The following is a 57671-nucleotide window of genomic DNA, read 5'->3' on the forward strand; positions in this document are numbered from 1 at the left end:
TTTAGCTTTGCCCTAAAGGGTAATCGAGCAGGAAGCCCCCACTTCAAAATCGTAAGATTTAAGTGGTGGGAGCATGTCACGACTTAAACATATCTATAATTACTTTTATCAGGAGAATCTCATGAGTGAAAAAGGATTAACCACCATCAATTTAAAGAAAATAAACCGCTCCAAGGTTTACCAATATATATACCAAACACACCAGACTTCCAAAATGCAGATCGTCCAGGATCTTCAGATGGGACTTTCCACCGTAAGCCAGAACCTGAACCTGCTGGAAAAAGAAGGGCTTATTGACAGAAACGGATATTTTGATTCCACAGGTGGTCGAAAGGCCCAGGCCATCCAGATCGTCTCGGATTTCCGGATTTCCATTGGAATCGGGATCCTGAAAAACATGTTCCATATCACAGCAATCGACTTATATGGAAATGCCTTTTATACAGAAACCATTGCTCTTCCCTATTCCAACACAGAAGAATATTACAGACAGCTGACCGATAAAGTACGAAAATTCATCGCAGAAAATCACTATCCGAATGAAAAGATCCTGGGTATTTCCATTGCCACACAGGGGATCACTTCTCCGGATAATTCCACTGTGATCTACGGAAACATCATGAACAATACCGGAATGAAACTGGAGGATTTTTCCCGGCATCTTCCTTACCCCTGCCATCTGGAACATGATTCCAAATCCGCTGCTTTTCTGGAGCTGTGGAATCACCCGGAGCTTGACAGTGCTGTCGTGTTCCTTCTGAACCGAAACCTGGGCGGCGCCATTATCACCAATCATCAAATTCATCAGGGAAGTTCCATGCACAGCGGAACCCTTGAGCATATGTGCGTCAATCCTGACGGCCCTTTATGTTACTGCGGAAACCATGGCTGTCTGGAAACCTACTGCTCTGCCAACGCTCTGGAACAGTCTGCCGGGATGCCTGTGAAGGAATTTTTCCCTCTGCTCCGCGAAAAAAAATCCCCCCGGCTTGCTGAGCACTGGGAAGATTATCTGAACCATCTGGCCTTTGCCATGAAAAATCTGAACCTGATCATCGATGCACCGATCATCATCAGCGGATATCTGGCACCTTATTTTACAGAAGAAGATATTAATTATCTGTTAGAACACATCAACACAGACGCACCATTCACCCTGGACAGAAGCCAGATTCTGGTCGGCACCCACGGGCAGTATACACCTGCCATTGGTGCAGCTTTATATTATGTAGAGAAATTTACACAGAGCGTGTGAATACAGACATATTCACCTGAACCGGTCAAAAAAGCATGTCATACACAGCCAGACGGATACAATCTGATCCGCTCTGTCCTAGAGTATGACATGCTTTTTATTTTACTTATTATTTTTTCAGTTCTTTCAGCAGCTGCCCGATTTTTGACACAAACAGATCAAAGGCCACATTATTCTTACCGCTGTTGATCACAATATCTGCTTTCGCCCGTGTGGGCTCCACGTACAGATAATGCATCGGTTTTACTGTGGTAAGATACTGATCGATGATTCCGTTTAAATCCCGTCCACGTTCCTCCACATCTCTGGAGATACGTCTTAAGATCCTCTCATCTGCATCTGCTTCCACATAAACCTTGATATCCAGAAGATCTCGGATACGGGGATCTGCAAGAAGCAGGATTCCCTCTACCAGAATGACCGGTCTTGGTTCGATCTTCAGCACTTTGTCGGAGCGGTTGTGCTGACTGTAATCGTATACCGGACATTGGATGGTTTTGCCCTCCCTGAGTTCTTTGAGATGCTCGACCAGAAGATCGGTTTCCAGTGAATCCGGGTGATCGTAATTCACCTTCACACGTTCTTCAAAAGGAATTCCGTCCTGTCTGCGGTAGTAATTGTCATGATAGATCACCACCACATCGTCTCCGAAATGCTTCTTCAGTCTGTTTGTAAATGTAGATTTGCCGGAGCCTGACCCTCCGGCGATCCCGATAATAATACTTTCCATCGTCTCTTTACCTCTTAAGCTAGAATTCTTCCGCTGTGGATCCCGCAGGCTTCCCGAAGAGTTTTTCCGTATAGAGAAGCTTTTTCTTACACAAAAGCTGCCCGGTCGGTGTGCATCTCCTGCATCCGGTTCCGGACAGCTTTTCTGGTTATTTTTTATAAAGCAATCGTTCTGATCAGATCTCAGCCTGCTCCAGAAGTGCCGGGATCTTGGATTCCCATCCAAGTGCCATGATATGTACACCCTGGCAGTATGGCTTACACTCTTTGATGATACGTGCAGCGATCTCAACACCTGTGATACCAGCTTTTGTCTTCTCTTTGTCAGCTTTCAGCTCCTCGATCATCTCATCCGGAACATGAATGCCGGCAACGTTGTTGTTCATGAACTTAGCCATTCCAGCAGACTTCGGAATGATGATACCAACCTGTACCGGTTTTCCGAACTGTTTTGCTTTTTCCATAAATTTGATGAATTTCTCCGGCTCAAATACAGCCTGTGTCTGGAAGTAGTCTGCACCTGCGGCAACTTTTCTTTCCATCTTTGCAAGCTGAGCGTCAACGGAATCGCTGCATGGAGATACAACGGCACCTTTGGAGAATTTCGGAGGCTCGCCAACGAGCTGGTTTCCACCAAGGTCTACACCGGACTCAAGAAGCTGTACTGTATGAAGAAGAGATACAGAATCAAGGTCAAATACCGGTTTTGCCTGCGGATGGTCGCCCATCTTTGTGTGGTCACCTGTGAGGCAGAGGATGTTCTCGATACCAAGCATAGCTGCACTTAAAAGATCAGACTCCAGTGCGATACGGTTTCTGTCACGGCATGCAAGCTGGAAGATCGGATCCATTCCGGCGTCTTTGAGAACTTTACACATTGCAAGAGATCCAAGACGCATAACCGAAGACTGGTTATCTGTTACATTGACTGCATGAACGCCTTTGAGATAAGTTTTGGCTTCTTCTACCAGTTCATCTACATGGATCCCTTTTGGCGGTCCTACTTCTGCAGAAACTACAAATTCACCACGGTCGAATAATTCTTTCATTTTCATATTATATTTGCTCCAATCATTTAAAATTTGGGGTACGGTCCACCTGCTCTGCTGCATACATTGCGGAATATTTCCGGTGAACCGTATCATAATTTAATTTGGCTTCTTAATAAATCTTTGCTTATTATTTCACTTCATCATCTGTAGCGAAATTATGGATCTGTGTCGGGCATTTCAGTGCGTCAAGGCGTCCGATTTCTTTCAGACGTCTGTAGATGCGCTCCCATCCACACTCCATATCACTGTCCACTTCGCATTTACCATTCTTGGAACCGCCGCACTGGCCGTTGACAAGACTCTTGGAGCATGCTGTGATCGGGCAGATCCCGCCAGTAAGGTTCAGATAACACTCACCACACTGGTCACATTTATATTCTAACGGTGTTACACCCTGGAAACCAGGTACTGGGTATGTATCGCAGGCTGCGCATACCATCTTGTCTTCCAGATATTCTGCGATGGTCTGTACACCAACACCACAGGAGAATACCAGGACCAGATCCGCTTCCCTGATCTTATCCATGTGTTTCTGAAGACGTAACTGCATATTTTCCGGATTACAGATATAATCCGTTGTCATGATCCCTGTCACATTTCCTTCAGCGGAAAGCTCCTTCTGAAGTTCAACAGCTTCTTTTTCCGGAAAACGAACTTCCTTGCATCCATGGCAGTTGATGATAAAAACTTTCTTTCCGGCTGCCAGTGATACGATAGTTTCTTTTGCTTTTAACTGGGTAATCAACATATCACTTCATCCCCCTTACTGCATTTTTTCCGGCTTTGATACTGTTAATGATCGGAATCTTGGAAGAACAGATATACTGACAGCATCTGCACTCAACACAGTCCATGACATTCATGTCCTTCATGCCCTGCCAGTTCTCTTCTTTCGCATATTTTACGAAATACAGAGGAGAAAGTTCCATCGGACATACGTCCACACAGCGTCCGCACTTGATACATGGCTGCTCTTTGGTCTCATCTGTATCAATGGCGATGATACCGTTGGAGCCCTTCATCATAGGTACCTCCAGAGTGTTCAGAGGGAATCCCATCATAGGTCCGCCCATCTTGACCAGAACATCGTCATCTGTAAATCCACCGCAGTAATCGATCAGCTCTTTTACGCTGGTACCGATCTTGATGATAAAGTTGCCAGGATTCTTGATCTTCTCGCCTGTTACGGTTGCAACACGCTCGATCAGCGGCATACCCTGCTGGATCGCATCGGAGATCGCTTTTACAGTACTGATATTATCTACGATAACGCCAACATCTGCCGGAAGGCCGCCGCTTGGAACCTTTCTGCCCATGACGCGCTTGATGAGAGTTTTCTCAGCACCCTGCGGGTATTTGGTTCTTGCAACAAAAACTTCCATATTTCCGATATCGGCAACTTTTTCCTGCATTAATTCGATCGCATCCTGCTTGTTATCCTCGATGACAATGATGCCCTTCTCAGCACCTGTTGTCTTGAGGATCGCTTTCAGACCGAAAATAATATCATCAGCAAACTCAAGGAGAACCTTATGGTCTGCTGTTAAATATGGCTCACACTCACATCCGTTGAGAAGGATGGTATCAACCGGTTTTGCAGGTTTCAGCTTGACACAGGTCGGGAAACCTGCACCACCCATACCAACGATTCCGGCTTCTTTTACAATCTCAATGATCTCATCCGGTGTAAGTTCATCTAGGGCTTTATGTGGCTGTACGGATTCGTGCAGAGTATTTTTTCCGTCGGATTCGATGACAACTGCCATCACCTCACTGCCTCTTGTACCATGCATACGTGGCTCAACAGCAACTACGGTTCCGCTTACACTGGAATGTACTGGTGCGCTGATAAATCCGGCAGCTTCTCCGATCTTCTGTCCAACCTTTACTGTGTCTCCTACTTCCACGATCGGATTGGCAGGTGCACCAAGATGCTGGGACATGGAGATCACAACCGTCTTCGGATCCGGGAATTTCTTCAGATCGATATGCTCGCTGAATTCCTTGTGCTCTGACGGATGAACGCCACCATAGTATCCGTTCAGTCTGTCCTCTCTGATAGACTTCACGTAATCATTGATCACCTTAAAGTTAACCTTGGAGTAATCACGTACCTGTACCGGCTGGTTCAGGAACTCTTCCAGACGACCCTGTTTTGCCAGTCTCTGGTAAATCTTCTCCCATGCGCAGTCCTTGTTAGGATCCACTTCACATTTCCCGTTCTTTGCTCCGCCGCACTGTCCGTTCACAAGACTCTTGGAACAGTCGACGATAGGACAGACGCCTCCGGTAATGTTCAGATAGCACTGTGCACATGCATCACAGCTCTTTTTGGTAAGTGCCATGCCGTGATGGCCTCTGTAGTTAAGGGTATTACTTGCTGCGATCACCGGCTTACCGGTCAGATCTGCAACAGTCTGGATACCAAGACCACAGGAGATCACAACTACATTCTCTGTACCTTCCGGCAGCAGATCCTGTAATTTTCTTTCTGTGTGCATCTTGTTGCACAGAAAATCGAATTTCGCACTGCCTGTGACGGTTTTTCCCTGCTCCGCAGCAAATTTCAGGAATTCCTCGCAATCCGGTTCGTCAACGGTCTCAAATTCCTTGAAACACTTGTTACAGGCGATTACAAACAGATTGTCCCTGCCGTTCAGCACTGATGCAAGCTCATCACTGCTTTTCAGCTTGTACTTAGTATAGTTTTCCAATTGCTCACCTTCCTTATAAAGATTATATCCTTATGATTATCTGCTCTTATCCGTTCCCTCCTTCTCTGCACTCCCAGGAAAGAAACAATAAAACCAAATAAATAAGTTCTTTGTTATTTGTTCAGCCCTTCGAAAATCCTGGTCCAAAAAAAGGCCGCAATATTTCCTCTGACTGCTACAATAAATGTACCATAATTTGAACATATTATCCAGTTTTATTAGCTATTTTTATAAATTTATTCTATGATTTCATTCCAATCGTCTATGGATGTACGGATATTTGTACAACTTCTGTTATGCTGCATGCGTTAGTTATATGCAACTTATATAATTTTGTTTATAAAATATCCTTTTTATGCATTGAGCATATTGCACAAGGATTTTATCTTTAACAGGGCAGATCCGAAAGGTGTCTTTTGTCATGGGGTAAGACGCTGTCCGCAATATTCACAGGTGCTCAGACGACCTTTTATTACCTGATTCTTTGCACCGCAGCTGGGGCAGGTAACTGTAATATAGATCTTCTCATTTACGCGTCTGTTCGGTGCAGTGATCATAATATAATTTCCTTCTCTGTCTATCTGGATATTCCGGATATATCCCCCCGCAATAAATTTTTCCAGCTTTTTCACTGCACCTTTTCCCAGTTCCTGCTCAAGCTTTTCAAATGAGACGGTATTCTGGGCATAGGATTCAAACCAGCAGGCAATTTCTCCAGCTTTTTTCTTCTTTAATGCTTTTTGAATTTCCCGGAAGGTTGGATACAGAAACAGCAATCCAAGTATGATCTCTGTTGCTGCCATTCCCCAGCGCCCTTCACCGATATACTTCTCCGATGCGCCAATAGCTCCCAGGGAAAAAAGTATAAAAAAGCCACAAAGAACCCATTTCAGTTTCCCCAATATTCCTGTTTTTTTATTTTTTTCTGTCAAAAAATCGCTCATGTCTATTTCCTCTTTCCTATTATTCAAAATCTTATGCTATATTTGTGAATGCTCCGTCAGCTCACGCCAAACTCCCTCTGTCCGAATATGTTTCTGCATTCTGTGGATCTTCTATTTCAGTGTGGTTACGATCAGTTTACTTTCCAGTGCAGCTGCTATCAGATCCTCTTTGCAGCTGTATCCCGCCTTGGCGATCATTTCCTGAAAATTCCATCTCACCCCAGAAGCAGAACAGTCCATTTTCCTTGCGATCTCGGAATATGACATCCCGTGAATATACAGGCGCAGCATCTCCAGCTGTCTGGGACTGATATCACCGCTTGTGATCCAGTTAAGTTCCACCTCCGGTGCCACATCCGGAAATACATGCTCCCCATTTAACGTTCTGTAGATCACACTCCGTATTTCCTCTTCACCGTGATCCTTATACCATAGACTGTCTGCACATCCGCTCTTTGCTCTTTCCAGCACCTTGGGATCGATCAGCGAAGTAACAACCAATACCTTTGTATATGGATATTTTTCCCTGATGATCTTTCCGGCACTCAGCCCATCATGATTATGAAATGTCTGCACATCCATAAGCACAAGATCAATTGCCGAGTAAGAGCAGATCTTTACAGCTTCACAGGCATCCGAAACTGTCTGGACATGTCGGAATTCCGGTTCCCGCATAATAATACTTTCAAAATACTTCTGCATGATCCTCTGATCTTCTACTATCAGTATCCGTACCATAGACTCCCATCCTTTCTGTCAGTGGCATTTTCAACACCAGACAAAACTCCGGCGAAAAAGAAACCTGCATAATACATTTCTCTGACTCCGCAGCTTTTCTCAGTGCAGACAGACCACCACCTTCTTCTGCATTTTTTTCAGGTGCATCTCCATCATTCGTTATCCGGATGCTGTATTCATTTGCACCTTTTTCTATCTTCACCAGAACTGTACTTCCATGGGCATGTCTGGCACAATTTGTCACACATTCACGGATCGCTCTGTCTGTCAGCAGCCTGTAGGAGGGATGCTGAGGGAAATCCCCGCTGATCTGAACATAAATTCCAAGTTCTTCTGCATGCCTGATCGTATCCGCGCATAATTCTTCCATATTCTCAACAGAAGAATCTGTAAGAATATAGACCAGATGCTTTAGTGCAGATAGCTGTTCATCCATTTTATCCTGATTTTCTTTTCTTTCCAATATCCTACGTATTGACAGAAGGCTTCGGCCAAAATTGTCATGAACCTGCATTTTCATGGCAAGTGTCTCCTGCTCTCTTATTTTATCTCCGATTTTTTCATACATTTCCTCCAGCTTATGATTCAGGATTTCCAGCTTTTCATTATTTGCTCTGATCTTTTCACCATTGTAATAAATTTCTGATACATTAACTGCCACTGTCTGCAGATATCCTGCACAATCCGGCTCCTGCAGACGATATTCCTGAAACATCCAGACGGAATCATCCGGAAAATAAAATACATTACTGTCACTGTTTAATCTGCGAAGTCCCTCTGCTTCGGATCCTCCATTTATTACTTTCCGCAATGCCTCATAATCCTGCAGATAGGAGCCTGTCATTATCCTGCTCAGTTCATGCATCTTGGTGTTGCATAAAACGATCCTTCCAAGAGGATCCGAAAAACACACCCCACAGGGAACATCATCAACAGCTTCATTCACAGACCAGTAAGACAGAGAATGATGATATCTGCGTCTCTCTCTCCAGATTGCCCAGCAAAGATAAAGCAACAATACCACCATCGCTGCCATCAAAACACTGACCGGACACATCCGGAGCATTGGCTGATATGCGCTTTCCCCCTGGCAATATCTGTGATCATTCATCAGGAACCCCATAAGCATAAAAGAAACTGCAAAAACAGTCACTGCTGTTATAATTTTCTTTTTCCCGTAAAAACAGGTTATCCTGATCAACAGAAGGATCAATTCCAGAATCAGGCAGATTTCAAGAAGGATCATCAAAAAATCCTGCATTGCCATACTGCATTCCGCAAAATCAGTCATCTTCCGCCTCTCTTTCTGAATACGATACATCCGATAAACCATTCGTTTTCATCTTCCTGCTGCACATTTAATTCCGGTCTTTCTGACATTAATCCCCGAAGATCTGCTTCTGCTACAATATGAACCGAGATCCGCAAAGCATCATCGATCTGCGACACACGGTAAAAAACAGACTGCATTGTATCAAACAATCGTTCCACAAGCCATTCAAAGGTATCATAGCATTTTAGTATATCATCTGCATTCAGCTGCACTTCACCATTTTCGACATAATAAGCCGCCCGGATCTTACATAATTTTAAGCTGTCACAGGATTCCGCAAGACTCTGTCTGAGATCCTCCATTGTAAGCAGATTTCCGTCTGATGCATATTGTGTCAATACCAGATTTTTTCTTCTTTTTAAATATGTACCAACAACCACGATCTTTCCCAGGATCCGGTCATAGTGTTCCCTTGACTCCGTTCTTTCCAGCTCATCCATCAGCTGCGACAGCAATTCCAGCTGCCCGGCTGTCTGATTCTGTATCATATTCAGCAATCGGTTCTGTTCTTCTGTTTTTCTCCGCTCAGCTTCTTTCTGATAGGTTTTCTGCAGCAGACGATTTCTGGCAGTCAGCTCCTCCTGCTGTTCCCGGATATCCTGATACTGATCCAGAAGCACCGAAATATCTTCTGACCAGAACAAATGTCCTCCTCTTATAGGAATATGGTTGATCCGGATTCCCTGTTCCTGTACAGCTGATCTGTTTATTACAATTTTACGCAGTTCCGGTGACAGCTCAGGAAAATCACCGGAATGATAATAACGCTGAAAGGAATCATCCGTAATCTCTGCATCCAGTCCTCCGGAGGTCTGGAATAATTCAAAATATCGATTGTTCGTCTGTATCAGGCCGCATAATATACATCCCTGGTAAATTGCCGCCATCAAAAGGCAGCATACCGCTGTCATATCTCCGGCAATTGTTTTGATCAAAGGCAGACGGAGTAAATTCCCGATATTCCATCCCAGAAGCAATATTCCCGGAATAACCGGCAGCCAAAATTGCTTTCTTCCCGGAATCCTGCTTTTTCTGATCAGTATAATTTCCATCCATATCAGGCAAAATATGATCCATCCCTGGATCACTATAAAAAGAATACCATAGCTATAATCTCTATCTGAAAGAGGCGGCCGCCCGGAAAACCGAAACACCAGCTGATGCAGATCATTTGTAAAAACACTGATGATCAAAACCACCGCAAAAGCAAGCAAGACAATAATTTTTCTGACTGTTTTCTCTCCATCCTTTTCCCCTAGAAACATCGCTGCTGCCAGTCCAAGGACCGGGATCAGGATCATCGGGATATAATACAGATACCAACAGATATGTTCTCCAAGCGGATCATGAAAAATATGAAATTTTACTGTCCGTACAAAAAACCAGAAGACCATCAGACAGCCAATTGCAGTCAGACATCTGCGCGTTTTTCTATGCACTACATGCTTTTCCAGATAAATCACCCAGGCACAATACATTCCCAGATAAATACAGTTACGACACTGATCTGCGAGATTTCTCATAAAAACATTTTCCGGTCTTACCAGCCTGCAGAAATACGCCAGAAATACACTTATCAGGATTCCTCCATACGACAGTGCCCTTTTTTTATTGTATGTCATGAAAATTCCTCTCTCATTAATACACCTCTGTGATAAGTATACTATAAAGCTATATTTTATTATATAGTTTTCAGAGAAACCATCCATTCTCAACCCCTGTTATCACAAACAGAGTGAACAATTCTGTCCACTCTGTCTATCATCACTCAAAATGGTCTTGGCTGACCACAGTATTCGCAGAACCTTCCGGTATTCTCTGCACCGCACTGACATTTCCATAAACTGCCGGGCTGCTGCATTCCGTTGTTCATCTGCATTCCAGATTGCTGCATTCCGTTGTTCATCTGCATCCCAGGCTGCTGCATTCCACTGTTCATGTTCATTCCGGACTGCTGCATTCCATTGTTCATGTACATCCCGGACTGCTGCATTCCGCTGTTCATGTTCATCCCGGGCTGCTGCATTCCATTGTTCATGTTCATTCCGGACTGCTGCATTCCATTGTTCATGTACATCCCGGACTGCTGCATTCCGTTGTTCATGTTCATCCCGGGCTGCTGCATTCCATTGTTCATGTTCATTCCGGACTGCTGCATTCCGCTGTTCATGTTCATCCCAGGCTGCTGCATTCCAGCCGCATTTGGTGTCAGGGCGGCTATGATCTGATGACCTGTCTGCTCCACTTCCATCAATTCACCTCTGTTATCGCTGCTTATGGAAAAAGTATTCAAACGAAAATCCATATCATCAAACCATGGATTTTTTACCTTAATACGCATAGTATAATCAAATTCATACTTATATACCGGTGGCTGATAGCTTACGGTTTCTCCATCCTTTGTTGTATATGTTTCCTCGTTCTGCTGTCGCTCTACATCAACTCTGCACTGCACAACAGCGGATAAAGGAACTATATCCGGATTTTCATTGACATCCAGCTTCCGTGCAACAGTAAAATTCCCCTTATTGTCATCAATAAAAACATTGTAATTTCTGGTATTGATCTGACGTGTTATACAAAAATCCATTACGGCTTTTTTGTTTTTTTCACGATATTCCAGTTGACGTTTTATATCCTCTACCGTACTGTGCCGCCGGTCTTCAAACCATGGTGACAATTTTTTTGCACAATCCTTACACAGATTTCCGTCATCCAGTTTTCTGTTGCCTAATAAACCTATTTTCTCTCCGCAGATATCACAGATCTTCTTATCAAATAATCCCATACCCAATCCTCCTTCTTTTTATATTTGTGTTTTTGTTTATCTACATTATGCGTGAATGCTTCGCCATTTGCACTAGCATCTCTGACAGTAACTGAATTCATCTTCATATCAATGTCAGGATCATAAGGCTCGTATCTGAAGATCCTGTCCGTTTCTATATGTTCAGGATATGCCGTATGGGATACTCTCTGCCAGACACAACCGTCCCCATCCCACCTCCACATTCGGATATTCCTCATATCCGCCCACACTCTGTGCGCCTTTCCTCAGATACGCCTTCACCTTTTCCCCATAAAGAAACGGATCATTTCCTTTCACGATCCCCCATTCCATAAGCAGAGCTGCGCTTCCGCTGACAAAGGGTGCCGCAAAGGAGGTTCCGGTGACAGTGGCGTAGCCTCCGCCGGGAACCGGGGCGGAGATGGATACACCGGGAGCTGCGAGGTCAGGCTTCCGGATCGGCAGGAACTGACTTCCCCTTCCGGAAAAATCTGCGTAGGCATTCTGTCTGGAATCATAAGCTCCAACAGAAATAACTTTTCCGGCAGTGGAAGGAATCGTCAAAGTTCCCACAGCCCGCGGAGAATAAAACCCGGTTCCGCGATTCAGTACATTTCCACCCGGCAGCCAGAGGAAATACTGCCCGGAGCGCACACGTTTTCCACTTAAAAGAACTTTCCAGACACCGCTGTCCACATAATTACCCTCAGGAATGAAATCTATGTAGATTTCCTGGGACAGCTGATAGGGACCAGGTTTTCCATAATAGATCAGAAGCTCTGTATTTTCCAGCAGATGCCGCTGTGGCCCCAGCCTTTCATATAATGGACCGATCCGTTCTCCGGACGGACTTTCCAGATAAATTTCCATCTCATCTTCATAATCCTTCCATAACTGTACATTTAATGTGGGCTCAAAAGCTCCCACCGCCAACTGGATTTCTTCTGTTTTCCCCTGCTGCAAGATTCCTCCTGCATGCCAGGGCTGGCTACCGTTATTTCCGGTTCCTGTAACGATCACAGTCCGCCCCATGGCCGCAACTGTATCAATATAGTTTTCCAGAAGAGAATCCCCTCTGTGAGAACCATAATTATTCCCAAAGCTGACGTTTATAACGATCGGTTTTCTCATCTTCACTGCCTGCCGTATCAGGTAATCAATACCCTCCATCAGCTCCGTTGTCCGCGGAAATGAATTTTCCCGTGGATTTCCCATCTTTACCACCAGAAGATCACTTCTATACGCAACGCCTCGATTCACTCCCTCCGATGCTCTCCCATTTCCTGCTGCTATTCCAAGAACTGCTGTTCCATGTCCGCTGAAATCCCCAGACGGAACAAGGCGCCTGCCTTCGGTTTCCCCGAGTGCAAGCGCCTCATCAATTTCTTCTTTCGTATATTCAGTTCCTGATACATAGTTTTCCGGTGGATTTCCATCTACACTCTGATCCCACAGTCGCAGGATCCGGGTACTGCCATCCTCGTTTCTGAAATCCGGATGGAAATAGTCCACTCCGGAATCCACAATGCCCACCAAAATACCTTCGCCGGTTAAGCCATCGGCTCCATTCTGCACTGGTAAAATGCAGCTTGCCTCCCGCTCTTCAAAGGTCTCAAAGTAGAGTCTCTTGGGCTTTTCTATAAACTCGATCTGCTCTCTGACTGAGTATGCAGAAATTTCCGATTCCGGCAGTGTCACTACTGCATAACCACCAAGCAGCGGGACCACCTGGATCCGCTCACCACCAAGTCCGCTTTCCGGGCCACTGTATTTCACGATCACATCCCACAACCTGGTGGTGGGATCATATCCCACATTCAGATTTTCCGATTTTGCCCGTTCCTGCGGCAGGGCATTCATGGCAAGATTAAGAAGATTCTCTATTTTCTGATCTGGCATAAGGCTTTCATTTCCATTGATATATTTTTTTTATTATATGCAACGCCTTCGTTTAAAGCACCAACCATCTGTTCCAGCATTTTTCTTTTAATTCCGGGAACGAAGCTTAACAACTGACGAAGCGGCATTCCTTCCATCATCGCAGCCATCATTTCCTGATTATTTAAAAAGACCCTTGTTTTTTCTGTCAGCGCATTTATTTTGCGCTGCAAGCTGGAGGAAGGTAAAGAATTGCTGCAATACACTAAAAAATCCATCAGTACCTTTTTATGCTTCTCCAGCCAAACAAAAATACGTAATCTTATCCGATAATATTATGCTGTTGCTTTTTTATCATCTGTCTTCTCAAGCAGTTTCTTCACGCCCTGGATTGCTACCAGTACACCAAGGATCAGCAGTAATACTGCAAATACAAGCTGTAAGGTGTTTCCAAGATCCAGCCCTGTTGTTACCAGTGCCTTTGAAAGCTTTGTGATGGTCATGCCAAGTGCTGTGAAGGTAACTGCCATCATGAATACCATCGGGATCCAGAGCATGCAACCCTGACGTTTTGTTTTCTTTAAGAATACTGCACAGGCTACAAGAGCGAGTACAGATAACAGCTGGTTTGCGGAGCCGAACAGCGGCCAGATTTCTGCATAGCCGACCTTTGTAAGCATGTAGGCAAGTACCAGTGTAATGACTGTTGCGAAATATTTATTTGTTACTACCTTCAGGAACGGGCTCATGTTTTCCTCATCTGTATCAGAATCAAGGAAAAATTCCTGGAATGACAGACGTCCGACTCTGGCTACAGAATCAAGAGAGGTCAGTGCAAATGCGGATACAGCAAGGTTGATCAGAGTAAATACCAGTGAATGCGGAAGGCCAACTACAGAAAGGAAGTTTGCGATAGCACCTGCAAAAATCTGCGGCTGTGTTGTAAGTCCCTGTGCTGCTGCTTCACCATCTGCAAAGGATGCAACTGCGATTAGTGCGATGATGGCAAGCATACTTTCCATCAGCATTGCTCCAAAGGAAACAGGAAGCATGTTTTTCTCATTTTTGATCTGCTTGGATGCAGTACCGGAAGATACCAGTGAATGGAAGCCGGAAACAGCACCGCAGGCGATGGTTACAAACAGGATCGGGAACATATACTGTCCGTCTACGTTAAAGCTTGTAAATGCCTTCAGGTTACAGGAAGGATTGGCAACAAATACACCGATAACCGCACCGACGATCATAAAAATGAGCAGATAGCTGTTCAGATAATCACGTGGCTGAAGCAGTGCCCATACAGGAGCGACACTGGCGATCAGGATGTATACAAAAATGATGATATGCCAGGTTCCAAGACTTACATACATGGGGAAATTAAGTCCCAGCACAATTGCTGCTACCAGCAGTAAAATTGCGACTGCAGTGTTGACCCATTTGTTGAATTTTGTATATTTAAGGAAAAATCCAAGTGCAACAGCCTCAAATATAAATAACATGGAAGTGGTTGCAACAGCTCCGTTTGCCGCTACCTTTGTAACTGTTCCTGCATCATTTACGGCAAATCCGTTAAAGGTTCCTGCTACAACATCTGCAAATGCGGCAACGACCAGAATACAGAACAGCCAGCAGAATAAAAGAAATAATTTTTTTCCAAGCTTTCCGATATACGCTTCGATGATATATCCGATCGTACGTCCTTTATTCTTTACGGATGCATACATGGATGCAAAATCCTGCACAGCTCCGAAAAATACACCACCGATGAGGATCCATAACAGAACCGGCAGCCAACCGAAAATTGCGGCCTGGATCGGTCCGTTGATGGGACCTGCACCTGCTATGGATGCAAACTGATGTCCAAATACTACATTTGTATCAGCCGGTACATAATCAACTCCGTCCTCCATTTCGTATGCCGGAGTTTTTGCTTTCGGATCAATGCCCCATTTGTTCTGGAGATAACGGCCATACAGAAGATATGCGCCTCCGAGAACTACAATGGCTATGATCATCATTGTTATTCCGTTCATAATATCAACTCTCTTTCCTTTGTATTTTTATATATTAAAAAAGCCCCTGCTATCCTTTCGGATAACAAAGGCGGAATGTTCCGTGGTACCACTCTGTATTCTCATATTTATCACTAAATATAACCACTTAATACTGTCTCTTCAAACAGCCTCTTCTGTAACGTGAAGACTACGTCCCGGCTTACTTAACCTTTCTATTCAGCGGGATGCTCCCAGGTGATATCACAAAATACCTTCTGCCGCTTCTCACCAGCTGCGACTCTCTGTGATCCGGCCTGCTTTTTGTGGTCTGTCCTGTTCCATGCATTTCTCTTTTTTATTTATCTAATGTTTTACTCCTTTTTTTATAAAACTTCAACAAATAATTTATACATATTTTACAAATTCGTATATGTTTTTTTATGCATTTTTTAGGTAAAAGCCAAAACACGGCGTATGTAACGAAGCCAGATCTGATCCCAGCTCTGCTTTACGATCCGTTTTCCGTCACATACGCCGCATTATCCATTATTCAGAAAATGTATATCTTACCATGTATCCTTTTCCGTCACCGGTTACGATCACGACTCCGCCATCGGGATTCTCGATCTTATCAATGATCGGAAATCTTCCTTTTTCTTTTACGAAAGCTTCCGGGCTCTCGATATTTGCTTCAATGATCTCCTGCTGAGAATGATGATCGCCGCCGCAGGGATTAATGGTTTCAATAATGATCTCATATTCCTTCATACCCTTCACCTCTTTCATTTAATGCAGTTTTTCAGTTCTTATACTTACATTTTATCGTAAAAATCCCAATCATGCAAAATGCGTTCTGCACAAATTTTCAGAGGATTTATTGGTATTTTTCACTATATTCAGACTTCTTCTGTTTCCGGATGTTATCTTCCTCAAAGAAGGCTTTTTTTATTCTACAAAGTGGATCCTGCTCTTATCAAAACGATCCTGCTGCTTTCTGCTCTCTGCCGGGTACCCCAGGGCAAAAAGAGAAAATACCTCCACATTCTCCGGAAGCTTCAGAATATCATGGACCAGCGCCATACGATCCTTAAGCGGTGCAATTCCGATCCACACGCCGCCAAGTCCCAGTGCATCCGTTTCCAGCCAGATATTCTCCTGTGCGATAGACATATCGATCTGTGCCATATCCTGAACAGGCAATCCCTCTTTCCGATATACCGGAACGATCACAACCGGTGCACCTGCTGCACATCCGGAATAGGGAGTGGCTTTGGAAAGCTCCAGGATCTTCTCCTTATCTGTCACAACATAAAATTCCCACGGCTGCTGATTACATGCGCTGGGCGCCTGCATACCCGCTTTCAGGATCTGAAAGATCTTTTCCTTCTCTACGGGTTTATCTTCATATTTACGGATACTTACTCTGTGAAAAATATTCTCCATGCTATTTTCTCCTCGTCATACTCATATCACTTGTTACAGTTCATACTCATCATACAGCTTCTGACGCCATTTTACATCCGTCATCACACGCTGCACTTCATCCGACCGTCCATCCAAAAACAAACGATTGATCACTCCCACCGGTATATACAAATTATACCACATCATCCAAACATAAAAACCCCATAAAACGTATTTTTACAAACTCTACAGGAACTTAAAATGGAAAACGCTCCAGAATACGAAGCTTTCAGAATGTCCATACAGACAAGAATCCTATAAGATATAATAACCATACCACACATCAATAAACAAATCACTCAAAACTGTTCCAAAAATTCTCCCATAATCTGACACCGCCACCATCTGAAAACTCCCGGACAGCCAAACATCCGGGAGTTTTTCTTATATCACTTATAAACTTCAGAAATTATTTCTCCTGCACATTGATGATAACCTTCATGGTTGTCTCACGGTTCTCATCAATGTACTGATAAGCCTTCAGATAATCTGCGAACTTAAATGTCTTTGAGATCAGCGGCTTTAAATGAACCTTTCCCGCATTTACAAGATCAATGGCATCTACATAATCATCATGACGGTACATCATAGTACTCTTGATATCCAGCTCGTGGTCATTGGCAACAGCAAGGTCAACGGTTGCCATATCCGCAAATACCGCTACCAGTACGATCACGCTGCCTTTTCTCGCATACTGGATGGCCTGTCCCATGGTGATGTTATTTCCGGCACAGTCATAGATCACATCTGCCTTATCCGGACCAAACGCCTCTACCAGTGCCTCTCCGAAATTTTTCTCCTTCGTGTTTACACAGATATCAATGCCGCACTCTTTTGCTTTTGCAAGACGAAGGTCACTGACATCCGTGATCATAACCCTGGCTGCCCCCATTCCTTTGGCTGTCTGCGCAACAAGGTTTCCGATGGGACCTGCACCGATCACTGTGATGTTCATCCCTTTTACATCGCCCATCTGCTTCACGGCATGGACTGCAACTGCCAGCGGCTCGATCATTGCACCTTCCTCGTAAGACATCTCCTCCGGGATCGATGTTACCTTAGATGCATCTACTGCAAAGAATTCAGAAGCTGTTCCTGTTGTCTGGAAGCCCATAACCTTCAGTTCCTCGCAGAGATTATATTTTCCATGGCGGCATGGATAGCAATGTCCGCAGTATACCTGAGGCTCGATGGTTACTTTCTGGCCAACCTTAAAACCTGTCACATTCTTTCCAAGCCCCGTGATCTCACCGGATACTTCATGTCCCTGTGTTACCGGATATTTTGTAAAAGGATGCTTACCGTGATATACGTGGATATCTGATCCGCAGATACCAATGTTCATGATCTTAACCAGAACCTGGTCATCTCCCACTTCCGGAACCGGAACCTCTCTGAAAATAATCTCTCCGGGATTTGTCATTACCTGTTGAAGCATCTTATTCTCCTCCTCTAATTTCTTTCTATTGCATATCATCTTTTATTAATTATTTTATTAAAGTAATTACATTATTATTCTTTTCTTCTGATCTGTCAAGATAGTTTTCTATGATTCTGCTTATTGAACAAGTTTGCAGCTTTGTTTTTATGCACATTCCATAATTATCGGTAAACGGAATAGTCAAGCGAATATTCGCAATACGCTTCGCTACTTGCTCATGACCGAATAACTCCTTCGCGGTTTATCGGTTAAAAAACAAAGCCTGCGGATTCAGCATTTCTGTAATCATATGCTGAATCCACAGGCTCCTTATACGCTTTAATAAATAATTTTATAGAAGTATGATATTCCTTTCCGGCAGGTTTGTAAAGGCTTTTATCAATACCAGCGTGTCATCGGCAGATCATTATTCACACCCTTGGTCATAAGAATCTGGTGAAGATCGATAATTCCGTTGTGGAAGGTTGCCGCACATGCTGACAGGTACAGATCCCACATACGCAGGAACTCTTCGTCAAACATAGTCTTTTCTTTTTCAATATTGTCCCGGAAATTCTTTTCCCAGTGAAGCAATGTCTTATTGTAATGCAGACGGAGATTTTCGATATCCAGGGTATGGAAATTGTCCTCTGCCATATGGTTCAGGATCTCACGTAAGCTCGGAACAGTTCCGCCCGGGAAAATATATTTCTTGACCCACGGGTCACCCGGATGCTCCTTCAGAGCACTGATAAAGTGAAGCAGGAACAGTCCGCCCGGCTTCAGAACCTTTTCCACACAATCAAGAAACAGCTGATAATTATCACGTCCAACATGCTCCAGCATACCGACACTGACAACACGGTCAAACTGATACTCCTTCTTCGGCAGATCACGGTAATCCATCAGCTCTACCGTAAGATAATCTTCCAGACCCTGATCCTTGATCCGTCTCTGAAATTCTGCATACTGTTCATGACTTAAGGTGATACCGGTACCATGAACCTTATATTTCTTAGCTGCCTCGATCAGCAGAAAGCCCCAACCGCAGCCGATATCCAAAAGACTCATACCCTCTTCCAGATGTAATTTTTTAAGGATATAATCAACTTTATTTACCTGTGCCTGATACAACGTATCATCCTCATGGATAAAATACCCACAGGAATAACTCATAGTCTCATCCAGCCAAAGTTTATAAAAGTCATTTCCAATATCATAATGGCTGGTTACTTCCTTTTCCTGATTCTTCTTTGATGTTGAACTGAACATGATCTTTTTCAGAGCAGATTCATTGGTAGAAAATTTTCCCATCTGACCCAGAAAATGATCCAGCGCTTCATAAAGATTTCCCTCGATATCCAGATCCCCACGCATATACGCCTCACCCAGTGCAAGGGATGTGCTCTTTATCAGATCCGCCAGAGGAATCGCTTTCTTAAAATTCACCGTAAATGTAGGTTCACCCTCTCCGATGTGATACTCGGAATTCTTGAACTTTACCAGAAATGGATAATCTGTAAAGCGTTCAAGGAACTGCACCATTGCTTTCTCTTCCGTCTTCTCCTGTAATGTCTCAAACATAATAGTCTACCTCCTTTAGCACAGCACTATGATACACCCGGAGGAAGGCTTTATGTCAAGGGAGATATACAACAAAATTTTATCAATAAAATGGCGATATTTGGTAAAACTCTTACTTATACTTATTCAAATTAACTAGATGTTTACAATCCATTTTTAAACAAGCTGCCGAAAACACTGATATTATCAAAACGCACTCGTTAATTATATATTATTTTTCAATAATTATCTTTGTATTTTACGCATTTTTTATTGCTTTATATACAATTCAGACTTATAATAAAAGATACAAAAAAAGAGCGAAAACCATATAAAAATCCAACACTGGAGGGAACCTTATGAACGAAGAACTTTTTAATGAAGCATCAAAATCCAACATCCTGTCAAAACAGCTGGTCGATCAACTTCAGGAAAGCATGACCTACAGCAGCATCTCCTTCATCAATTGGACCATCGAAGTCCTCAAGCTCCTGAAAGCCCGCATCGAACGCGGCGACAAGATCAAAGATGAGACCACCGGCGTGATCTACGATTTCTACACCTTCCGCCAATTTGTAGAAACCAACTTCTCCACCTACATCACCGGCCAGGTCTTCAACACCTCCATCCGGTCCCAGAAAATCTACTTCACCCTGGAAGCCTGCCCAGGCGGCTACAACCTCCTCATGGCAGACTCCGGCAACGAAAAAACCTACCGCTGGATCTCCAGCTTAAGCAAACGCTTCTCCCTGGTAGAAATGATCGCCACCGGAATCGTCTACGTCAAAGACAACCGTACCGACACCTACCAGCCATTTATCTCCGAAAACGGCAAATACTGCAAATACAACAAAGACCTGGGAAAACTCATAGAACTCTGATCAAAACGGGGAATCCGCCAACGGCAGATTCCCCTTGATTTTTTCTCAGATTTCTTTCAAAAAATCAAATGGTTCTTCATCTTTCAAAAAATGCATCAGCATATAAGCACACATGATCGCAACCCTCTCCTCCTTCAGTATCCTCCTGACCTCATCCCGGTCCGCGATCACAACCTCGATCTCCTCACTATCCTCCTGAGCAGCCTTACTAACCTCACCACTGGCATACCCATAAACCGTAGCACAGGATTCATCCGTCATCCCGATTGTCGTAAAATAAGGCTTCTCAAAAGCCTCCGCAACCTTGATCGGCTCCAGCTTCAACCCGGTCTCCTCAAACATCTCCCGCACAGCACCCTCATGGAAATCCTCCCCAGGCTCCACAAGCCCCGCCGGAAACTCATAAATATACCCGCCGATCGTATACCGATACTGACGGATCAGCACAACCTTATCCCGCTTCTCTCCATAAACACTGTAAATGATCACCCCATCCGGATGATTCTCCCCTGTAGAAAGCTTCATATCCTCCACACTCTTCGCCCTGGAGGCCACAAAATAAGAAACCGGCGTATCATGTACACTGGTCGCATCCACTCCATAAAGATTCACAAACTTATTATCTGTAAGTTTTTTCACACTGTTGATCTTACCCATCTGAAAAACTCCTTCCCGAAAATTTTTTCTAAAAACATTTTATCCCATCCAAAACCAAAGGTCAATTTTTTATACTTACACTCCCTTCACAATAGTGCTATAATAAATACCCTGCTATAAAATTAAAAATCCACTTATCACATTACCAAACAGCTACTGTAGACAAGAAAGAAGGAAAAAACATTGAAAAACCAGACCAATGCTGCCCAGGCCGAAAACCCTCTGGGAACCGCCCCTGTAGGCAGCCTGATCACCAAATTCGCCATTCCCGCCATCATCAGCATGCTAGTCAGCGCTCTGTACAATATCGTTGACCAGATCTTTATCGGACAGGGCGTAGGAATGCTTGGAAATGCCGCCACAAATATCGCATTTCCCGTAACCATTATCTCTACTGCTGCTGCATTGCTCCTGGGAATCGGCAGCGCCTCCAATTACAACCTGGAAATGGGCGCAGGAAACGAAAAAAAAGCCAGCTCCATTGCAGGAACCGGACTCTCCGCGCTGATAATCTCCGGTACAATACTCTCTGTCATTGTCCTTCTGTTCCTGAAGCCACTTCTTCATTTTTTCGGCGGAACACCGGACGTCATGCCCTATGCCATTGATTACATAGGGATCACCGCCATTGGGCTTCCCTTTTATGTTTTAAGCACAGGCGGCAACCACCTGATCCGAGCAGACAGGAGTCCTACCTATTCCATGGCCTGCATCCTGGCCGGTGCCGCCATCAACACCATCCTGGACCCGCTTTTCATCTTTGGATTCGGCTGGGGCATCAAAGGTGCAGCCTGGGCAACCGTGATCGGCCAGATCGTATCCGGACTTCTGATCATCTTTTATTTTTCCAGACTCCGGAAAATGTACCTGGACCACTCCATGCTGATTCCTAAGGCACGCAATCTGTCTGCCATTTTTTCTCTGGGAATGGCATCCTGTATCAATCAGGTTGCCATTGCTGCAGTGCAGATCGTCATGAACAATACACTTCGCCATTACGGAGCACTCTCCGCCTACGGGAGTGATATTCCAATCGCCTGTGCAGGGATCATTTCCAAAGTCAATCAGGTATTTATGGCCATCTGCATCGGAATCTCCCAGGGCTCCCAGCCCATCTTGGGATTTAACTACGGTGCCGAAAAATACAGCCGTGTACGCCAGACATACCGCTATTCCGTAACCTTATGTACTGTGATTGCAACCATATTTTTTATCTGCTTCCAGTTCTTCCCGCATCAGATTGTAGGCATCTTCGGAAACGGCAGCGACCTGTACTTTCATTTTGCAGAAAAATATCTCCGCATCTTCATGCTGATGACCTTTGCCAACGGGATCCAGCCTATGTCCGCCTGCTTTTTTACCTCCATTGGAAAAGCCAGGCTTGGTGTGATCATGTCCCTCACAAGGCAGGTGCTCTTCCTGCTGCCTCTGATCGTCATCTTCCCGGTCTTCTTCGGAATCGATGGCGTCATGTACGCAGGACCAATTGCAGATACCTCTGCATTTGTGCTGGCCGTTGTTTTTGCCAGACGTGAGCTTGGAGTCATGAAAGCTGCAGAACAAAACGCCTGACATAAAAAATGCCATGTAATTTACTGCCCATCGGCAATATATTACATGGCATTTCTCACATTCTCAGATATTTATCTGAAACCACCAATTTCTGATCTTTTCTTCATCCTCCGGCAGCTGCTTATGATCAGTCACCCTTCAGTACAACACGGATCTTCTTATAAATTACAAATACGATCAGAGATGTCAGTGCATATTTAAAGATATTAAACGGAGCAATGATCAGCAGTGCAAAGGTAAGCAGTCCGTTTACAGAGCTGTGTACTGCGCTTCCCATCTGGATAAAGGTCTCGATTGGCATTCCAAACGCCTTACCGTAAGCCGGAAGCAGTACAAAAGCATTGACAAAGCATGCAAGGATCGCTGTCAGGACTGTTCCTGCTGCCATACCTGCAACTGCATGTACTCTGCTCTTTTTATGGCGGAAACGATAGATCAGACCGGCCGGTACCACATAGGCACATCCAAACAGGAAATTGGCAACATCACCAACACCGGCAGTCATGGTTCCCTTAGTCACAAGATGTACGAGAATCTTCACAAGCTCGATCAGGATACCTGCCACAGGTCCCATAGCGAAGGTTCCTACCATAACCGGTACCTCGGAAAAATCAAGCTGATAAAAGGACGGTGCAAGAAACGGGATCGGAAACTCAAGATTCATTAATACTCCTGCCACAGCACCAAGCATGGCTACCTGCGCGATGGTCCTTGTTCTGCTTCTTTCCACGGCATTTCCTCTCTGTAATATCTGTTCACTCATAACTCTCTCTCCTTCTTCAGAAATATTCAAAGAAAATTTCCACAAGAAATCTTTATGCGAAAAAAATTTCTATTTCTTCACATAAAAAGCCCCGGGAGCTTCTTCCCGGGGCACTGAGCACGTTCTTTAAATACTGCGCGTTCTTCTCTCATCCAGACTTTACTGTCGGTTCCGGAATTTCACCAGATCAGCCGCCAAAGCGGGTCGCGGACTATACCGCCGGTAGGGAATCACACCCTGCCCCGAAGAAATTTTCTTTTTTATGAGTTCATTATAACGCGCTCTTTTTATAATTACAAGGCTTAATTCTGTCACAGAAGCATTCTGCTCCATTTATATAAATCTAAGATCCACTCCTTTATGATCAAACCCAGATTTTCTTTACCGTACTCCAGCTACTGTAAAGAACCTTTTTTCCGACTCTTTTATATGACCGGATGCGGACATAATAGGTCTTTTTGTTTTTCAGTCCTGATATCTTATATCTGGTCGCAGACTGTTTTCCAACTATGACCGTTTTTCTTTCTTTTGTAAATCTGCTGTCTGCTGCATACTGGATCTGATAGCCGGTTGCCTGTATATTTTTTTTCCAGCTTGCGGTAAAGGATCTGTTTGCTTTTTTCAGTCCTGTCAGCAGAGTTTTTGGAGGCAGGATCTTAAAGGTAAGCGTTTTGTTGATACGACTGTATTTTCCGGTCCCTCTGACCTGCACAGTTCCAATTCCGGAATTTTTATTATTTTTGTAATACAGCTTATAAGCACTCGCACCGATCTTCTTTCCATTTACAGTTACGGTTACTGATGGCCGGATGGTTTTTCCCGTACAAGTGTAAGAGGTTCTGTTTAGCTTAACATTGCTGACAAACCTTTCTGTCTTTTTTATGATCTTGAAATGAATGGTTGCGGTACCTTTATAATAACCGGTACCATAAATGGTTACCGTTGCCACACCCGGATACTGATTATCCTCGTAGTACATATAATAATCTTCGCCGGCTTTCAATCCGGGAATTACGATGGCAGGTGTGAGTTCTTTTCCTGTATATATCTGATCAGCTATTGGATCCGCAGCCGGTAGTTTTCCGTAAATAGTAAAATATAATGTTTCCGATCCTTTATAATTGCCGATTCCCGTGAGCTCTGCACGAGCTTCACCAGGCTTTTCATTATTAACATAGGTTACCGTATAATCTTTTCCCTGTACCAGTCCGTCAATTACCACTTCCGGTTCCACTTTTTTTCCTTTAAAGGTGGTTTCCAGGTATGTTTCATTATTTTCCGCAAAATAGCACACATACATTCCATTTTCATCTGGCGTAATCTTGAAACTCCGCTCTACTGTACCGCAGAAAATATCTTTTCCCGTGATCTTTACAGTCGCAGTTCCTGCATTGATGTTATTTTCATAAGTTACTTCATAATCGGAGCCCTGCTCAAGTTCCGGTGCGGATTCACTGGATTCTATTTCAGGTTCATGGCTTTTTCCATTATATTCATATTCTGGAGTGATCTGTTCAAACCATTCATTCTGAAGCGGTATCCGGTTGTCTGCTGACAGCTCCACAAACATGTAGCCACGGTCCTCTGCGTATTTCTGAAGTGTAGAATCCTTTTTTCCCGCGATCAGTGCTGAATCCCTGAACGCATCATCCGCCCAGATAGTATCTGTGCTCAGTACTCTTATCCTGCACTCGGAAGACAGACGAAGTCCATTTTTCCCAACTGATTTTACAGATGCGGGAATTATAATATCACGGATCCCTGAACTGCTCTGGAATGCATATTCACCGATTTCTTCCAAGCCTTCGTTTAGGACAGCTTTCGTAAGCGACGAACAGTTTCCGAATGCACCTTCTCCAAGGCTTCTGACACTTCCCGGGACTGTTATGGAAGAAACATTTACACAGTAATAAAAAGCATAGTCTCCCACGCTTACAGTTCCATCCGGAATCTGGTAATCTCCGGAACGTCCGGACGGAAACACGATCAGTTTTGTGCCATCCTTGCTGAATACCACTCCGTCTTTTTCAGAAAAATACGGATTTTCCGGATCTACTTTAATTTCTGTCAGACTAGACTCGGACAAGCCCTCCACAAAAGCAGCCAGCCCTATAAATGACACATTTGGGGGAATCGTAACAGATTTCAATTTCTCACAGTTGTAAAAAGCATTCTTTTCGATGGTTGTAAGCGAATCCGGCAAAGTAACAGACTCTATATCAGAAGCCTGGGTGCAATACTGGAAGGTACTGTTTCCAAGAACCGTTACTTTTCTTCCGTCAATAGTATCCGGAACTACGATATTTGTATCTGTCCCTTCATACTGATACAGCCTGAGTGTTCCATCATTCAGGATCTCATAAGAATAGTCATAGTCCATTTTGGACAATTCATAATGTCTGGGGGCATTTCCCGTATATCCGCAGTCAACCAGATATCTTTCGCCGTCAATGATGACTACGGAGTTCCTGTGACCGCTTCCCGCCCCCGGATCATTTGCCGCATACCTTGCATACACGGTCAGTCCCAGTTTTTCGCACATATAGTTCACTGCGCTGGTATTGGCCCAGCAGTCTCCGCCGCCATCCAGCATCAGGCCTGTATAGCCGGAATGATACTGACTGTAATTAAAGTTGTTGGCAAGCCATCTGGCGATCGTCTCAACCTTTTTATAATCAGACATTTCCGCAGTAATATTTTCTTTGAGGAATGTATCCATTTTTTGTTCTGCGTAATACTCCGCATAATCTTTGAGTATGAATTTATAATAAACGGTACTGTTTCCATCCTGTACAGAGATCAGGGTCTCTCCAAACATGTATTCCCACTGGCTCTTTACGTCATTTCCGTTTTTGTCTACATAGGTTACATACTGCATTTTAGGAGTAACAAGACCGGTTTCGCTGACTTTCGCAGTATAACCGGAAACAACCGTATATACCGGATTTTTGCCGGATGTCTGGATCTGATAAGATGTCTGCATGGTATCCGGCATGGAGATCACACTGCTATAGGTATCATTCATCGCATACAGATATATTTCTGTGCTCTCTACATCTGTTTCTTTTTCGGAAGTGCCTGCTGCCGGAATATCATCTGTGAATATATCTTCCTGCTGCTCCTGGTTTTCTCCGTCACCAAAAATTTCTTCCGGTGCCGCAGCCTCCTCTGTTCCTTCTGCTTTTCTGATGAACGCCGAAGGTTCTTCCAGAGTTGATTCTCCTTCAGAATCCTGTTGTATTTCCTCACTCTCTGAGCTTTCAGCTTCATCCGTTTCCGTTCCGATATCTGATCCCGGAAACTCTTCTTCTGTAATCTGATCTGTGCTCACGGTAGTATCTTCTTCCGTGATCTGATCTGTGTTTACGGTATTTTCTGATTCCTCAGAATTCCCATCATCTGTAAAAGTATCAATGGCGTCTGTCATATCCGTCTGTGCGTCTGTAAAATCTTCGGCCGCCACCGGTCCGCATGGAACAACAGACATACATAATGACAGACCAAATGCTATCAATTTTTTCGGAAATTTCATTTCGTACCTTTCCTTCCTTTTTATGTAAACCGTTTATATGTAAGTTCTGTTTTTATTATAACGCGGCCCTGTCTTTTCGCAAGCTGCAATAATGTCCCCTACTCTGCAAAAAAACCGCTGTGATCTTCATTTTAGATCACAGCGGTTTATGTTTTATTATCGGAACATCAGACTTTCCACAATTTCAGCATTACTGTTCTTTCCATATCCGCATTCGATCAACCAGTTTTCTGGCTGGATACTGCCAACACCACGTTCTACTGTGATGCTGCATGCTCATATGCATTCTGTATTCTTACAGAATATCGATATGCTCTCCTGCAAGTGCCTTGTTCATGCTTCGTACTGCGCAGAATTTACCACACATGGAGCAGGTATCATCATGCTCCGGTTTGCGCTCGTTCCAGATACGTTTTGCTGTTTCCGGATCCATGGCGCATTCCCACTGTGCCTCCCAGTCAAGCTTTCTTCTGGCATCTGCCATCTTGTCATCGATCTCACGGGCACCGCGGACACCTTTGGCAATATCTGCTGCATGAGCTGCGATCTTAGATGCCATGATTCCCTGTTTTACATCCTCAAGATTCGGAAGTGCAAGGTGCTCGGCCGGTGTTACATAGCAGAGGAATGCTGCTCCGGACATAGCAGCTACTGCTCCGCCGATCGCGGATGTGATGTGGTCATATCCCGGTGCAACGTCAGTTACGATAGGTCCTAATACATAGAACGGTGCACCCTGACAGATGGACTGCTGTACTTTCATATTTGCCTCAACCTGATCAAGCGGCACATGTCCCGGTCCCTCAACCATAACCTGAACGTCCTTTTCCCATGCACGTTTGGTCAGCTCGCCAAGACGTACAAGCTCCTCGATCTGGCATACGTCTGTTGCATCAGCCAGACATCCCGGACGGCAGGCATCTCCAAGGGAGATGGTCACATCATACTCGCGGCAGATATCCAGGATCTCGTCGTAGTATTCATAGAACGGATTCTCCTCACCGGTCATGCACATCCATGCAAATACAAGAGATCCTCCTCTGGAAACGATATTCATTTTTCTCTTGTGATTACGGATCTGATCGATGGTCTTTCTTGTGATTCCACAGTGAAGAGTTACAAAGTCAACACCATCCTGTGCATGGAGTCTGACTACATCGATAAAATCTTTAGCTGTCAGCGTATCAAGATCTCTCTGATAGTGGATAACGGAATCATAAACCGGAACGGTTCCGATCATTGCCGGACACTCGGATGTCAGCTTGCGTCGGAACGGAATGGTATTTCCGTGGGAAGAAAGATCCATGATAGCATGGGCGCCCATGTTTACAGCTTCCATTACTTTCTGCATCTCTACATCGTAGTCCTTGCAGTCTCTGGATACACCAAGGTTTACATTGATCTTGGTGCGGAGCATGGAACCTACGCCCTCCGGATCGATACATTTGTGATTTTTATTTGCACAGATTGCCACCTTACCGGAGGCTACCAGCGGAAGCAGTTCCTCTGTTGTCATGCGTTCCTTCTTAGCTACGATCTCAAGCTCAGGTGTGATGATGCCTTTACGGGCTGCCTCCATCTGTGTACTGTAATTTCTCATGTAAAAAAAATCTCCTTCCATAAATTCTTTGTGTTTATACAACAAAAAACCGGCTGCTGCAACGCATACGCATCACGGCAACCGGCTCTTAATCTTACGTACTTAATGAAAATCTTCTGTACTTCTGATCTCTTCTGTACTCTCTGATCTTCTGTGTCTTTAAGAATCCTTCGTGCATATGTCCCTACGTTGGCATTATCCAAATCAGGTTATGGGTCAAGACATTTACAGTCTACTCTCAGCTCGCTTCAGCGGGCCCCCCTGTTTTCATATGTTGGGGACGTTTGTTCGTCCATGTGGTTATTATAGTATACCGGCTAAAATTTGTAAACCACAATTCTGCATTTTATGACTTTTTCTTTCGACATAATCTGCCATTTTATCTCTCAAACTCCCCGGGATCTTTCTTTACAGACATTCTTCCACAGCTTTGCTGTTCCCCGTCAGGAGGATATCCGCAATCCGCATTCACTGCTTATTGCTTTTCGCAATTACAGCAGTCGATTTCCCTGATCCGGTCAAGCTCTGCAAGGTTTTCTGCACCTGCACGGCGGATCCCCGCAAAAATGGAGCCCGCAATATTGTGCCATACACTGAAGATCGCGCCCGGAAGTGTTGCAAGCGGATTGGCTGCAAAATTAGCTGCTGCCAGTGAGACAGCAAGGCCACTGTTCTGCATGCCTACCTCTATAGCTATAGCAGTTGTTCTGGAATACTCCATATGGAAGATTTTTGCAGCCAGAAATCCCAGCATCATACCGCAGAAATTGTGGATCGCCACTACTCCAAGCACCAGAACTCCACAGCTTACGATCTTCTCTGCATTTACAGCCACAATTCCTCCGATGATCATAACAATAGCTACAACCGACACCAGCGGCATAACATCGGATACCTTATCCACATGCTCTCCCGCAAGGCTCCGAAGAAAAACTCCCAGGAGAACCGGGATCAGAATTACCTTTACCACAGAAAGCACCATGGCCCAGAAGGATACTTCCACCCAGGCTCCTGCCAGAACATATACAAGAAACGGTGTCATCAACGGTGCTGCCAGTGTGGAAACTATGGTCATTCCCACAGAAAGCGCCACATCGCCACCTGCGATATAGGTGATCACATTGCTGGCTGTTCCGCCCGGACAGCATCCCACCAGGATCACTCCCAGTGCCAGATCTGCCGGAAGATTCATCACTTTACACAGAAGCCAGGCGATCACCGGCATAATGGTATACTGAGCCACTGCACCAATCACCACTTCTTTGGGTCTGGAAAAAATTGCCCGGAAGTCATCCAGCTTTATGGTCAGGCCCATACCAAACATGATCACTCCCAGAAATACAGACGTATAATTCGTCATCCAGGAAAATCCGTCACGCCAGAAAAAAGCCAGGCAGGAAAAAGCGATGATAATGATCCCGATATATCTGGATGCAAGGCTGCTGATAATTCCGATTTTCTTTAAAACTTTTCCCATACATTATACCTCGTAGCTGAAGTTGTCGATCAGTCTTGTTTTTCCGATGTAAACAGCCATTGCTACAAGAACGCTGCGGTCAGCTTTTTCCACCGGCTGCATGGTAAGTGCATCTACCATGGATACATAATCAATCTTTGCCAGAGGCTCTGCTTCGATCACTGCTCGCATTTTTCCGAGAAGCTCTTCTGCCGGGATTCCTGCGTGAATGGCTTCCTGTCCGGCTTTTACTGCCTTTGACAGGCAAAGAGCTGCTTTTCTCTCTTCAGGGCTTAAGTAGGTATTTCTGGAGGATTTTGCAAGTCCGTCCTCCTCACGGATGATCGGACAGCCTACGATCTCAATATCGAAGTTCAGATCACTCACCATCTTGCGGATGATGGCCAGCTGCTGTGCGTCTTTCTGTCCGAAATATGCTCTGTCCGGTGCCACAATATGGAACAGTTTGGTCACAACGGTACACACACCTTTGAAATGGATCGGACGTGTTTTTCCGCAAAGTGTCTCTGACAGAGTATCTATACTTACAAATGCGTGGGGATCATGATACATCTCGGAAGGCTCCGGGCAGAAGATCAAGTCTGCTCCCAGGCTTTCGCAGAGTTTGCTGTCACGCTCAAAGTCTCTCGGGTAGGCTTCCAGGTCCTCGGTAGGACCGAACTGTGTAGGATTGACGAAATCGGATACCACTACGATATCATTCTGCTCTCTGCATTTTTTGATCAGGCTTGCGTGTCCCTCATGGAGAAATCCCATGGTTGGCACAAGGCCTACTGTTTTTCCTTTTTTTTTCCACGCTTTGATCTGTTTTCTTGTTTCTTCTACTGTTTTTGTTACCTGCATTGTGCTCTCCTCTTTTCCGGTTCCGGAACCGGTTTTCTTAATAGATTTGAGATAGCCTCTTTTCTGAATTCACCTTCGTCTTATTATCTTCCTGATCTGCGTCAGGCCATATCCTTCAGCAGTCCGTGTTTCTCATAATTGGTCACTCTGCTGATCCTGTTCTCTTCATCTACAAATACAACTGCAGGCTTGTGAGTACGGGCTTCTTCCTGCTCGTACTGTGCGTAAGCCATAATGATGATCTTGTCACCGGTGCTTACACATCTTGCTGCTGCTCCGTTCAGGCAGATCATACCGCTTCCGCGTTCTCCGCAAATGGTGTATGTCTCGAAACGGCTGCCGTTGTTCACATCTACGATCTGAACCTTCTCATATTCCAGTATCCCGGCAGCTTCCAGCAGTTCCTCATCCACAGTGATACTTCCTACATAATCCAGTTCCGCCTGGACAACGGTTGCTCTGTGGATCTTTCCTTTTAACATCTCTATTGTCATCTTATATAAGTCCTTTCCTGCAGGGAATAATTTTCAAGTGGATAAAAGCATCCGCTTCTGTATTTAATAAAAAAGCGTCTCGGGGTACACTTCGACCCTGAAACGCTTCTGATTGATTCCCTGTATATTGAGTCCTGTTTTTTATACACGAAAAGCATGCTCTTCAACAGTTGCTCAAAATTCCCATAACTGTTGTAACGCCTTCGTTATCATCGATACAGGCTCGTATCTTTTATAATTTTCATATATCCGTCCGTTCCCGATCCCGGGTTCCGGTGGCTATTTTTATATAAGATTCCAGTGATTTCAGCCAGAGTATAGTTTTGAGTCCAAATACTATCTCTGTGGGGTATTATTGCACCCCGACACTGGTTTGTCAATAATTTTCATATTCTCTATTATCGTGAATGGCAGTAATAATCCCAAAACCAGTTACTTTCACCAAAAAGCCCTCCCACACAGCAATTTCTCTGCCATGTGAAAGGACTTTAGCTTTCTTCCTTTATGCATATTATTTATGGATATGCACATCCAGCTGATTATAAGGAATCTCAATTCCATAATAATCAAAATCTTCCTTGATCCTCTGGTTCAATCTCCATCTGGCTGCCCAGTAGCGGTCGGTATCTACCCAGACACGAAAGCCCATGATCACAGAGCTTTCTGCCAGCTCGTCTACGAATACCACCATCTCTTCGTCTTCTCTTGTATCCGGATCCTCGGTGAGGATATCTTCCAGGATATCCTTGGCCTTCTGGATATCTGCATTGTAAGAGATCCCCACTTTGATCTCCAGCCTTCGCTGATCCCTTGCTGTTACGTTGGTGATGGTCACATTGGAAAGAGTACCGTTCGGGATCACGATGTGCTTGTTATCAATGGATAACAGCGTTGTATAACAGATCTCGACCTTGGCTACCGTTCCCTCGCTTCCGTCCTGTCCGTTAACGATGATGTAATCCCCTACCTGGAAAGGCTTGAACAGAAGAAGCATCATACCTCCTGCCAGGTTGGCAAGTCCGCCCTGGAGTGCAAGACCCATAGTAACACCTGCAGTTCCGAGAAGTGCTGCCAGAGATGATTCCTTTACTCCAAAGCTTGTGGATATATTAAAGATCAGGAGTATGTAAAGTACGATCTTGACCAGTGAGGACATAAACTGTGCCACTCCTGTATCCAGCCTGGATTTTGTCAGTGATTTCCTCACAAACTTTACGATCCATTTAATTACCGTGCTTCCTACCCAGAAAGCAACAATAGCCAGAACAACCTTGATTCCGAATTTCGTGATGTCCGGCAGATAATTTTCAAACATCTGCCTGTACTGGCTTACCTGATTTCCGACCTCCTGCACGGTCTGTACAGTACTATCCAAATATAATCCCTCCTGTCTGATCGATCATTCGATATACATATGCGGATCGATCTATGAGCTTCAAAGCTTATTTCTGATATAAGCATTTCCTATAATCCGCATCTGGTAATATAATAATACAGCAGTGGTTTTTCCCTGTAAACCTGATTTCTCCGGTTCTATAAAGTATAGGGTATAAACCACTGCTGTATTTCTGTTATAGCTTTATTGTATATCGGTCCGGTAATCCGCCGCAGAATGCTGCAGAATATACTTGCCTGCTTCTCTTTACTCAGTTTTTCTCTTTATTTACTGATTCCCTTCATGGAAAGGCTGATACGTTTTTTCTTCATATCAACACCAAGAACACGGACATCCACGATATCTCCCACACTGACTGCTTCCAGCGGATGTTTGATGAATTTCTCGCTCATCTCGGAAATATGGACCAAGCCATCCTGATGCACACCGATATCCACAAAAGCACCGAAGTCAATAACATTGCGGACAGTTCCCTTGAGGACCATGCCTTCTTTCAGGTCCTTCATATCCAGGACATCGGTACGGAGGATCGGTTTCGGCATCTCGTCACGTGGATCTCTGGCAGGTTTTTCCAGTTCCTTTACGATATCACGTAAGGTTGGCTCTCCGATCTCCAGCTCCTTTGCCAGTTTTCCGTAATCGCGGATCTGCCCAGAAATACCGGTAAGCTTACGCTCTGCCACATCTTCCGGTGTGTAGCCCAGCTTTTCCAGGAGTTTTTTTGCTGCGTCATAGCTTTCCGGATGGACACTGGTTGCGTCCAGAGGATTTTTGCCTCCTGTGATCCGTGTGAAACCTGCACACTGCTCAAAGGCTTTCGGACCAAGCTTGGCAACCTTAAGAAGCTCTCTTCTTGTCTGGAAACGGCCGTTTTCCTCACGGTAGGCTACGATATTCTTTGCGATGGCCTTGCTGATTCCGGAAATATACTCCAGAAGGGATGCAGACGCAGTATTCAGATCCACTCCGACCTTGTTTACACAATCTTCCACAACGCCGTTAAGGGCTTCTCCCAGCTTTTTCTGGTTCATATCATGCTGATACTGACCGACACCGATGGATTTCGGATCGATCTTTACAAGCTCTGCAAGCGGATCCTGTACACGTCTTGCGATGGATGCGGCGCTTCTCTGTCCAACATCGAAATTCGGGAATTCTTCCGTAGCAAGCTTGCTTGCGGAATATACAGAAGCACCTGCCTCGTTGGTGATAACATACTGGACCTTTTCAGGGATTTCCTTAAGAAGCTCCACGATGATCTGCTCGGATTCTCTGGATGCCGTTCCGTTTCCTACAGAGATCAGTGTCACATGATATTTGCTGATAAGCTTTTTCAGGGTTTCCTTTGCGGCACGGATCTTGGTCTCATTGGTTGGTGCTGTGGGATAAATAACTGTGGTATCCAGAACCTTTCCGGTAGGATCTACCACTGCCAGCTTGCATCCGGTACGGAAGGCAGGGTCCCAGCCAAGAACTACCTGTCCTGCAATTGGAGGCTGCATGAGAAGCTGCTCCAGATTTTTGCCAAAGACATGGATGGCACCGTCCTCTGCTGCCTCTGTAAGGGCGCTTCGGATCTCACGCTCAATAGCCGGTCCGATGAGACGTTTATAGCTGTCCTCAATGGCTTCTTTCAGAACAGGTACAGTGTATGGATTATCGCGGACGATCACCTGTTTTTCAAGATAACGGATGATCTCTTCCTCAGGTGCAAGGATCTTCACAGTAAGGAATTTCTCTTTCTCACCACGGTTCAGAGCAAGGACACGATGACCTGCAAGCTTTTTCACCGGCTCCTCAAAGTCATAATACATCTCGTATACAGACTGCTCCTTCTCATCTCTTGCGGTAGAACATATAGTTCCCTTATCCATTGTTCTCTTACGGATACTGATACGATAATCTGCTTCATCAGAAATGTGTTCTGCAATGATATCTCTGGCACCGCTGATGGCCTCTTCCACAGTTTTGACTTCTTTTTCCTCAGAAAGAAATGCTTTTGCCTCTTCTTCAAGAGGTTTCTTCGTCATCTGGAGAAGGATGATGTCGGCCAGAGGTCCCAGACCTTTTTCCCTGGCGATGATGGCACGTGTACGGCGCTTCGGGCGGTACGGACGGTAAAGATCCTCTACCACAACGAGTGTCTGCGCTGCCTCGATCTGTTTCTTCAGCTCCGGAGTCAGCTTGCCCTGCTCCTCGATGCTGCCCAGAACCTGAGCCTTTTTATCCTCAAGATTTCTTAAATAAGTAAGTCTCTCATTAAGATTACGAAGCTGTTCATCGTTCAGTGTACCGGTTGCTTCCTTACGGTATCTGGAAATAAAAGGAATGGTGCAGCCTTCATCGATCAGCTTAACCGCTGCCTCGACCTGCCATTTCTCAACGTTCAATTCTCTGGTAATTACCTGAATAATATCCATTTTTATCTTTCTCCCGTTGTTTCAAATTTGCCTGAGGCTGCTTTTTCCTCTTTACACAGCTTCTGACATTTATCAAAGATCAATCTGTGCGATCACGTCCTTCAGAGCATTGGCGCTTGCATGAAGCTTCTCTGTCTCCTCCTCGGTCAGCGGAACACGAACGATACGTTTTACACCTTCCGGTCCGATAGAAGCCATGGTACTAAGACATACGTCTTCAACACCGTACTCTCCGTGAAGCATGGTTGATACACTGACTATTGTATCAGATGCTGCAAGAAGAAGCGAGCAAAGTCTGCAAACAGATACGGCTACCGCATAAAATGTAGCACCCTTCTTGGCGATCACTGTTGATCCTGAAGTATGAACATACTCCAGAACCTCTTCTCTGTCAAGTGGCTGCAGATCTTTCTGATCCTCATGAACGATCTTGTCAAATTCATCAAGGGTCGCACCTGCAACAAAGGCTCTGGACCACGGTACAAAGGAAGTATCTCCATGCTCTCCGAATACATAGGCGTGGATGTTTTTCTCAGATACGCCGTAATACTGAGAAAGTCTGCAGCGGAGACGGGCCGTATCCAGGGCGGTTCCGGAACCAAGGATCTGATTTTCCGGCAGTCCGGAAAGCTTTGCAAATGCATAAGTCATAACATCACATGGATTACTTACGATAATATAAAGCGCTTTGGGAGCCACCTTTACGATCTCCGGAGTAATACTCTTCATAATGTTGACGTTGGTCTGTGTCAGCTCGATGCGAGTCTGTCCCGGTTTTCTGGCAATACCGGAAGTGATGATCACAATGTCAGAATCTGCAGCATCCGGGTAATCTCCTGCCACGATGGAGATCGGCTCACGGAAACTGGTTCCCTGCTCAATATCCATAACCTCACCTTCAGCCTTATCTTTGTTAATATCGATCAGAACGATCTCTGATGCAATACTCCTCTGTGATAAGGTATAAGCGATAGTTGCTCCTACACTTCCTGCTCCGATGATCGTAATTTTACTGCTCATATTTGTTCTCCTTTCAGCGTTGTTTGTCATTTTAATAACAACTTTAATTACACACATTCAAACATAACATAAAACATTGCCCTGTGCAATAAAAATTTTATTGTATTTCTCAGGTTAATCCCCGCTAATTTGCATTTCAAATTATTTAAACTGCTTATATTTTCTGATATTTTTCCTATTATTCTGTATACATTCCTGTTATTTTTTTATCGATTTATAGAAGCAATTTCAGAAACCTAGCAAAAAACCTCTGAACTTCAAAAAAATCAAGAAGTCCAGAGGTTTCTTTCACCTCTTATTATTGGCTTAGATTCAGATGTTTATAGCTGCTCCAACGTTCACCCGGTTAATTCTTTGCCTGGGCAAGGGCTTTTTGTGCAGCGTCCAGGATCCCTTCGGAGGAATAGGTGGCTCCGCTGACAGTATCGATCCCATCCGCCGACTGGTTTGCCATGATCTGAGAATAGATCGTGCTCCATGCAGGATCAAAAAATTCCGGTGTATCCTGATTTGTCTGCTCAATGGATGCGATCTGGCCTCCTGAGATCGTAATTGTCAGATATGTTTTTCCTCCATATCCAAAAGCCGAGCCTGTATACGTTCCATCTCTGTACCTTCCCACCGGTTCCGGTGCTTCCGTTGGCTCCGGTGTTGCATCCGGCTCATCTGTCCCTGGTGTTGGAGTTACATTGGGTTTTTCTGGAACCGGCGTCACATCCGGGTCGTCCGGCTCCGGCGTCGGGGTTGCTGCCGGCGTCTCTGTTGGCTTCGGTGTGGCTGTTGGTTTCGGCGTTGCCGTAGGTTTCGGTGTGGCTGTTGGCTTTGGTATCGGTTTCTTTGTAGGAGTTGGTGTGGGTTTCTTTCCATACTCCGGATTAACCGCTTCTTTGAGGGCTTTTTTTACAGCATCCAGAATCCCGTTGGAGGAATAGGTTGCTCCGCTGACTGCATCAATATCATCCACAGAATCTGTACCGATGATCTGTTCTTCCAGCACACTCCATGCTTTTTCAAAAAACTGCTTTGTGTCCGTATTTTCCTGTTTCAGAGCTTTGATCACTCCATCCTTGATGGTCACAATTACTTTCACGTCTCCATTGAAGCCCTTTGCCGAAGCTGTATATTTACCATCCAGATATTTTTGGGGACTGTCCGGATCTTCCGGTTTCTTTGTAGGAGATGGTTTTTTTGTAGGTGACGGAGCTGATGTCGGAGTTGGTAAAGCAGTTGCTGCAGGTGTAGGGGTGACCTGCTGGCTGTTTCCATCTGCCGCTGCCTGGGAGAGGGCATTCTGAACTGCCTGGATGATTCCGTTGGAGGAATAGGTTGCTCCACTTACTGCATCTACATTCGGTGTATTTCCGGCGATCATCCTGCTGATCACACCCTGAGCTGACGCAAAATACGACGCGGTTTCTCCAGATGCCTCCAGAATATCTATGGCTGCAATCTTTCCGCCGCTGATTGTTACTCTCACGCGGATCGTCCCGCCAAATCCGGTTCCGCTTCCTTCATACGTACCGTCCTTATATCCATCTGCCGGAACGCTTGCTACCGGTGTCTGCGTGGTTCCCTGTCCTGCGGCGCCGGCATTGCTTTTTGCAGATTCGGAAACCGTTCTTGTACCTGAGCTTTTTTTCGCTGCTGTTTTTTTTGCACTTTTTTTCGATGAGCTTTTCTTTTTTGTTGTACTGTTTTTCTCAGCTGTGGCAGTTGTGCTGTCAGAAACAGTATTTTCTTTTTCATACCCGAGATATTTTTCCAGCTCTGAAGCAGACATTACGGTCGTCTCTGCTTGCCCGACTGCTTCTGTCTCTCCATCAGAGCCCTTCGCCTTTATGCCTGAAAACACAAGCGCCGCAATCACAGCAGCTGCAGGAACCAGCTTGGTCCAGGGTATCTTCGGAGTATTTTTTTCCTCCTGCTTTTTATCTTTCAGATCTTTTTCCATGCTTCCTTACTCTCTCCTCTTTTCTTGCGGCCTCTGTCAGACATTGCTCTTCAGAAATCAGCAGACCTCTGCCGCAGACATTGCTCTATGTCTGCGGCAGAGGCTTCTGGATATCTGTGATCACATTCGGTTCAACAGTGAAATTATTTAACTGTTACCACAAATTTCTTTGTAATTCCGTTGCATTTCACTGTGATCGTTGCTTTACCTTTTTTGATTCCCTTTACAACACCCTTGCTGTTTACAGCTGCAACTTTTTTATTGCTGCTTGTATATGTAACCTTGCCTGCAGGTGTTGCTTTGGATCTGATGGTTGTTGTTTTACCTTTTTTGATCGTTGCAGAAGATTTTACAAGACTGAATGCAGGATTCTTGACAACTACTTTGCAGGTTGTCTTCAGGGCTCCTGCCTTTGCTGTAATCGTAACGGTTCCTGCTTTGATTCCTTTTACAACACCTGTTTTACTGTTTACGGTTGCAACCTTTGTGTTGCTGCTTGTGTATTTTACAGTTGCAGATGGTGTTGCAGTTGCTTTTACAGTTGCTGTTTTTCCTTTGTAGATCGTTACGGAAGCCTTTGCAAATTTAATTGTAGAAGCTTTTACTGTTACCTTGCAGGTTGCTGTGGCATTTCCTACCTTTGCTGTGATAACTGCTGTTCCGGCTTTTACGCCTTTAACAACACCCTTGCTGCTTACTGTTGCAACCTTTGTGTTGCCGGACTCAAATGTCACTGTTGCATCGCTGTCATTTGTTGTTGCCTTAAGAGTCGTTGTTTTTCCTGTATATACAGCTGCAGATGTCTTATCGAAAGCAACTGTTGCCTTCTGAAGCTCTTTCTCTGCTCCCTGAAGATGTTCAAGTGCTTCATTTACCTCAGCCTGACTTGCATCTGTTTTTGCAAGAATGTCTTCTGCTTCCTGAAGCTCACCGGCAAAGGACTTCCAGGTTGCAATTGTGTAATCTGCCTCTGCCAGAGCCTTTGCAGCTTCTACTTCTGTTTTAAGACTTGTAAAATCAGTTGGCTCCATTGTAGGATTTACGATATTCTCTGCAGTTGCCTGGAAGCTGTAAGTATAGTCATTATATCCGAGAGCATACACTGTCAGTTTCCAGTATCCTGTTCCGTCTGTTCCTCCCGGAAGCTTGCAGCGTGCAGATTTTGTAAGTCCAAGCTGGATTCCCATTGCTTTATGCATCCAGTTATCTGCGGCAAACTTGGTTCCATAAGAAGCGAGGCATTTTGTATATGTGGAATCATCTCCATAATAATCCCAGCGTACAGCCTGCATATTTGCACCAAGATCACCATAATTTCCATTGAGATCCACACGGAGGAATTCGCCGTAGCTTCCGCTTGCTGCTTTTACACTCGGCTTGATCTCTGTTGCTGTTTTTAACGCCTGATCCTTGATACCGGAAGCTGTTCCGTCTGATTTTCTTGCTGTAAATGTAAAGCCGTCACCATTTTTCTCCGCATATTTCAGACCATTTGTCTGTGCATTTACGTCTGCCACAAGGCCTTTGTAATACTGGAGATTGTTTTCACTGTATCCTCCGGAGAGCACAGCTCCATCCTGTACGACATTATACTTTTTGCAGAAATCTGCAAAATCTGCGGTCTTAACTGCTACCGGAACATATTTCAGACCATATATCTCATAATGATCCATCGTATAGGTTTTTCCATCTTCTGTTGTTATACTGCCTCTGTTCCATTTTACCTTGGAACCGTCTGTAAGATAAAGTGTGCTTCCTTTATCCTCCCAGTAGGATACGTCGAATCTGGTTCCGTCTTCAGCAATGATCGTAGCTTCTGTCTGATAGCTTCCTCTGTGGAGTCCATGATTTGCAGTCGCTCTTGTTACTGTATCAAAAGCTCCTGTATCAAACTCACTATGTGAATCCTTCTCTTCTGAAGAGCTTGTATCTCCAGCTGCATATACGCCTTCTGCTGCCCAGTACTCACCCCAGGTAAGTCCTGCATATACGTACTGATACTCGCCTGTCAGCTGGTCAGAATCGGAAAATGCTTCCGCCACTTCATCGCCTTCTGTGAAATCCTCTTCCCCCGTAGAGAACGGGTCTGCTTCCTCTGCTGTATCTTCCTGCTGGATATCCTCTGTCTCGTCTGCAACAGCTTCTGGCACTGCTGCATCCTCTGCTTCTTCTGTTATGTCTGCAGCATCCTCTATAGCTTCTTCTGCTACAGCTTCAGTATCCTCTGCCGTTTCCTCTGTGCTAAAATCCTCCGTATCTCCTGTCTCTGCCTCGGAAACCACGGCTGCATCAAGATCAGATGCCATTACAGCGGTCGGAAAGGTTGTTGCTGCCACTGCAAGACTTAAAATGCATGGAGCTGTTTTTTTCAATAGATTCCACTTCTGCATTGCTTATTCCTCCTAAAAATATGATATATTTATAGAACCCTTTCCAGGTTTACTATCGCAAGTACTGCGGATATGAGCATTCCCCTCTGCCAAACAGTCATAAACCGGATCGCCGGGAGATCAGCTTCACTCTGCAATATCCTCCACACTATAGGAATCCGCAAGCAGGCTGAACCGCTCCTTCATCCCCTCAGTGAGATACACATGATGGTCTTCATCCACAAAAAGTCCGTCTGCACCGTAAGCTTTCAACAGCTGTGTCCCTTTTTCCACCCCCAGCACAAAACATGCTGTGGAAAGCGCATCTGCCTCCAGACCTGAGTCACAGACTACCGTTACCCCGGTCACTCCGCTTTCTGCCGGATAGCCGGTAGACGGATCCATAATGTGGTGATACCTTACACCATTTTCGATAAAATATTTCTCATAATCTCCGGATGTGGAAAGAAATTCTGTACCATTTAAGGCAACCACACCAAGATAGTCATCCTCATTTTCAGCTCTGGGATCTGTCACTGCCACATTCCAGGAAGAACCATCCGGCTTGCTTCCGTAGGTCATGACACTGCTTCCTCCCAGATTCATAAGTGCTGCTGTTACATCCTTCTTTGTTTCCAGTTCTTTAAGGATCAGGTCACAGCCAATACCCTTTCCCGCTGCTCCAAGATCCAGAGAACAGCCCTCCTCCATGTGGACCGTATTTCCGTCAAGAAAAATCTTCTGATATCCGGAATCCTTCAGAACATTCTTAATTTCTGCTTCTTCCGGAATTTTCTGGTTTTCCCCTCCAATATCCCACAGGCGGATCAGCTTCCCGATGGTTGGGTCAAAGGCTCCGTCAGAATCCTCTGCGATCTTCAGAAGACGTTTCAGATATCCGGAAAGCTCGTCGGAAATCTCCGTATCTTTTCCGCTGTCTGCATTCGCCTTATAGATCTGGGACTTCTCATTGGTCCAGGAAAGAAGGTTCGTCTCCACATCTGTCAGAACAGCTGTCAGCTTACTGTTTATATCGTCACCTGTGGTATAGAGTGTTTCTGATACCACAGTATCCATTGCAAAATCTGTATCGGTATATGTCTGTACATCATTTTCCGAAGCAGCCATGCACAGCACAGGAAACAACACCGCAATTCCTGTAAATGTAGCTGTTGCCAGAAAAGTTTTCTTTTTCAGAGCCTGATATCTCATAGATCATTTTTCCTCAATTGTTCCAATGTGAATATTTTTTCTCGGGCATGCTGCGGCACATGCGTGGCAGCAAAGACATTCGCCGGATCTGCCTGTGTCGCCGTCGATATCCAGATGAGCCGGACATCTTTTTTTACAGAGACCACATTTCGGCGGACATTTCTCACGGTTTCTCCGAAACAGTGCACCCGGAAGGATTGGCATTAATGCAAAAACCGCTCCCATGGGACAGAGAAACTGGCAGAAAAACCTTTCCTGTGTACACATTCCCACAATGATCAGCACCAGGAGCACAATTCCCACCAGATATTTGCTGTTCGGGAGCCGTCCTGCCGTGAGCATGGAAAAAACATCCCACGGACTGGTTCCCGTAAGCTTTCCGTATACATCTGTAAGGCAGGAAAGCAGGATCAGTGCCAGTACGATATATTTGACTTTCTGAAGCCCGTGAACCATTTTTTCGGAAAGAGCCGGTTTCTTTTTTTTGTGAAAGCATTTCATCCGGATCCAGGAAAAGCCTTCATATACGGCATCTCCGAAAGATCCGAATGCACACGCATATCCGCAGAAATGTCTTCCGAAAAAGCAGGTAAAGATCAGAAGCACTGCCATTACAGTCAGAAAGGAATTCCACTCCACCGGCTGACCGGCCGCAATGGCAAGAAAGATCGATTTGATACCTGCAAAGGCTGTAGAAAACAGAGACGGGGCGGCAATAAAAAATGCCAGCTGTATTCCCGCACGCATCAGCCTTACCTCCCGCTGTCTTTTTTTCATGAGTTTTCCGCCTTTCCAAGTGCCGCATCCACTGCGTTCAGGATTCCTGTGGAGCTGAACGTTGCTCCGGATACGGTATCCACATCTGTACTCTGAGCACTCAGGACGGAATCGATCACGCTCTCTGCCTGTGAAAGATATGCACTGTCCTCGCCTGGGGCGCTGACTACGTTGATGGATGTGATCTCATCACCGGCAAGTGTCACTTCCACCTGAATGGTCCCGCCGTATCCCTCGGCTTCTCCTGTATAGGTTCCATCTTTATATACATTATCGGAATCTGCGGTTGCTGTGTCCTCTGCGTCTGCATCGGATACATTGCCGTCTGAAGTGTCTGTTGTTTTGTCATCGCCTGCTGTATCTGTATCACTGCTGCCTGATCCTGCAGATGCTGCCTGATTCTGCATACGATTTACATAACTCGTCTCCAGCGCACTGAGAAGTTCATTCTGCTGCTCCTGAAGTGTATCTACCTTATCTGTCAGAGCCGCGATCTCTTTTTCATTTGCCTGGGCTTTCATGCTGCTGTTATAAAAAAGTACAGCCAGGATCACCAGCAGTAAGGAGATCACTCTCATATAAAAATTCTGATTTTTCATCTCTTTTCTCCCTTGTATTTTTAACAATTCTGTAAATTGCTGCATCAGACTCACGCTATGCGAACATATATTGCTACGTCAGATGCTCTCGATCCAGTCCTGTAATCTGCGTATAACTGTCTTTTGGATAAATTATATAGTTTTTATCCATATACATAAATTAGTTTTTATTAATCTTTTTTGTAAAATTAGACGATGCTAACTTACAGTTAGGTATTATATCACCTGTTTTTTTTCTTGTCTACACTTTTGTTAGTAGTCTATAACTTTTTCCAATATGAATTTTTCTGTTTTATGTCTTTTATAAAAGAAAAATCATCGCCACTCCTCCCTTTCCGTTGGGAACAGCTGTATGAATTATGGTTAGATATCATTAACTTATGTTTGCCTTTTAATTTCGATTATGATATGATTTTTTCTGAATCTGTAACAGAAATGGAGATTTGTTTTGAAGAAAAAAGAATTGATTTTTATTGCCGGGATCCTGATTCTGGCGGGGGTTCTCTGGCTTGGTTTTCAGATTGCGGGGAAACGTTCCCATAATACGATCCGTATTACCGTTGACGGAAAAGAATTCGGAACCTATTCGCTTTCCCAGGACCAGATCATCCACATCGGAGACACCAATGTCTGCGAAATCAAAGATGGAAAAGTTACAATGATCGAAGCAACCTGCCCGGATCATTACTGTATGAAACAGAAGGCTGTGGACGAGCACGGCGGTTCCATCATCTGCCTTCCTAATAAGGTTGTGATAGAAGGGGAAAATACTGCAGAGGATTTGGATTCGGATAGTTCGCCTAAAATTGATGCGGTGACATAAAATTTCCGGAGAATATGCGTAATACATGTTCTCCGTAGAGTTTTCTCTGACAGACGGTATTCTGTCTGTGCTGTTTCTGCAACGATATTCCTGCAACAAATGAAAGGATTTATTTATGAAACGAAAAACAGCTTATCTCGGATTATTTGCCGCAGTAGCGATCATTTTTGGATATGTGGAGTCTCTGGTCCCTGTATTTACAGGAATTCCGGGTATCAAGCTCGGGCTTGCAAACCTGGCGGTACTTTTTATACTGGACCGATATTCCTTTAAAGAAGCGGCTCTCGTGTCCGTTGTCAGAATCCTGGTGATCGGATTTATGTTTGGAAATCTGTTCAGTATTTTGTATAGTCTGGCTGGCGCTGCGCTTAGCCTGACTGTGATGGATCTTTTGAAAAAACATTCCGGCTTCAGTCTGATCGGTATCAGTGTGGCCGGTGGTGTCACACATAATATCGGGCAGCTGATCGTTGCCATGATCGTGGTGAGCAATACGAGTTTGATGGTTTATGCACCGGCACTGCTGGTAGCAGGTGTCCTGGCGGGGATTCTCATAGGTGGGTTGACAAAGGAGGTTGTGGGACGACTTCCTTTGAATCTATAATTATGTGGTTTGCTTTTTGGATTATGGTTTTCACTTTTTTAAGTGAGGGGAAATTGTGTGGTTTGATTTTTTAGATTATAGTTTTCACTTTTTGAAGTGAGATAAATTGGGTAGTTTGATTTTTTTGGATTGTAGTTTTCACCTTTTGAAGTGAGAGGAAATTGGATGGTTTGATTTTTTTGGATTATAGTTTTCACTTTTTGAAGTGAGATAAATTGGATAGTTTGATTTTTTGGGATTGTAGTTTTCACCTTTTGAAGTGTGAGGAAATTGGATGGTTTGATTTTTTTGGATTATAGTTTTCACTTTTTGAAAGTAGGTAATTTGCGAGAAGGGGAAGCACTCATAGTTGCGAAGGCCGTCTCCCCTTCTCGCGCTCTTCCCCTCCTGGCCACGCCGCTGTGATGCGTTGTGGAACGTGTAAGTGCATCGGCTCAGTCCTGTATTCTGCTGTATCGGCAGTGACAGGCTGAGCCGATTATTGATTCGGCCTTGCATTCTGCTGCACTGGCAGTAGCAGGCTAAGCCGATTATTGATTCTGTCTTGTATTCTGCTGCACTGGCAGTAGCAGGCTGAGCCGATTATTGCTTCGGCCATGTATTCTGCTGCACTGGCAGTAGCAGGCTGAGCCGATTATTGCTTCGGCACTGTATTCTGCTGTACCGACAGTAGCAGGCTGAGCCGATTGTTGCTTCGGCACTGTTTATTGCTTCTTCACTGTTTATCGCTTCTGGCTGAATGGGAAAGTGGCCTACGTAGCGGGCTTGTTCTCTGGATTGTGGTGTATCGCTGTTATTCAGGAACAGGCTTCGCCAATATATTTACGTCAGCATAAATCGGCTCAACCTTCCACAGCCAACGTAGTAGAATCCATCGCCCCTCCAATATCTTCACATATTTCTACAACCTACAATAGCTGCGTGCCCGGAAAGGGGGAGCTCGAGGGGGAAAAGCGGGCTTCGCAACTTTGAGTGCTTTCCCCCTCGTACCTGCCCATGCCAAAATGGTCCCCCTGAAAGGGAAAGTACCTGCGTTTCAAGCATCCCCCCGGAAAGGGCATCACCTGCGTTTCAAGCATCCTCCCGGAAAGGGAAAACATCCTCCGGAAGGCGATCAGGCTTCGGTTTCATCGTGGAACTGCGGGATCGGAGTTACCGGGGGATAAGAATCCACCGGAGGTTCATCAAACTCTCCGGAAATATTCCGATAGAAAACTGCCATACAGGTTTCTATATAAGGCACCAGCCAGATCAGTGCCAGATACAATGTAAATATGGAAAAAATGATCCACGGAACAAAACTTAAGAGCATTTTCATATATTCCCAGTAATGTCCCTTCATAAGCTTTGCACTGGCTTTCAGTGCCTGCACTCCTTTTATGTCCGAATTATCGGACAGGATGTAATAGCTCATGGTGAACGGCATAGCTGCCAGCAGGTTCAGCGCGAACCCGAGAAGTGTGAGCAGCATGTAAGTTACTGCCCAGTTCATCTGCTCCTCCGTTGTATTTCCCATATTGCTTGTAAAAGAAAACCACGCCAGTGGAAGTGATGTCACCAGATTGATCAATGCCAGCACAAAGGATGCCACGATCACATGATCCGGCTGATGGCTGAAAAAGTACAGAAGGTCTCCGAAAGAGTAGGCTTCCCTTCTGGAAATATTCAGATAGATCCGGTAAAGTCCTGCGGAAAAAATACAGATCACCAGAGAAAGGACAAAGCTGAATACCTCTCCTCCAATGATCGCATACAGGGAATCTCCCGGAAAAAGTGCTGTGGAAATATAGCTTGAAACTGCGCTCATCGCCGCAACCGCAATACTCCCGATCACAGGGACCGTAAAATTACCGGCCAGAGTTTCCCCTGCCAGCTTCTTACAACCCTTCAGATTTTTTCTCATAATTCTGTATCCCTTCGTTATAGAAGGCGGAGACTCATCCAAGCCTCCGCCACGTCATTTTTTACTTCAGATATATCATATTCTCATATTTCACATCTGTTTAGTCTGCAAGATTAAACGCATCATGTACCGCATTCATGGCACGTACGCCATCTTTCTCGTTAATGAGAACCGTCACACGGATCTCAGATGTTGCGATCATATTGATGTTCACACCCTCATTGTAAAGGCTTTCGAACATTTTTGCAGCAACACCCGGATTGCTCATCATACCTGCTCCTACAATAGAAAGCTTGGCAATGTTTTTCTCCGCATGAAGCTCAGAATAGGCGATGCGTGCCTGGTTAGCTTCCAGAACACCCATTGCATCGTCCAGATCATTTTTATCAACAGTAAAGGAAATGTCCTTGGTTCCGGCACGGCCGATAGACTGAAGGATCATATCCACATTGATATTTTTCTTAGCCAGGGTATCAAAAAGCTTAAATGCCACTCCTGGTGAATCTTTAAGTCCGATCACAGCAATACGTACTGCATCTGTATCCAGAGCAACACCGCTGATCAGCATTCTCTCCACTGTTACTTCCTCCTTTACCACAGTTCCTTCGCTGTTGTTGAGACTGGAACGTACCACCAGCGGCACGCCGTATTTCTTTGCCATCTCCACAGAACGGTTATGAAGCACTCCCGCACCCAGAGTTGCCAGATCCAGCATTTCATCGTAAGTGATCTCCTTAAGCTTGCGGGCATTCGGAACCTTACGCGGGTCAGCGGTATAAACACCGTCCACATCGGTATAGATCTCACAGGCATCTGCATGAAGCGCTGCCGCAAGAGCTACAGCTGTGGTATCAGAACCGCCACGTCCAAGTGTGGTATAGTCATTATATTTATCAATGCCCTGGAAGCCTGTGACCACAACGATCCTGCGGTTATCCAGCTCTCTGCGGATACGTGCCGCATCGATCTTTTTCAGGCGTGCGCTGCCATGTGCACTTGTTGTGTGCATAGCTACCTGAAAGGCGTTCAGAGAAACAGCCGGTACTCCCAGACTGTTCATAGCCATGGACATCAGTGCCACTGACATCTGCTCTCCGATGGTAAAAAGCATATCCATCTCACGTTTCGGAGGTTTGTCATTGATATCCTTTGCCATGGTGATCAGCTCATCGGTATACTTACCCATTGCAGAAAGCACGATCACCACGTCGTTTCCTTTTTTGTAATCTTCGATACATCTTCTGGCAACATTAAAGATACGCTCTTTGTTTGCCACAGAAGTACCGCCGAATTTTTTTACAATCAACATGTTCTTTTCTTCCCTTCGGCATCAATCCTTTACACGGATCATTGCCAGTACTTTTCCGGTGAGCTTGCTGATCTTCTCATAATATTCAGCCTGCTTCATCACCGGTGTGATAAATCCGAATTCGTCCGGAAGGTCATCCGGCTCGATGGTCTGTACATCACCAAAAGCTTTTTCCACTTCATCCATAGTAGTATCAGACACACGTACGAAGAAACGTCCCTCAACTTCATCCATATCCATAAGCTTCAGGGCATAGCTGCTCCAGTTTGTCATGATATTTCTGTGGAGATGCTTTGCTTCATCCACAACATCTGCAACTACTGCACTTGCAGTCGGAAGCTTACCTGCTCCGCTTCCGTAGAACATGGCATCTCCAAGAACATTTCCGTGCACAAATACTGCATTAAACACATCATTTACACTGTAAAGCGGGCTACTCTGGCCTACCAGGAACGGCGCTACCATTGCATAGAAAGAATCTCCGATCCTGCGGCTTGTGGCAAGAAGCTTGATGGTCATGCCAAGCTCTTTTGCATATTCCATATCTGCCGGTGTGATCTTTGTGATTCCTTCTGTATAAATATCCTCGTAATTCAGGAATTTTCCGTATGCAAGTGAAGAAAGGATGGCGATCTTACGGCATGCGTCAGCGCCTCCTACGTCTGCAGTCGGATCTGCCTCTGCATAGCCCTTTGCCTGAGCTTCCTTCAGAACCGTATCAAAATCACAGTTCTCTGTGCTCATCTTGTAAAGCATGTAGTTGGTGGTTCCGTTAAGGATTCCTGTGATCTCATCGATCTCATCTGCTGTCAGTGAAGAATTCAGTGCGCGGATGATCGGGATACCGCCGCCGCAGCTTGCCTCAAAAAGGAAATTGATATTTTTTTCTTTTGCGATCTCCATGAGCTCAGAACCATGCTTGGCTACCAGAGCCTTATTGGATGTGCTTACGCTCTTTCCTGCCTGAAGCGCTCTTTTTACAAAGGTATAAGCCGGCTCGATCCCGCCCATAACCTCAACAACAATATCTACCTCCGGATCGTTTACGATCACTTCATAATCATGAACCAGAACTTTCTCAACCGGATCTCCCGGAAAATCTCTTAAATCAAGAACGTACTTGATGTTAATCTCATCTCCAGCTCTCTTGTTAATGCTCTCATGATTGGTGTTGATGACTTCAACAACTCCGCTTCCTACTGTACCGTAGCCTAATACTGCTATGTTTATCATATGCTTACTCCCTGCCTAAAATTTTCAAATAGTGTATACCGTCTCTCTGCTCAATATTCTCCACCATAGCCTCTGCGTCGCCTTCTCCCGGAAGGATGTCAACGCTCAGCGTCAGCGTTGCGACTCCGTTAATGGGAATACTCTGATGTATGGTCAGGATATTACCGTGAAAACGGGCAATCGTCTGCAGCACCATTGATAAAAGCCCCGGCTCATCGTCCATCTGAATGATAAAGGTGATGGTCTTTCCCTTGGTCTCCTCGTGGAAAGGAAAAATATCGTCCTTATATTTGTAAAAAGAACTGCGGCTGATCCCGGTCCTTTCAGCAGCTTCCTGAACAGTAGCCACCCGTTTGGATTCCAGCAGTCTCTTGGCCTCAACCACCTTGAGAAGTACCTCCGGCACTGCCCGTTCTCTTACTACATAGTATTTTTTCTTTTCAACCTGTTTCTGCATAGCAACCTCTCTGACTGCTGTTCACATTGTGGCCAGCAGCCTTCTGTCCGTTTCATAAAGACAACTGTTTTTGTACAAGAGATATATTATCATAATAAAAGAAACTCCACAAGCGCTTTTTTGCCTGCGGAGTCCTTTTCTCTGTCTTTATGGGGTTCCGTGACAGTAATGTTATTCTTTCTTTTTCGCCAGCGCGATCCATTTCAGGTATGCATTGATAAAAATGTCAATACCACCGTCCAGAACTGCGTCAACATTACCGGTTTCTTCATTGGTTCTATGGTCTTTTACCATGGTGTATGGCTGCAGGACATAGGAACGGATCTGGTTTCCCCAGCCGATATCTGTCACTTCGCCTCGAATGCCGGAAAGCTTCTCCTCAGCTTCCTGCTGTTTCAGCAGATACAGCTTGGCCTTCAGCATCTGCATAGCCTTATCCTTGTTCATGTGCTGAGAACGTTCATTCTGGCACTGTACCACGATTCCTGTCGGGAAATGTGTGATACGGATCGCAGAGGATGTCTTGTTGATATGCTGTCCACCGGCACCACTGCTTCGGTAGGTATCGATACGGATATCGTCATCATTGATCTCAACATCCAGATCCTTCTTGATATCCGGCATAACATCGCAGGATACAAAAGAGGTCTGTCTCTTTCCTGCTGCATTAAACGGAGAAATACGTACAAGACGATGAACACCCTTCTCGGATTTCAGATAACCGTAGGCGTTCTCTCCGTTCACCTGGAAGGTTACGGATTTCACACCGGCCTCATCACCGTCAAGGTAATCCAGGACCTCCAGCGCAAAGCCTTTCTTCTCCGCCCATCTGCTGTACATACGATAAAGCATTCCGCACCAGTCGCAGGCCTCTGTTCCGCCGGCTCCTGCGTTCAGCTTGATGATGGCGTTCTCTCCGTCGTACTCTCCGGAAAGGAGTGTCTTCACACGGATGCTGTCAAAGCTTGCCTGGAACTCGTCCAGCATTTCCTGGATCTCAGGGACGATCTCAGGATCATTCTCCTCATATCCCATCTCGATCATGGTTTCCATATCTTCCATCTGTGTTTCCAGATTATGGTATGTCTCAATATCGTCCTTGAGACTCTTTAACTGTTTCATCTTCATCTGGGATGCTTCCGCATTATCCCAGAAATCAGGCGCCTCCATCTCGCGCTCTAATTCTTCGACCTTCTGCTCTTTGTTAGCGAGGTCAAAGTGAATCCCTCACTTCCACTAATGGCTCTGTGTATGTTGCAAGAATACTCTTGAACTGATCTAACTCAACCACAGCTTCACCTTCTTTCTATATATTGATACAGGATTTCCTGCCTGTCTTATACAATACCATATGGGCATAGAAATTACAACGAAAACGTGGTCAGGGCGTAAATATCCCCTCTCCTGTGCTTCAGAAGCGGCAGCTGCTCCCGGACTTTTTTTACCTCGTCCAGTTCCAGTTCCACAACCTTCACAGCCGGCTTCTCTTCCATCTCCATGAGGACTTTTCCCCAGGGGTCTGCGGCAATGGAGTGGCCCCAGGAATGATACCCGGCGTTCAGGTCTCTGGCGGGGGCAGCTCCGATGGTGTATACCTGGTTATCCACGGCTCTCTGGCGGAACATCAGCTCCCAGTGAAGGGGCCCTGTTGTCATGTTAAAAGCAGCCGGCACGATGATTACCTGGGCGCCTTCGTCCACCATCAGCCTGGCAAGCTCCGGAAAACGGAAGTCGTAGCAGATGCAAAGGCCCATCTTACCAAATTCTGTATCAAAAACCGTCACCTGGTCTCCCGGTGTCAGGGTATCGGATTCTTTAAAATACTGACCGCCTTTTACATCAATGTCAAAAAGATGCATCTTCCGGTGCTTACCGATCTGATGACCATTTCTGTCAAAGACATAGGAAGTGTTATAAATATTGCCGGCTTCATCTCTCTCCGGCATACTTCCTGCTACGAGATAAATTCCGTGTTCTGCCGCCAGTCGGGAACATTTTTCCCAGGTATCTCCCCTCTCTGGTTCCGCGTACTCCGGGAAGTATTTGTTCTCGTAGGGGCAGCAGAACATTTCGGGCAGGACTGCCAGATCGATCCCCTGAAGCTCCGGGCTGGCAAGAAGTTCTGCTGCCTGGGTGATATTGCGAAATTTATCAGTATATACATGTGTCTGAAGAATTGCAGTTTTTATAATTGCCATATTATCATACCCCTTCTCTTACAGCGAAAATTAAGTATCTGCCATATTGGCGCAGGATGACTTTCTCATATGCAGGGCGAGGGAATGAAGCGTATCGGTGGCTACGGCGATTGACGACAACGCAGCATATGAAAAATCAGACAAGTCTATATGACGGTTACTTAATATTCGCTGCACTCTATTCCTGTGTAACAGAAATTCCAGAAAAAATAGCCCCACCGCATCATCCGGGTGAGACTATTTTTATCTTTATTCTCAGATCTTGGCAGCCTTACGTCCGCAACACTGTTTGTATTTCTTGCCGCTTCCGCATGGGCATGGATCATTCGGGTATACTTTATCTTCTTTTCGCTGAACCGGTTTCTTCGGGCCTGCGCTGTTATCTTTGTTTGTGCCGGTTACCTTAGCAACCTGCTCACGCTCGATCTTCTGCTCCACATGAACATGATACAGCATACGTACAGTGTCTTCCTGAATGGAGCTGATCATGCTGTTAAACATCTCGAATGCATTCATCTTGTACTCAACAACCGGATCTCTCTGGCCGTATGCCATCAGACCGATACCCTGACGGAGCATTTCCATATCATCGATGTGATCCATCCATTTGCTGTCGATGCATTTCAGAAGGACAACTCGCTCAAGCTCACGAAGCTGTTCCGGTTCCGGGAACTCAGCCTCCTTCGCTTCATAAAGCTTCACAGCCTCTTCCTTCACAATGTGCTTGATCTCATCTTTCTTATGGCCTTTTACCTTCTCTGCGGTCAGCGGGTGGATCGGGATGATCGGAGTGATCGCAGTGTTGAACTCATCAAGATCCCACTCAGAAGAATCCATGTCATCGGAGAAGCACATGTCTGTCATGCTGTCTACGATATCTGTGATCATCTTATAGATGGCATCACGCATATTCTCACCGTCAAGTACCTGGCGGCGCTCCTCATAGATGATCTCTCTCTGCTCATTGTTAACCTGGTCATAATCGAGAAGGTTTTTACGGATACCGAAGTTGTTGAACTCGATCTTCTCCTGGGCTTTCTCGATGGCATTGGAAAGCATCTTGTGCTCGATCTGCTCATTCTCCTCAACACCAAGGGATGTGAACACCTTCATCAGTCTCTCGGAACCGAACAGACGCATCAGGTCATCCTCAAGGGAAATGTAGAAACGGGATTCACCCGGATCTCCCTGTCGTCCGGAACGTCCACGGAGCTGGTTATCGATACGTCTTGACTCATGACGCTCGGTACCGATGATCTTCAGACCGCCGGCCTCTCTTGCCACATCGTCAAGCTTGATATCGGTACCACGGCCTGCCATGTTGGTCGCGATGGTAACGGCATCTGCCTGTCCTGCCTGAGCTACGATCTCAGCCTCAAGCTCATGGAACTTGGCATTCAATACATTGTGGGGGATTCCCTCTCTCTTCAGCATTCTGCTGAGAAGCTCGGAAGTCTCGATGGTGATCGTACCAACCAGTACCGGCTGATGTTTTGCGTGAGCTTCCTTAACTGCCTCTACAACGGCGTTGAATTTCTCTTTCTTTGTCATGTAAACAGCATCGTCAAGGTCTTTACGCTGTACTACACGGTTGGTCGGGATCTCTACAACGTCCATGCCGTAGATATCACGGAACTCTTTTTCCTCGGTGAGGGCTGTACCTGTCATACCGCCTTTTTTGTCATATTTGTTGAAAAAGTTCTGGAAGGTAATGGTTGCGAGAGTCTTGCTCTCTCTCTTAACCTTCACATGCTCTTTCGCCTCGATCGCCTGATGAAGACCATCGGAGTAACGACGGCCCGGCATGATACGTCCGGTAAACTCATCAACGATCAGGATCTCGTCATCTTTTACAACATAATCCTGATCCTTGTGCATCAGATTATGTGCACGAAGTGCAAGGATGATGTTGTGCTGGATCTCCAGGTTTTCCGGATCTGCCAGGTTCTCGATATTAAAGAATTTCTCAACCTTCTTGATACCCTGCTCGGTAAGGTTGACGATCTTATCTTTCTCATTTACAACGAAGTCACCGGTCTCGATAACCTCCTCACCCATGATGGCTGCCATCTTGGTCATCTCATGGCTGGCCTCACCACGCTCCAGCTGCTGTGCAAGGATATCGCACACCTCATAAAGCTTGGTGGACTTGCCGCTCTGTCCGGAAATGATCAGAGGTGTACGTGCCTCATCGATCAGGACAGAGTCGATCTCATCGATGATACAGTAGTGAAGATCTCTCTGAACAAGCTGTTCTTTATAGATGACCATGTTGTCACGAAGATAATCAAATCCAAGTTCATTGTTTGTTACGTATGTGATGTCACATCCGTATGCCGCACGACGCTCTTCCGGCTTCATGTCGTTAAGTACCACGCCTACAGTCAGGCCAAGGAACTCGTGAACCTTACCCATCCACTCAGCATCTCGTTTTGCCAGGTAGTCGTTGACGGTTACGATGTGGACACCTTTTCCCTCAAGGGCATTCAGATATGCAGGAAGTGTGGAAACAAGAGTTTTACCTTCACCTGTTTTCATCTCGGCGATACGGCCCTGGTGAAGGATGATACCACCGATGATCTGTACACGGTAATGCTCCATTCCAAGTACACGCTTGGCTGCCTCACGTACGGTGGCAAATGCCTCCGGAAGAAGATCATCCAGTGTTGCACCTTCTGCAAGACGTTTCTTATATTCTCTTGTTTTGTCTCGTAACTGCTCATCCGTAAGCTGCTGCATCTGAGACTGATAGCTCTCGGTTTTTTCAACCAGCGGCATGATACGTTTTACCTCACGCTGGCTGCGGGTTCCAAATACTTTTGAAAAAACATTCATGTTTCTGCTCCAATCATTTTATTCGAATAAGACTGCTGTCTCTGATCTGTCCAATTTTGGATCATTCCAGTTCTCTGTTGATATCCATTATACTGGATCACATATGGTATATATTCTACCACTTTCCTGTTATAAAAACAATGAACAATTATTTAACAAATCATGTCAGGAACAACAGAAAATATCCCGCATAGGATCCTGTTTTCGAGGATCCCGCGGGATATTACAGATCTTATTTTCTTACTTTTACATTTTTCACACTGCTCCAGGCACCGTAATATGTCTTTCCGCTCACTTTTTTGTATGCACGGATACGAACATAATAAGTGCTTCCCTTTTTCAAACCGGAAAGTGTTCGGGTCAGTGCACTGGTGGACACTGTTCTGGCCCCTCTCATGGACCTTGAGGCCGCATACTGGATCTGATAGCCGGAAGCGCCAACTGCTTTTTTCCAGCGGACAGTCAGCTTCCCGGAAGCCTTGCTGGACGGTTTGTACTGCACCGGAGCTGTCAGGCGGACGATCCTGCTACCGTTTTTGTTATAAGCACTTAAAGCAGAGCCCTTGTATGCGCGGACTGTATAGGTATACATGGTTCCTGCTTTTACTGATCCGTCTGTATAGACCAGCGTATTGCTTCCGCTTACGGTAGCGATATTGACCCACTTGCTGCTGTTTCCGGTCCTTCGATAGATCTTATAGCCGGAAGCATTTGCAGCTTTTTTCCATTTGAAGACGATGCCGGCAGGGCTGTTGGAAGTGCCGGATAACCCGGGCGTGGTAAGCTTTACCGTTGTAAGGGCCGCGGAACGGAACTGGTATACGGCTGACTGTACTTCATCAGTCTTTTTCCATGCAGATTTCTGATAAACATACTTCTGGAAAAAGATATACATGTTATAAGTTGCGGCTTTGTTTATTCCTTTGGCAGATCCGATCCGCCAAGTAGTATTCTTCCTGTTATCGGTTGGATTTGGTGAAGTACTCCAGTAAACCGGCACCCACTTCACATCTCCGGGCCCGGGATTTGTATTCGTAGTTCCCGCACCGGTCACAGTAAAATTATAATATTTATTCGGAGTAAATTTCAGCGGAGAATCCAAACCTCTGACGACACTTTCTCTGACATCCGGTATATAAGGTGTATAGGCTGGCGTCGGCGTCACATCATATTTCGGGCGGGTTCCCCTGTAATTCAACTTTAATTTTTTCAGGTTGCTGGTTCTTCCGTCTGAACCCAATACCTTAAGATACAGATCAAATTCTTTCTCTGTATCCAGATTCTTAAGATATATCACAAAGCTTCTGTTTGCAGTAACCGCCACACGAGAGTTTCCCATATCGACCCTCGGAACATCAGATGTTCCGTCCTTTTTTCTCGCTACAGCTTTGTAGTAGCAGGCTCCGTTTGCATCAACTTTAAGTGTCACATTTACAGAACTGCGGCTTACCCATTTTTCTCCGGTCCATTTTACGTTTATTTTTGGCACCGGTGTTGGTGTCACTGTCAGTTCCGGATCCGTTATCGGTGTCACTGTCGGTTCCGGACCCGCTGTCGGTGTCACTGTCAGCTCCGGAGCTGACGCTGACATAGCTTCTGCGTTTTCTTCTTCCATACCATCTCCTGCTTCTTCAGGTATTAGTTCTGTCAATAATACTTCCGGATCATCCTCACTGGAGATCTCTTCTGAAACTCCTTCCTCAGCTCCGCCGAAAGCATCCTCGCTGTTCTCCGCATTTTCCGCGTTTTCCACATCTTCCATGGTTGCATCGGAAGAGTTATCCACCATTTCCTCAGAAATATCCTCACTGTCTTCTGCAGGCTGCTCAGTCTCTCCCATAGACTCTGTAGTTTTCTCTGCGGAAAACATCTCCTGGCTATCCCCAGCATTTTCTGTGATTTCTGCATCACCGCTACCAAACTCTGCAGCCATACCGGTTGCCGGAAGCACCGTCACACAAAGTGCAGCACTTAAAAAAAGTGCCAGAACTTTTTTCTTCATTTACCTTCCTCCTTTTCTCCGTGAGTTACATATTTGTTATGTCAAGGAGATATTCGCACTCCACACAGTATTATTTTTCAGAAAGTGGGGCTGACTGAAACTTGTACTGTACAGACTGTATCTTATCCGTAGACTGCCATTTGGAATCCTTGCAGGTATATTTGCGGAAGAAAACATACAGATTAAAAGTTCCCTCCTGGTCGATTCCTTCCTTGGAACCGATCTTCCAGGTGCTTCGGATCCGGTTGGAATTCGGATTCGCAGATGTGCTCCAGTAAACAGGCACCCACTTAATGTCTCCGTTTTCCGGATCCTCATTATCGGTACCTGCACCGATAACCTTAAAATCATAAAATGTATCCGGGTAGAATTCCAGAGGAGAATCCAGCCCCTCTACCGTACTGTCCTCTGCCTTTGGTTTGGATGCTTTATGTTTTTTCTCAGAATCTGTTTTTTTCGCCGGGCGGCTGTCCTGATCCAGCTCCATCCGCTTCAGATCACTTAATTTCCCATTCTCATCCTCAATCTGGATATACAGATCAACTGCCTGGTCTGTATCCAGGTCTGCAAGTGTGATCCCGAACTCTTCATCCTCACTGATCAAAACCTCATCATTCACGGTATTTCCGGTCTCGATCTGAGGCACCTGGGGATTTCCGTCTTCCCCCCGCTCTGCCCATTTATAATAGCAAACGCCGTTAACGGCTGACGTAAGCGTTATCTCTGCCTAGGAATAGCTGTCCCATTTAAATCCTGTCCATTGTATTTCTGACTTTTGGGAATCCTTTGTATTGTTTTCTACGGAACTCAGTTCCAGGTCCTCCACAGTCTGTTCTTTTATGGTGTCACCACTGTTAAATTCCGCTGCCATA

At 45.2% G+C, this 57671-nt stretch carries 47 protein-coding genes and 1 riboswitch (1 of these 48 running past the window's edge); of the genes, 5 read left to right on the forward strand and 42 right to left on the reverse strand.

All coding sequences use genetic code 11. The features are described 5' to 3' along the window. Nucleotides 1–121 precede the first annotated feature (121 nt). The gene (locus GPK58_RS00305) at nt 122–1255 is read left to right on the forward strand and encodes an ROK family transcriptional regulator (protein ID WP_129974786.1); all 1134 of its coding nucleotides are present in this window, start codon (nt 122–124) and stop codon (nt 1253–1255) included. 109 nt (nt 1256–1364) lie between these two features. Here the strand turns inward: GPK58_RS00305 and udk are convergent, their stop codons facing one another. The 17 genes from udk to GPK58_RS00385 all read right to left on the reverse strand — a co-directional run bounded on the left by udk (nt 1365) and on the right by GPK58_RS00385 (nt 19893). Continuing rightward, nucleotides 1365–1985, reverse strand: a complete 621-nt coding sequence (udk, locus tag GPK58_RS00310) for a uridine kinase (protein WP_021652753.1) — start codon at nt 1983–1985, stop codon at nt 1365–1367. 175 nt (nt 1986–2160) lie between these two features. Continuing rightward, entirely contained in the window at nt 2161–3039 is an 879-nt protein-coding gene (locus tag GPK58_RS00315) for a methylenetetrahydrofolate reductase (RefSeq protein WP_015526188.1), read from the reverse strand. 124 nt (nt 3040–3163) lie between these two features. Continuing rightward, complete coding sequence (locus tag GPK58_RS00320; RefSeq protein ID WP_021976351.1) at nt 3164–3784, reverse strand: methylenetetrahydrofolate reductase C-terminal domain-containing protein; 621 nt, start codon at nt 3782–3784, stop codon at nt 3164–3166. Between the two features lies 1 nt (nt 3785). Then, nucleotides 3786–5750 (reverse strand): electron transport complex subunit RsxC, encoded by a 1965-nt coding sequence (gene rsxC / locus GPK58_RS00325; RefSeq protein ID WP_147602651.1) that lies wholly within the window; start codon nt 5748–5750, stop codon nt 3786–3788. Between the two features lie 419 nt (nt 5751–6169). Further along, complete coding sequence (locus GPK58_RS00330; protein WP_114001781.1) at nt 6170–6694, reverse strand: hypothetical protein; 525 nt, start codon at nt 6692–6694, stop codon at nt 6170–6172. 111 nt (nt 6695–6805) lie between these two features. After that, nucleotides 6806–7432: a response regulator transcription factor gene (locus GPK58_RS00335; protein WP_022426201.1), complete on the reverse strand. Its 627-nt coding sequence runs from the start codon at nt 7430–7432 to the stop codon at nt 6806–6808. Then, nucleotides 7380–8723 carry an ATP-binding protein gene (locus GPK58_RS00340; protein WP_252195733.1) on the reverse strand — a complete coding sequence of 448 codons (1344 nt, stop codon included), beginning with the start codon at nt 8721–8723 and terminating at the stop codon, nt 7380–7382. Before GPK58_RS00340 ends, GPK58_RS00335 begins: the two co-directional genes overlap by 53 nt. Continuing rightward, nucleotides 8720–10387 (reverse strand): histidine kinase N-terminal 7TM domain-containing protein, encoded by a 1668-nt coding sequence (locus GPK58_RS00345; RefSeq protein WP_215638009.1) that lies wholly within the window; start codon nt 10385–10387, stop codon nt 8720–8722. The genes GPK58_RS00340 and GPK58_RS00345 overlap by 4 nt, the downstream gene beginning before the upstream one ends. Nucleotides 10388–10533: 146 nt before the next feature. Beyond that, nucleotides 10534–11553 (reverse strand): DUF4428 domain-containing protein, encoded by a 1020-nt coding sequence (locus GPK58_RS00350; protein WP_215638011.1) that lies wholly within the window; start codon nt 11551–11553, stop codon nt 10534–10536. 162 nt (nt 11554–11715) lie between these two features. Continuing rightward, nucleotides 11716–13452 carry a S8 family peptidase gene (locus GPK58_RS00355; protein ID WP_215638017.1) on the reverse strand — a complete coding sequence of 579 codons (1737 nt, stop codon included), beginning with the start codon at nt 13450–13452 and terminating at the stop codon, nt 11716–11718. Then, entirely contained in the window at nt 13434–13709 is a 276-nt protein-coding gene (locus GPK58_RS00360; RefSeq protein WP_173722461.1) for a hypothetical protein, read from the reverse strand. The genes GPK58_RS00355 and GPK58_RS00360 overlap by 19 nt, the downstream gene beginning before the upstream one ends. 57 nt (nt 13710–13766) lie before the next feature. After that, on the reverse strand, nt 13767–15464 hold the full coding sequence (locus GPK58_RS00365; RefSeq protein WP_022426195.1) for a carbon starvation CstA family protein: 1698 nt from the start codon (nt 15462–15464) through the stop codon (nt 13767–13769). Between the two features lie 507 nt (nt 15465–15971). Continuing rightward, nucleotides 15972–16193: a hypothetical protein gene (locus GPK58_RS00370; protein ID WP_022426194.1), complete on the reverse strand. Its 222-nt coding sequence runs from the start codon at nt 16191–16193 to the stop codon at nt 15972–15974. Nucleotides 16194–16370: 177 nt separating this feature from the next. Then, nucleotides 16371–16868 (reverse strand): nitroreductase family protein, encoded by a 498-nt coding sequence (locus tag GPK58_RS00375; RefSeq protein WP_118608860.1) that lies wholly within the window; start codon nt 16866–16868, stop codon nt 16371–16373. A gap of 33 nt (nt 16869–16901) precedes the next feature. Further along, nucleotides 16902–17036 carry a hypothetical protein gene (locus tag GPK58_RS13145; RefSeq protein ID WP_022426192.1) on the reverse strand — a complete coding sequence of 45 codons (135 nt, stop codon included), beginning with the start codon at nt 17034–17036 and terminating at the stop codon, nt 16902–16904. A gap of 262 nt (nt 17037–17298) precedes the next feature. Then, nucleotides 17299–18327 (reverse strand): zinc-dependent alcohol dehydrogenase, encoded by a 1029-nt coding sequence (locus GPK58_RS00380; protein WP_215638020.1) that lies wholly within the window; start codon nt 18325–18327, stop codon nt 17299–17301. A gap of 381 nt (nt 18328–18708) precedes the next feature. After that, entirely contained in the window at nt 18709–19893 is a 1185-nt protein-coding gene (locus GPK58_RS00385) for an SAM-dependent methyltransferase (protein WP_021652736.1), read from the reverse strand. Between the two features lie 338 nt (nt 19894–20231). On the opposite strand from GPK58_RS00385, the gene GPK58_RS00390 reads away from it, so the two are divergent. Beyond that, nucleotides 20232–20753, forward strand: a complete 522-nt coding sequence (locus tag GPK58_RS00390) for a hypothetical protein (RefSeq protein ID WP_215638021.1) — start codon at nt 20232–20234, stop codon at nt 20751–20753. A gap of 45 nt (nt 20754–20798) precedes the next feature. On the opposite strand, the gene GPK58_RS00395 is transcribed toward GPK58_RS00390, so the two are convergent. Continuing rightward, the gene (locus tag GPK58_RS00395) at nt 20799–21410 is read right to left on the reverse strand and encodes an NUDIX hydrolase (protein ID WP_118608862.1); all 612 of its coding nucleotides are present in this window, start codon (nt 21408–21410) and stop codon (nt 20799–20801) included. 183 nt (nt 21411–21593) lie between these two features. On the opposite strand from GPK58_RS00395, the gene GPK58_RS00400 reads away from it, so the two are divergent. Then, a complete protein-coding gene (locus GPK58_RS00400; protein ID WP_252195734.1) occupies nt 21594–22982 on the forward strand; it encodes an MATE family efflux transporter in 1389 nt (462 codons plus the stop codon). A 127-nt stretch (nt 22983–23109) separates the two neighbouring features. Here the strand turns inward: GPK58_RS00400 and GPK58_RS00405 are convergent, their stop codons facing one another. From GPK58_RS00405 to GPK58_RS00470, 14 genes are all read right to left on the reverse strand, one after another. Next, complete coding sequence (locus GPK58_RS00405) at nt 23110–23745, reverse strand: ECF transporter S component (protein WP_022426189.1); 636 nt, start codon at nt 23743–23745, stop codon at nt 23110–23112. Between the two features lie 136 nt (nt 23746–23881). After that, nucleotides 23882–23999: riboswitch (FMN riboswitch) on the reverse strand. Nucleotides 24000–24109: 110 nt separating this feature from the next. Continuing rightward, nucleotides 24110–27277: a fibronectin type III domain-containing protein gene (locus tag GPK58_RS00410; RefSeq protein WP_215638024.1), complete on the reverse strand. Its 3168-nt coding sequence runs from the start codon at nt 27275–27277 to the stop codon at nt 24110–24112. 295 nt (nt 27278–27572) lie between these two features. Beyond that, on the reverse strand, nt 27573–28877 hold the full coding sequence (gene thiC / locus GPK58_RS00415; RefSeq protein ID WP_022426187.1) for a phosphomethylpyrimidine synthase ThiC: 1305 nt from the start codon (nt 28875–28877) through the stop codon (nt 27573–27575). Between the two features lie 475 nt (nt 28878–29352). Then, the gene (locus tag GPK58_RS00420; RefSeq protein WP_022426186.1) at nt 29353–30354 is read right to left on the reverse strand and encodes a bile acid:sodium symporter family protein; all 1002 of its coding nucleotides are present in this window, start codon (nt 30352–30354) and stop codon (nt 29353–29355) included. 3 nt (nt 30355–30357) lie between these two features. Continuing rightward, the gene (gene panC / locus GPK58_RS00425) at nt 30358–31197 is read right to left on the reverse strand and encodes a pantoate--beta-alanine ligase (protein WP_059086701.1); all 840 of its coding nucleotides are present in this window, start codon (nt 31195–31197) and stop codon (nt 30358–30360) included. Between the two features lie 101 nt (nt 31198–31298). Beyond that, nucleotides 31299–31691 carry an aspartate 1-decarboxylase gene (gene panD / locus GPK58_RS00430; RefSeq protein WP_015526224.1) on the reverse strand — a complete coding sequence of 131 codons (393 nt, stop codon included), beginning with the start codon at nt 31689–31691 and terminating at the stop codon, nt 31299–31301. A 511-nt stretch (nt 31692–32202) separates the two neighbouring features. Beyond that, nucleotides 32203–33066 carry a mechanosensitive ion channel family protein gene (locus tag GPK58_RS00435; protein WP_330604151.1) on the reverse strand — a complete coding sequence of 288 codons (864 nt, stop codon included), beginning with the start codon at nt 33064–33066 and terminating at the stop codon, nt 32203–32205. 284 nt (nt 33067–33350) lie between these two features. Next, a complete protein-coding gene (locus GPK58_RS00440; protein ID WP_215638025.1) occupies nt 33351–35507 on the reverse strand; it encodes a Tex family protein in 2157 nt (718 codons plus the stop codon). A 72-nt stretch (nt 35508–35579) separates the two neighbouring features. Then, nucleotides 35580–36527, reverse strand: coding sequence for an L-lactate dehydrogenase (locus GPK58_RS00445; protein WP_022426183.1), 948 nt, complete (start codon nt 36525–36527; stop codon nt 35580–35582). Nucleotides 36528–36873: 346 nt separating this feature from the next. Beyond that, entirely contained in the window at nt 36874–38478 is a 1605-nt protein-coding gene (locus GPK58_RS00450; protein ID WP_215638027.1) for an FMN-binding protein, read from the reverse strand. 143 nt (nt 38479–38621) lie between these two features. Next, nucleotides 38622–40868 carry a penicillin-binding Tp47 domain C-containing protein gene (locus tag GPK58_RS00455; protein WP_215638029.1) on the reverse strand — a complete coding sequence of 749 codons (2247 nt, stop codon included), beginning with the start codon at nt 40866–40868 and terminating at the stop codon, nt 38622–38624. A 126-nt stretch (nt 40869–40994) separates the two neighbouring features. Continuing rightward, on the reverse strand, nt 40995–42059 hold the full coding sequence (locus GPK58_RS00460; RefSeq protein ID WP_215638031.1) for an FAD:protein FMN transferase: 1065 nt from the start codon (nt 42057–42059) through the stop codon (nt 40995–40997). A 3-nt stretch (nt 42060–42062) separates the two neighbouring features. Continuing rightward, nucleotides 42063–42836, reverse strand: a complete 774-nt coding sequence (locus tag GPK58_RS00465) for a 4Fe-4S binding protein (protein WP_178016176.1) — start codon at nt 42834–42836, stop codon at nt 42063–42065. Further along, nucleotides 42833–43435 carry an FMN-binding protein gene (locus GPK58_RS00470; protein ID WP_118608871.1) on the reverse strand — a complete coding sequence of 201 codons (603 nt, stop codon included), beginning with the start codon at nt 43433–43435 and terminating at the stop codon, nt 42833–42835. The genes GPK58_RS00465 and GPK58_RS00470 overlap by 4 nt, the downstream gene beginning before the upstream one ends. Before the next feature lie 448 nt (nt 43436–43883). Here GPK58_RS00470 and GPK58_RS00475 point away from each other — a divergent pair, with 448 nt between their 5' ends. Both GPK58_RS00475 and GPK58_RS00480 read left to right on the forward strand, forming a co-directional pair. Next, a complete protein-coding gene (locus GPK58_RS00475; protein WP_215638032.1) occupies nt 43884–44258 on the forward strand; it encodes a NusG domain II-containing protein in 375 nt (124 codons plus the stop codon). Nucleotides 44259–44373: 115 nt separating this feature from the next. Beyond that, the gene (locus tag GPK58_RS00480) at nt 44374–44862 is read left to right on the forward strand and encodes a Gx transporter family protein (RefSeq protein ID WP_022426176.1); all 489 of its coding nucleotides are present in this window, start codon (nt 44374–44376) and stop codon (nt 44860–44862) included. Nucleotides 44863–45976: 1114 nt separating this feature from the next. Here the strand turns inward: GPK58_RS00480 and GPK58_RS00485 are convergent. The 10 genes from GPK58_RS00485 to GPK58_RS00530 form a co-directional block, all read right to left on the reverse strand. Continuing rightward, a complete protein-coding gene (locus tag GPK58_RS00485; RefSeq protein WP_092069774.1) occupies nt 45977–46765 on the reverse strand; it encodes a DUF975 family protein in 789 nt (262 codons plus the stop codon). Between the two features lie 100 nt (nt 46766–46865). Next, the gene (locus tag GPK58_RS00490) at nt 46866–48074 is read right to left on the reverse strand and encodes an aspartate kinase (protein ID WP_215638034.1); all 1209 of its coding nucleotides are present in this window, start codon (nt 48072–48074) and stop codon (nt 46866–46868) included. A gap of 21 nt (nt 48075–48095) precedes the next feature. Next, nucleotides 48096–49307, reverse strand: a complete 1212-nt coding sequence (locus GPK58_RS00495; protein ID WP_021652697.1) for a homoserine dehydrogenase — start codon at nt 49305–49307, stop codon at nt 48096–48098. A 4-nt stretch (nt 49308–49311) separates the two neighbouring features. Next, nucleotides 49312–49764 carry an ACT domain-containing protein gene (locus GPK58_RS00500; protein ID WP_021652696.1) on the reverse strand — a complete coding sequence of 151 codons (453 nt, stop codon included), beginning with the start codon at nt 49762–49764 and terminating at the stop codon, nt 49312–49314. A 171-nt stretch (nt 49765–49935) separates the two neighbouring features. Next, a protein-coding gene (prfB, locus tag GPK58_RS00505; RefSeq protein ID WP_110104007.1) for a peptide chain release factor 2 occupies nt 49936–51055 on the reverse strand; the annotation gives its coding sequence in 2 pieces (ribosomal slippage) (nt 49936–50979 and nt 50981–51055; 1119 coding nt in all). 73 nt (nt 51056–51128) lie between these two features. Continuing rightward, entirely contained in the window at nt 51129–51962 is an 834-nt protein-coding gene (locus GPK58_RS00510; protein WP_215638036.1) for a carbon-nitrogen hydrolase family protein, read from the reverse strand. 255 nt (nt 51963–52217) lie between these two features. Then, nucleotides 52218–54797: a preprotein translocase subunit SecA gene (secA, locus tag GPK58_RS00515; protein WP_215638037.1), complete on the reverse strand. Its 2580-nt coding sequence runs from the start codon at nt 54795–54797 to the stop codon at nt 52218–52220. Between the two features lie 232 nt (nt 54798–55029). Next, nucleotides 55030–56799 (reverse strand): fibronectin type III domain-containing protein, encoded by a 1770-nt coding sequence (locus tag GPK58_RS00520; RefSeq protein ID WP_215638038.1) that lies wholly within the window; start codon nt 56797–56799, stop codon nt 55030–55032. Between the two features lie 70 nt (nt 56800–56869). Beyond that, nucleotides 56870–57445, reverse strand: coding sequence for a hypothetical protein (locus GPK58_RS00525; RefSeq protein WP_173776082.1), 576 nt, complete (start codon nt 57443–57445; stop codon nt 56870–56872). Between the two features lie 81 nt (nt 57446–57526). Next, nucleotides 57527–57671 carry the 3' portion of a hypothetical protein gene (locus GPK58_RS00530; protein ID WP_215638039.1) on the reverse strand. The gene runs 68 nt beyond the window's last position, so only the last 145 of its 213 coding nucleotides appear in the window; its start codon lies beyond the right edge, outside the window; its stop codon occupies nt 57527–57529.

The sequence above is a fragment of the Blautia sp. MCC270 genome (assembly GCF_018785605.1).
GTDB lineage: Bacteria > Bacillota > Clostridia > Lachnospirales > Lachnospiraceae > Blautia_A > Blautia_A fusiformis.

Coding starts and splice junctions, on each gene's coding strand:
- GPK58_RS00445 (WP_022426183.1), bottom strand. CDS start 36,527: ATGAGCAGTAAAATTACGATCATCGGAGCAGGAAGTGTAGGAGCAACT.
- GPK58_RS00510 (WP_215638036.1), bottom strand. CDS start 51,962: ATGGCAATTATAAAAACTGCAATTCTTCAGACACATGTATATACTGAT.
- GPK58_RS00500 (WP_021652696.1), bottom strand. CDS start 49,764: ATGCAGAAACAGGTTGAAAAGAAAAAATACTATGTAGTAAGAGAACGG.
- GPK58_RS00470 (WP_118608871.1), bottom strand. CDS start 43,435: ATGAAAAATCAGAATTTTTATATGAGAGTGATCTCCTTACTGCTGGTG.
- thiC (WP_022426187.1), bottom strand. CDS start 28,877: ATGAGAAATTACAGTACACAGATGGAGGCAGCCCGTAAAGGCATCATC.
- GPK58_RS13145 (WP_022426192.1), bottom strand. CDS start 17,036: ATGATGTGGTATAATTTGTATATACCGGTGGGAGTGATCAATCGTTTG.
- GPK58_RS00395 (WP_118608862.1), bottom strand. CDS start 21,410: ATGGGTAAGATCAACAGTGTGAAAAAACTTACAGATAATAAGTTTGTG.
- GPK58_RS00380 (WP_215638020.1), bottom strand. CDS start 18,327: ATGCTTCAACAGGTAATGACAAATCCCGGAGAGATTATTTTCAGAGAG.
- udk (WP_021652753.1), bottom strand. CDS start 1,985: ATGGAAAGTATTATTATCGGGATCGCCGGAGGGTCAGGCTCCGGCAAA.
- GPK58_RS00520 (WP_215638038.1), bottom strand. CDS start 56,799: ATGAAGAAAAAAGTTCTGGCACTTTTTTTAAGTGCTGCACTTTGTGTG.
- panD (WP_015526224.1), bottom strand. CDS start 31,691: ATGACAATAGAGATGTTAAAAGGAAAGATCCACAGAGCAACCGTTGTC.
- panC (WP_059086701.1), bottom strand. CDS start 31,197: ATGCAGGTAACAAAAACAGTAGAAGAAACAAGAAAACAGATCAAAGCG.
- GPK58_RS00465 (WP_178016176.1), bottom strand. CDS start 42,836: ATGAAAAAAAGACAGCGGGAGGTAAGGCTGATGCGTGCGGGAATACAG.
- GPK58_RS00405 (WP_022426189.1), bottom strand. CDS start 23,745: ATGAGTGAACAGATATTACAGAGAGGAAATGCCGTGGAAAGAAGCAGA.
- GPK58_RS00320 (WP_021976351.1), bottom strand. CDS start 3,784: ATGTTGATTACCCAGTTAAAAGCAAAAGAAACTATCGTATCACTGGCA.
- GPK58_RS00370 (WP_022426194.1), bottom strand. CDS start 16,193: ATGAAGGAATATGAGATCATTATTGAAACCATTAATCCCTGCGGCGGC.
- GPK58_RS00480 (WP_022426176.1), top strand. CDS start 44,374: ATGAAACGAAAAACAGCTTATCTCGGATTATTTGCCGCAGTAGCGATC.
- GPK58_RS00355 (WP_215638017.1), bottom strand. CDS start 13,452: ATGCCAGATCAGAAAATAGAGAATCTTCTTAATCTTGCCATGAATGCC.
- GPK58_RS00485 (WP_092069774.1), bottom strand. CDS start 46,765: ATGAGAAAAAATCTGAAGGGTTGTAAGAAGCTGGCAGGGGAAACTCTG.
- GPK58_RS00350 (WP_215638011.1), bottom strand. CDS start 11,553: ATGGGATTATTTGATAAGAAGATCTGTGATATCTGCGGAGAGAAAATA.
- GPK58_RS00450 (WP_215638027.1), bottom strand. CDS start 38,478: ATGGAAAAAGATCTGAAAGATAAAAAGCAGGAGGAAAAAAATACTCCG.
- GPK58_RS00390 (WP_215638021.1), top strand. CDS start 20,232: ATGAACGAAGAACTTTTTAATGAAGCATCAAAATCCAACATCCTGTCA.
- GPK58_RS00365 (WP_022426195.1), bottom strand. CDS start 15,464: ATGAACGGAATAACAATGATGATCATAGCCATTGTAGTTCTCGGAGGC.
- GPK58_RS00385 (WP_021652736.1), bottom strand. CDS start 19,893: ATGTTTGAGACATTACAGGAGAAGACGGAAGAGAAAGCAATGGTGCAG.
- GPK58_RS00345 (WP_215638009.1), bottom strand. CDS start 10,387: ATGACATACAATAAAAAAAGGGCACTGTCGTATGGAGGAATCCTGATA.
- GPK58_RS00375 (WP_118608860.1), bottom strand. CDS start 16,868: ATGGAGAATATTTTTCACAGAGTAAGTATCCGTAAATATGAAGATAAA.
- GPK58_RS00340 (WP_252195733.1), bottom strand. CDS start 8,723: ATGACTGATTTTGCGGAATGCAGTATGGCAATGCAGGATTTTTTGATG.
- GPK58_RS00360 (WP_173722461.1), bottom strand. CDS start 13,709: ATGGATTTTTTAGTGTATTGCAGCAATTCTTTACCTTCCTCCAGCTTG.
- GPK58_RS00455 (WP_215638029.1), bottom strand. CDS start 40,868: ATGCAGAAGTGGAATCTATTGAAAAAAACAGCTCCATGCATTTTAAGT.
- GPK58_RS00490 (WP_215638034.1), bottom strand. CDS start 48,074: ATGTTGATTGTAAAAAAATTCGGCGGTACTTCTGTGGCAAACAAAGAG.
- GPK58_RS00315 (WP_015526188.1), bottom strand. CDS start 3,039: ATGAAAATGAAAGAATTATTCGACCGTGGTGAATTTGTAGTTTCTGCA.
- secA (WP_215638037.1), bottom strand. CDS start 54,797: ATGAATGTTTTTTCAAAAGTATTTGGAACCCGCAGCCAGCGTGAGGTA.
- GPK58_RS00420 (WP_022426186.1), bottom strand. CDS start 30,354: ATGGGAAAAGTTTTAAAGAAAATCGGAATTATCAGCAGCCTTGCATCC.
- GPK58_RS00460 (WP_215638031.1), bottom strand. CDS start 42,059: ATGAGATATCAGGCTCTGAAAAAGAAAACTTTTCTGGCAACAGCTACA.
- GPK58_RS00335 (WP_022426201.1), bottom strand. CDS start 7,432: ATGGTACGGATACTGATAGTAGAAGATCAGAGGATCATGCAGAAGTAT.
- GPK58_RS00495 (WP_021652697.1), bottom strand. CDS start 49,307: ATGATAAACATAGCAGTATTAGGCTACGGTACAGTAGGAAGCGGAGTT.
- GPK58_RS00410 (WP_215638024.1), bottom strand. CDS start 27,277: ATGAAATTTCCGAAAAAATTGATAGCATTTGGTCTGTCATTATGTATG.
- GPK58_RS00440 (WP_215638025.1), bottom strand. CDS start 35,507: ATGGATATTATTCAGGTAATTACCAGAGAATTGAACGTTGAGAAATGG.
- GPK58_RS00330 (WP_114001781.1), bottom strand. CDS start 6,694: ATGAGCGATTTTTTGACAGAAAAAAATAAAAAAACAGGAATATTGGGG.
- GPK58_RS00305 (WP_129974786.1), top strand. CDS start 122: ATGAGTGAAAAAGGATTAACCACCATCAATTTAAAGAAAATAAACCGC.